Origin of the sequence: Streptomyces aurantiacus, from assembly GCF_001418335.1 — a bacterium.
In the GTDB taxonomy this organism is placed as follows: domain Bacteria; phylum Actinomycetota; class Actinomycetes; order Streptomycetales; family Streptomycetaceae; genus Streptomyces; species Streptomyces aurantiacus.
The window spans coordinates 1-55,882 of record NZ_LIPP01000026.1; the positions used below are offsets into that span (position 1 = coordinate 1).

The window sequence follows — 55,882 nt, forward strand, 5'->3', positions numbered from 1 at the left end:
AAGAGACAGGGGTGGGGGTGAGCATGGGGATGTGGGTGCGGGTGGCTGTGCGTGTGGCCGTCGCCGTGGCTGTGGGAGTGCCCGTGGGAGTGGCCGTGTTCGTGCCCGTGGGAGTGGCTGTGCCCGGGGCCGCGCTGCTTCCAGGCCCGGCGTACGAGGGTCGCGCCGGCCACCGTGACGACGACGCCGCTCGTCACGCCCAGCCAGGCGATCACCGAGGGCGCGGCAGCCGAACCGGCGGTGACGAGGATGCCGAGGGCGACCACACCGAGCGTGTGGGTGATGGTCACGGAGGCGGCGAGCGGCAGGACGTCACGCATCGTGGCGTCACCGCGCGCGGCGGCCGTGGCGGCCATGATCGTCTTGCCGTGGCCCGGAGCGAGGGCGTGCAGCGCGCCGAGCAGCACGGCGATGCCCAGGGCGAGCGCGGCGAAGCCCAGGGTCAGCTCGTGCTCGGACACCAGGTCGTCCAGCGCGCGGGTGAAGCGGTCGGCGCCGCGCGGAAGCACGGACGAGGCGGGCGCGTCGGAGTCCTCCTCGACGAGCGCGGGACCACCGGGGAGCACGCGCAGCGAGGCGGTCGCCGTGTCCGCCGGTGACGACAGCAACTTCTCGGGGTACTCGGTCAGTTCGGCCGAAACGGACTTCTCGGGTACGTCCGAGGAGGTGAGGGTCGCCCGGTCGCCGCGTGCCGTGACCTCGCGCCAGCCGGGCCCGTCGTCCACGGAGGCGTGAAAGCGCAGCGACGCCTCGCCGGCCGGCAGCGGAGCCGTCCAACGGCACTCCACTCGAAGGGTGGTGAGGCCCGCCTGGCCGGGCCGTACCCGGGCGCGGCTCTCGCCGGCAGTCAGGGCGACGGTCTTCCCGCCCACGGTCACCCGGCTCTTTCCGGCCGCCGTCTCGCACCGCTCCCGGGCCCAACTCGCCTTGCCCGCCTTGTCGATGGCGGGCTTGGCCTGGGTCGCCGGGATCTCCGCGAGGTCCTCCACATGACGGACCCGCAGCTCTCGGGGAGCGACCACGAGACCGTCGTACCGGTTGACGGTGAAGTTCCCCAGTGGATGTGCCGAGGCCGTGCCGGAAGGGATCAGCACGAGCGCGCAGGCGGCCATGAGCACGGCCAGGCAGGACCCGAAGGCCCGCCGGCGTACGGCGAAGGCGCTCACCGGGCACCGCCCGGGGCCGTCCGTGCGGTCCGTGCCGTCAGCGCCGCCAGGGTCTTCTCGGCCGACTTCGCGCCCACCGGTGAGAAGCCGGGGTTGAGTTTCAGCGCCGACGACAGGCTGTCGCGGGCCTCCTTCTCATGACCCGTGGCGCGTTCGATGACGCCGCGGTGGTAGCGGAACGTCGCGTCGCGGTAGCCGGTCTCCGTGGCGCGGCGGGCGTAGGGCAGGGCCTCGTCGTCGCGGCCGTTGACGTGCAGGGCCCAGGCGAGCGCGTCCGCGGTGTGCACGGTGTGCCGGCGCTTCCATTCGGCACGCGCGGCGCGCAGGGCGGCCTTGCGGTCACCGTGGTCCGCCGCCGCGAGGGCGGTGTCCAGGTCGGCGTTGACACCGTTCGCGCGGGCCAGCGCCGTCCAGGCGTTCACCAGGGCGTACTGGTCGCGGGCCTTCGCCCGGTCCCTCTCGCCGTCGCGTGCCTCGTACAGCTCGCCGAGCACGACCAGCGGGCCGGGCAGCGGGAAGCGCGCCACGACCTCCTCCATCCCGCGGATCGCGGCGGCCCGGTCACCGTTCGCCGCCTGCGCACGGGCCCGCCCCTCCAGCGCCGGCAGGTAGGTCCCGTCGGCCCGCAGTGCCCGTTCGTAGTACTTCAGCGCCGTCCCGTACTCGCCCTCGCGCCAGGAGAGCTGGCCCAGCGACGACGCCACGTAGGCGACGTCCCCGGGTGCGGTGGCACCGGCCAGCGCCTGCTCCAGGACACGCCGGGCCGTACGGACGTCACCGCGCAGCTCGTGCACGTACGCGTAGCGGGTGAAGACCGGGACGCCGGGGCGGCGGGCGTCGGCCTCGTCGGCGGCCTTCGACGCCTGCTCGTAGCGGCCGAGTTCGACCAGGGCGTCGATGCGGACCGACAGGGCTCGTTCGTTGTACGCGTTCTCGGCCAGGGCCTTCTCGGCGTACGTCAGGGCCTGGGGGAACTCGTGCCGGGCCGCGGCCAGCGCCGCCCGGCCCGCGAGCGCCGGATCGTTGTCGGGGCTCAGTTCCAGCGACCGCTCCAGCGCGCGCTGCGCCTGCGGATAGCGGGACGGGTCGCCGGTGGTGCGGGCCTGCTCGACGTAGGCGATGCCCAGCGTGGACCAGCCGCCGGAGTCCTTGGGCTGCGCCTTGAGATGGGACTGCAGCGCGGAGATGCTCGACGCCAGGCTGCCGCCGGCCAGCAACTCGGGGGCGAGACCGGGCGCGGACGACACCGTACTCGTACCGCCGTCGTCCCTGCTGCCCAGCACCACGGCCCCCGCGCTCATCGCGACGGCGAGAGCGACGGCGCAGGCCGCGAGGTGTAGCACCCGTGGCCGCCGCCCGGCCGGCTCAGGGGACCTGAGGGGCTCAGGTGCCGCGGATGCCTCGGCTGCCGCGGGTGCCTCGGTTGCCTCGGGCGCCGGGGCGGCCTCGACAGCGTCGACGGCCTCGACGGGCTCGGCAGCTGCGTCGGCGAGATCCCTCTCCTGCGCGTCGTCGTTGCTACGCGGGGACATTGCCCTCTCCTCAATCGCCTTGGTGTCGACTTACCGGGCGGCGTGGCCCGTGCCCCGTGGGGGCGGATACGCACGGGCCACGCCGGTCAGGGTTGCGGGTACAGGTACAGGTGCAGGTACGGGTACGGGTGCGGGTCAGTAGGCCCGGCGACGGCCGCGCCACCATAGGAGGCCCGAGCCGACGAGCAGGAACCCTGCCGCGCCCGAGGCCGCCGAGACGGCGATCAGCGTGGTGTCGTCCATGCCGCTCGTGCCGGTCGTGCCGTTGGTGGGCTGCAGCGCGTCACCGAGCTGGTTGCGGACGTCGTTCGTACCGGTCGTGCCCTTGGCCAGCGGCCCGCGCGAACCGGAGGTCGGCTGAGCGACGTACGGGAACTTCTTCTCGAACTTCTGGTCGTTCTTGTCGACCGCGTCACCCAGGTCGTTCTTGGCGCCGACCAGTTCGCCCTCGACGACCTGCAGCGCGATGTCCAGCACGTCGTCACCCAGGCGGCGGCCGTTCGGGAAGCCCGCGTTGTCGCCGTCCAGTACCCCGAGACGCTTCTCCTTCGCGGCCGGCTTGATCGAGGTGTTGAGGCGCAGCATCTCCGAAGGACGCACGTGCGGCGGCTGGTTGAGGCCCTCCACGCCCTTCAGGAACACGTCGACCAGGTCGTTGCGGGGCTCGTCGGGCGCCTCGATCTTGTAGATCGCCTCGATGAGCTTCGGCAGTTCGGGCTCGGTGACGTTCTTCAGGAAGTCACCGTCGTTCCAGGGCGCGGACGCGTTGAACTTGTCCTTGTCCTTGATCGGGTTGACCACCTCGTTCACCAGCGGCATGCCGAGGCGCGAGACCTGCCGGTAGTAGCCGCTCGCGCTCTTGCGCTGCGTCGTCGACCAGATGCCGACGATCGGCTGCTCGGCCGACTCCTGGATCAGGTCGTTCGGCAGCTGCAGGGCGACACTGTTGACGTTGTAGCCCTTCAGGGTGTCGTTGCCGACCTCGGACAGGTTCCCGCCGTACAGCAGGTCGAAGACCCGAAGGTCCAGGAAGAACGGATCGTCGGCCTGACCGGCGAACGTCGTGGCCCCGCCCGGCAGTTCGTGCACCGCCTGGTCGCGGAGCTTGGCGTAGTCCGGCATGGACGCCTTGCCGACGTTCGACGGCGCGACCGGCACGTCGTCCGCGTACTTCGTCTTCTTGACCAGGTGCTGGTCCTTGAGCTGCAGCAGATCTATGTCGTAGGTCTGCGTGATGTTGAGGTCCGGGTCGTCGAGGCTCTCGACCGGACCCGTGTTGTACAGGAACGTCTTGTCGTTCTTGACATGCGTCTTGAACGTGTAGCGGAAGACCAGTTCGCCCTGCGCGTCACCGTTGTTGTCGATGTGCAGGTCGTACTGGGCGTCCTCGGCGAACGTGAAGAAGTTCGGTCCGCCGGCCGGTTCCTCGAAGGGGATCCAGTTTGCGACGATGGTCGTCGTATCAGGTGTGTCGGGGCTCGCGAACGCGTACACGTCCGTGTTGTCGTACTGCGGCTGCCCCGAGATGAGCGGAGCCTCCCGGTGGCTGGAGGCGCTCGCTGTCCCCGGCGCGAGCGCGGTCACGCCGGCGGCTGCGAGCCCGCCGGTGGCCAGTGCACCGCAGACAAGGGTCGCGAGACTCCTGCGTCCCACGAACCCGCTGGTGAAAGGTGTCATGCCGTCCGTCCTCTGTCCCAAAGCTCTGTCCCGGCGGTGACGCGGGGTTCCTTCCGCGTTCGTTCCGCGTCGGGTCGGTGGTGCCTGATGCACGCCATTCGGAGCCGGGGAGGGAAAGGATTGGTTCGGGATTCACCCGCGTTTTCGAGCGGTTGATCCGTAACCCCATCCGAAGGCGTACCTGCGCCGAATACGTGGGGAACGGACGGGCCGTTCACGGCAGAGAGGGGGAAACGGGTGGAGGCGGACGAACTCCTGGTGCTCGTGGCCGGAGGCGACCAGAAGGCCTTCGAGGATCTGTACGGCTTGGTGTCCGGGCCGGTCTTCGGACTGGTGCGCCGGGTGGTGCGGGACCCGGCGCAGTCGGAGGAGGTGGCGCAGGAGGTACTCCTCGAACTGTGGCGCACCGCCGGGCGGTACGACCCCGGCCGGGGCACCGCGCTGTCCTGGGTCCTGACCCTCGCGCACCGCAGGGCGGTCGACCGGGTCCGCAGCGCCCGCGCCGCCGGCGAGCGCGAACTGCGCATGGCCCGGCGTGCGAACGGCCCCGCCTTCGACCACGTCGCCGAGGAGGTCGAGGCCGGCCTCGAACGGGAATGGGTACGCCGCTGCCTCGACCGGCTCACCGCCTTGCAAAGACAGTCCGTCACCCTCGCCTACTACGACGGCTACACGTACCGTGAAGTGGCCGAACGGCTCTCCCTGCCGCTCGGCACGGTCAAGACGCGCATGCGCGACGGGCTCACACGGCTGCGTGACTGCCTGGGAGGTGTCGCATGACCAGCATCTTCCGGCGGGGCAGCGCACTGCACTCGCTGGCGGCCCCGTACGCCCTCGACGCCCTGGAACTCCGTGAGCACAAGCGGTTCGAGAAGCACCTGAAGCACTGCGACAGCTGCGCCGCCGAGGTGCGCGCGCTGCGCGAGGACGCGGTCCGCCTCGCCTGGTCCACGGCCGCACCGGCCCCCGCCGCGCTGCGCGACCGGGTCCTCCTGGCCGTTCGGACCACGCCTCAGGAGCCGGCCGCCGCACAGCCGGCCCCCGCGCCGTCGTCGCAGGCGGCACGCGCGCGTGCGGAACGCCCGCCGTCGCGCGCCCGCCGCTCCGCCTTCTCGCCGTTCCTCATCCCGCTCGCCTCCACCACGGCCGCCGCCGCCCTCGTCGTCGCCGCGCTCTTCGGCATGCAGGCGTCCCGTACGCAGGACCAGCTGAACGAGGAAAGGGCGCAGGCACGTGACATAGCCCACGTTCTCGCCGCGCCGGACGCCCGCGCGGGCACCGGACGCGACGCGAACGGCCAGGGCATCGGCGTCGTCGCGTCCGCCTCGCGGCACACCGCCGTGGTTACCTCGGCCGGCCTCGGTACACCTTCGAATGAACGGGTCCACCAGCTGTGGCTCATGCGACCGGAGGAGAAACCGCGCTCCCTGGGACTCCTCGACGGCGACACGCCCTTGCTGGCCACCGGACTCGAAACGGACGCGACATCACTCGCCGTGACCGTCGAGCCGTCCGGTGGCTCCCCGCAGCCCACCACCGCACCGGTTGTCCAACTCGCCCTGGAATCGCTCGGATTCGGAGAGTGATCGTCAACGCCCTTACCGGAGAGGTGAATCCCGTGCCCGGGATACACGAGTGCCGCGAGGGAGCGATAGGGTTAACCTGCCCGGGCCGGGTGCCCTCGTATGGGTGGGGAGTGACATGGAACAGATAACAGTGCGTGGCAGGGCGCGAGTCCCTGCGATCACCTGTGGGAGCAGCGCGACCAGTTCGCGCCTTGACCGCCATCTCTCGGTGATGGGTGGCCCCGCCATCCCTCAGCGTGAAGTGGCCGAGGCGACGTCCCTGATGCGCGAGCTCACCGCACGTGACACCGCGCACGACCGCACCGGCAGGGGCGCGCGAGTGAGGCGGGTTTCGCTCTTCGCACCGCTGCGCCGGCTGCGCCGTTCCCTGTTCGGTGGCCGCTGACCGGCGACCCCGGTCGCTGACCGGCGGCCGAAACCGAGCAGGACCCTGAAGCAGAACGCTCGACCCGCGCTCAGGCGGACACACCGTCCCGGCGCAGTGCTGCGATCTCATCGACCGTCATCCCCACGGCACGCGGCACAGCCTCGGTGTGTTCCCCGAGCGCGGGTACGGCCCCCTCTTTGCCGTGTCCCCGCCCGGCAGCGTGCGCCGTCACCGTCCCACCGCTCAGCGCTTGTCGCTCACCGTTCGCTGTTCAGCGTCCGCCGTTCGCGTACCGGCGGACCGCGAGCGGCATGAACACCGTGATGAGGACCGCGCACCAGGCCAGCGATCCCGCGACGGGGTGCGTCACCGGCCAGGCGCCGTCGACCGGCACCGGCGCGTTTCCGAACAGATCCCGCAGGGCCGTGGTCACCGCGCTGATCGGGTTCCACTCGGCGAGGGTGCGCAGCCAGCCCGGCAGACCGTCCGTCGGGATGTACGCGTTCGACAGCAGCGGCAGGATGAACGTCGCGCCGCCGAGCTGCCCGGCCGCCTCCTCGCTCCGCGAGACGAGTCCCAGCAGGATGCCGATCCACGTGGTCGCGAACCGGAAGAGCAGCAACAGCCCCACGGCGGCGACCGCTTCGAGCGCGGAGCCCTCGATCCGCCAGCCCACCGCGAGCCCCACCAGCAGCAGCGGCACCGTGCCCGCGGCGGTGAGGACGAGGTCCGCGGCGGCCTGCCCGAGCGGCACGGCGGCCCTGCTCATAGGCAGCGTACGGAAGCGGTCCGTCACGCCCCGGTGCGAGTCCTGGGCGGCCTGGAACATGCCCGTCATGATGCCGTTGGCCGCCGTCGCCACCAGCAGCCCCGGTACCAGGAAGGCCCGGTACTCCCCGCCGGGCATCGCCAGCGCGCTGCCGAAGACGTAGCCGAAGAACAGCAGCATCGTGATCGGCATGGTCTGGGTGAGGATCAGCAGCCCCGGGTTGTGCCTCACCCGCCGCAGCTGACGGCCCAGCATCGCCGTGCCGTCGTACGCCAATGTGCTCATGACGCGAGCTCCTTGCTGTTGTCGGTGCGGCTGCCGGTCCGGCTGTAGGTCCCGTTGTCGGGCCGGTCGTCCTTGAGGCCGTCGTCGTGGTCGTCGCCGAGGTCGTCCCTCGGGCCGCCCGTCAGGCGGAGGAAGACGTCGTCGAGGGTCGGCGGGCGCAGGCTCGCGTCGAGCAACGGCACACCGGCGGCGTCGAGTTCGCGTACGAGCCGGGGAAGGGTGAGCGTCGGGTCGGTGGTGACCGCCCCGACGGCGTGCCGCTCCCGGTCGAAGACCGGCGCGGAGCCGGTCAGCCGGTCCAGGACGGCCGCCGCGCCGGCCATCGCGTCCCCGCGGGCGACGACCGCTTCCGCGTACGAGCCGACGAGCGCCTTGAGTTCGGCGGGTGTTCCCGAGTGCGCGGCCCGCCCCCGTTCCACGAGCACGATGTCGTCGGCGAGCTGGTCCGCCTCCTCCAGGTACTGGGTGGTGAGCAGGACCGTCGTGCCCTCCGACCGCAGGTCGCGCACGGTGGTCCAGATGTGGTTGCGGCTGTGAGGGTCGAGGCCCGTCGTCGGCTCGTCGAGGAACAGCACCGCCGGCCGGGTGATCAGGCCGGCGGCCAGGTCGAGACGGCGTCGCATACCGCCCGAGTAGGTGGACGCGGGCCGGTCCGCCGCGCCGGTGAGTTCGAAGCGGTCGAGGAGTTCGTCGGCGCGGACGGCCGGCTTCGGGACGCGGTGGAGCTTCGCGAACAGCCGCAGACTCTCGCGTCCCGTGAGGTCGCCGTCGACCGACGCGTACTGCCCGGTGACGGCGATGGCGCGGCGCACGGCGTCCGGCTCCCGTACGAGATCGTGCCCCGCGACCCGGGCGGACCCGGCGTCGGGCCGCAGCAGGGTGGTCAGCAGCCGTACCGCCGTGGTCTTTCCGGCGCCGTTGGGGCCCAGCAGTGCGCAGACGGTCCCCTCGGCCACCGCGAGATCCAGCCCCTGAAGAGCGTGGACGTCTCCGAAGCACTTCTCCAGACCCTCACTAAGTACAGCGTACGTAGTAGTCATGGGGTGACCATAGCGCATTACGTACGCTGTACGTAACTAGGATGGTGGCGACAGGATCCACCGATGGCAGGGCTGGCGACACCGATGGCAGGACATGCCGACGTACCCGAAGTGATCTGGGCCCGACCCGAGCGGACCGGGCGCGGCCCGCGGCCCGCGTTCACCCGGGCCGACATCGCGGACGCGGCGGTGCGGATCGCTGACGCGCAGGGGCTCGGCGCCGTGACGATGCGTCACGTGGCGGCCGAACTGGGCTGCGGGACGATGTCGCTCTACAACTACGTGCCGCGCAAGGAGGACCTGTACGAGCTGATGGTCGACGCCGTCGGCGCCGAGCACGAGTTGTGGGAGCCGGCGGGGGACTGGCGGGCCGACATGCTGCGGGTCGCGCGTCAGACGCGTGCGCTGATGTACCGGCATCCCTGGGTGCCGGCTCTGATGTCACCGGTGTACGGCTTCAGCCCGCATGCCCTGCGGTATCTGGAGCACTGCCTGGCCTGCCTGGACTCCTTCGACGGCACGTACGGGACCAAGTTCGAGCTGATCGCGATGGTCAACGGCGTGGTCACGACGTACGTCGGGAACGAGCTGGCGACGGCCGAGCGGGTGCGGGCGCTGCCGTGGTCGGAGGAGCAGGAGAACGCGGTGCGGGGCGCCTATCTGGGCAGCCAGGTGGCGAGTGGGGCGTATCCGCGGATGGCCGCGGCGTTCATGGAGGACGCCGGGCCGATCGATCTGGAGGCGGTGTTCCGGCGGGCGCTCGATCGGGTGCTCGACGGGTTCGACCCGTCGCGCTGAGCCGCTTCGGCGGCGCCCCGCGGCGTTTGGTCCGTGCCCTCCGCCGTGCCCTCTGCCGTGCCCCCGCGCCCCGGCGGCGATCAGCCTAGAGCAGGGCGAACTGGCCCTCCGGGCCCTCTTCGGGGTGGTTCAGGACCGAGGCCGGGCGGCGGGTGGAGTCGGGCGGCGGGAGTACGCCCGCCTTGCGCAGGTCGGTTGCCGTGACGGTGGTGTGCCGGGTGTGCTGACTGTGCTGGGTGTGTCGGAACAACTCCGGTTGCTGCGTGCGGAGTTCGGCCAGCAGGGTCAGCACCGTCACCAGTTCCAGCAGTTCCGACGTCCAGGGCTGGGGCCATGTCGTGGGGCGGATGGCCTCCAGCGTGCCGGGCTCGGGGCGGGTGATCCGGTTGGCGAACCACTGGTCCAGGACGCGGACGCCGCCCACCTCGAAGTCCCAGGCGGCGGGCGGTACGGGGGAGATGCGGCCCTCGTCGAGGCCGAGGGTCTCCTCCTCGCGGTCGTAGCGCTGTTCGAGCGGGAAGGGCGGCAGCGGGGCCCGCACGTAGGGGCGACGGCCGCCGGGCAGCTTGGGGCGCTCGCCGTCGCGGCGCATCAGCCACAGCATGCGGTGGCCCAACTCGGTGCCCTGGGCCCACAGTTCGGGGTCGGCCGTGAGGGGGACGGTGGGTCCGTTCGGCCCCGGGCGCGCGGTCGCGACCGTCCAGGCGAGCACATCGAGGGGGGTGAGGGGATGGCCCAGCCGCTCGGAGAGAAGCTCCAACAGGCCGGGCGCCAGGTTCGGTTCGAGGCCGCCGGGGCGCCGGTACAGCGGCCTGACCCGGCCGGGGCGGGCGGCGGGGGCGGTTTTCGCCTGTGAACTCCTCTGCGGGTTCGTCTGCGGATTCGTCTGGGGGTTCGTCTGCGCGGTCTGCAGTGGATTCCGCTGTGGGTTCCTCTGCTGGTTCCGCGGCTGCGGCGGGACGACCGGCAGCACGGACGAGACGAGGAGCGCGGGACCGTCGGGTGCGGGTGACTGCTCGACCGCGAACACCTGGTGCTCGTCCGCCACCCGCCAGAGCTCCGGCCGCGCCGCGTCGATCAGCCGGTGGTCGGGAATCAGCCACTGTTCGTCGAACGGCCCGACCAGGACCCGTACCGGCTCCGCGCAGGGCCCCGACGCGCGCGCCAACCGGCCCGTTCCGGAGGCGTGACCGGGCAACTGCCCCACCGCCGAGTGCAGGGTCCGCGCGCGGGTGGCGCCGAACAACGCCTCGCGGTCGGGCCCCTCCGCCTCCAGGAGGGCGTCCCACCGGGCTTTCAGGGACGCCGAGTCGGGCGCCGTCGGCCACGCCCGGCCCAGCCGGGGAGGTGCGACGGACCACGGCATCAGGTCCGCGAGCAGCGGAGCGTCGTCGTGCGTCACGCTCGGCATCGTACGACGTGGCTCCTGGGCGGCGACCGGGTCCCGCACGGTCAGTGGGCGTCGAGGGTGACCGTGAACGAGAAACGGTCGCCCCGGTAGTGGATGCGGGCCACGTCAAGGGCCCGGCCGTCCTCGCCGTGCACGATGCCCGTGTAGTGCAGGATCGGGCTCAGCAGCGGGACCTGGAGCAGCCGGGCGGTCTCCGGGTCGGCGAGCCGTGCCTCGACGGTGTCGGTGATCTGGCCGATCCTCGCCCCCGCGACGTCGCGCAGGACCTTGGTCATGGGCCAGCGGACCAGGTCCTCGGGGTCGAACAGGGCCGCCAGTTCGGGCCGTACGTAGTTGCGCGCGTGGTTGGTCGGCTCACCGGTCTTCTCGTCGCTGCGCAGCCGGTGGTACGTCGCCACCTCCGCCAGGTCCGGGAAGTACTCGGAGAGGTCGCCCGACACGGGCGCGCTCCCCTGGTCCAGCAGTTCTGTCGTCATGCCCGACTGCTGGGCCACGATGGCGTCCACCGAGCCGAGAAGGCGAACCGGCGCGCCCCGGACGGCGCTCGGCTCGATGAACGTGCCGCGCCTTCGATGGCGGGTGATGAGTCCTTCGTCCTCCAGCTCCTTGAGCGCCTGCCGCATGGTCAGCACGCTCACCCCGTAGTGCTCCGCCAGTTGCTCCTCGGTGGGCAGGCGCAGCGAATCCCGCGGCGACCGTCCGAGTATCGAGGCGCGCAGGGACTGCGACACCTGGTACCAGAGCGGCAGCTTGCGGTTCAGGACGATCGAGTCCGGAGCGAAGGAGGTCACGAGGGTATCCGTACCGGTCGCGGGCGTTCGGTGCAACGGGAGGTGATGAGTGGTCTCGGATGGTCTTGGGCGGTCACGCATGGGCCGTGAGCGGTCACGAGCGGCTGTGGGGTGCCGTCACCGCCGGTCGGTCACCGCCGGTCGGCCGGTCGGAAATGGCGCTGGAGGCCCCGCCACACGTCGTCGTACCCGGTCTGCAGATGCTCCGCGCGGGCGGCCTGCGCGGTGGCGGTGACCGGCCAGCGCGTCTCGAACATGAAGGCCAGCCCGTCGTCGACCTTCTGCGGCCGCAGCTCGGCGGCGCTCGCCCGCTCGAACGTCTCCCGGTCGGGACCGTGCGCCGACATCATGTTGTGCAGCGAACCGCCGCCCGGCACGAAGCCCCCTTCCCCGGCGGCCTTCGCGTCGTAGGCGCCCTCGACGAGCCCCATGTACTCGCTCATCACGTTCCGGTGGAAGTAGGGCGGCCGGAAGGTGTCCTCGCCCACCAGCCAGCGGGGCGCGAAGACCACGAAGTCGACTCCGGCCAGGCCCGGGGTGTCGGACGGCGACGTCAGCACGGTGAAGATCGACGGGTCGGGATGGTCGTAGCTGATGGTGCCCATCACATTGAAGAGGCGCAGATCATAGACGTACGGCACATGGCTGCCGTGCCAGGCGACAACGTCCAGCGGCGAGTGGTTGTACAGCGCCGTCCAGAGGTTGCCGCAGAACTTGTTGACCACCTCCACCTGCCCCGCCGTGCCCCCGTCGTTCCCATGGTCCCCACCGTCCCCGTCCCCGTCGTCCTCGTACGCGGCGACCGGGGCCCGGAAGTCCCGGGCGTTGGCGAGACCGTTGGCGCCGATCGGGCCGAGGTCGGGGAGTCGGAAGGGCGCCCCGTAGTTCTCGCACACATAGCCCCGTGCGGTCGGGCTCTGCCCGCCGTCGGACGCGGCGCCCAGCAGGTCCACACGGAAGCGCACCCCACGAGGAATCAGCGCCACATGTCCCGGCTCCACATGCAGCAGCCCGAACTCCGTGCGCAGCAGCAGCCCGCCGTGCTCCGGCACGATCAGCAGCTCGCCGTCGGCGTCGCTGAACACCCGCTCCATCGACGAGTTGGCGTGATATAGGTGCACGGCCATGCCGGTGCGCTGTGTGGCGTCGCCGTTGCCGCCGAGGGTCCACAGGCCCGCCAGGAAGTCGGTACCCGGAGCGGGCTCCGGCAGCGGGTCCCAGCGCAGCCGGTTCGGGTCCGGCACCGTCTCCGTGAAGGGAGCCGAACGCAGGGCGCCGTTGTCGGTGCGGGTGAACGCGGGGTGCGCGGCCGAAGGGCGGATCCGGTACAGCCACGAGCGGCGGTTGTGCGCCCTCGGCTCGGTGAACGCCGACCCGCTCAGCTGTTCCGCGTACAGCCCGAGCGGGACCCGCTGCGGCGAGTTGCGGCCGTGCGGGAGCGCGCCCGGGACCGCCTCCGAACTGTGCTCGTTGCCGAACCCGGAGAGATACGTCAGCGCTTCGGCGGTCCTCCGCGATGCCTCGGCGGTCTTCCGCAACGCTTCGACGGTCTTCCGCGGTGCCTCGGTGCCGTTGCGCGTGCGCGCGTCCCCAGTCATGGTCGCTCCCTCGTTCCCGATTCCTATGTATCACCGTAGGATTCGGCGGATCGGTGCGCAAGGGGGACCCTTCCGTGCCCGGCGGGGAGTGGCGCGATCACGCCGCCCGCACCACGGGAGTACCCAAGAACCCGACTCAAGGGGGATCCCGACTGTCAGACCGGTGTTCTAATCTCCGGGCATGTCGTGGACCCGCCCCTTCCTCACCGCGCTCGCGGTCTGTGCCCTGTTCGGTGCCCTTCTCGTCGGAGCGACGGGCTGTGAATCCGGCGGCGCGCGCCAGAAGGACGAGGTGCGGCCGTCACCGGTGGGCAAGGTGCTGAAGGACACGGACGAGGAGGGGCGGCACTACCGTGAGATCGACAAGGAGAGCGCACCGGAAGTCGCGATCGAGATACAGCCCGACACCGACGACGGCTGGGACGTCCGGCTGACCGTCCACGACTTCCGGTTCTCACCGGCCGGTACGCGCAAGAAGGCCGAACCGGGCCGCGGGTACGCCCTGCTCCGGCTGGACGGCCGCCCCCTGTCCTTCCTGCGCAGCTCGGACCACCACCTCGCGGGCAACGTTGTCTCGCGCGGCACCCACCAGGTGACGGTGCGCCTGCACGCCGACGACGACACGGTGTGGGCGGTCGATGGAGCCCCCGTCGGCAGCACCGCCGACATCACGGTGTCCGACTCGGCCCCGACGCACGAGGAACAGACAACGACCGGAACGGTGACCGGCACGACGACCGGCACGGCGACCGGCACAGCGGCCGGCACGCGGGCCGACGAGGCCGTCCCGGCCGTCACGACCAGTGGCCCGCCGCCTCTTGGCCGAGTGGCAGGCGAGTCGCCGCTGAACGGCAGCTGAACGGCAGATGAGTGGCACGGGCACCGACTTCGTACACAAGGGCACGCTTCACCGGACTCCGGCGGAAAGGCATCATGAAGCCTGTGCCTCCTGCGACCTCGCTGCGCCGCGCGCCCGTCCAGCGCCGTAGCGCCGAAAGACTCACCCGTATCCTCGACGCCTGCGCCGACCTCCTGGACGAAGTCGGTTACGACGCCCTGAGCACCCGCGCGGTCGCCCTGCGCGCCGGGGTGCCCATAGGGTCCGTCTACCGCTTCTTCGGCAACAAGCGGGCCATGGCCGACGCGCTCGCGCAGCGCAACCTCGACATCTACACCGAGCGGGTCAGCCGCCGCCTCCAGGAGACCGGGGCAGGGGCGGGCTGGCGGGTGGCCGTGGACGCGATCCTCGACGAGTACATCGCCATGAAGCGCACCGCGCCCGGCTTCTCCCTCGTCGACTTCGGCAACCAGATACCGGTCGGCACCCGCGACGCCGAACCCAACACGCGCGTCGCCGACGGTCTGACCGACATGCTGTCCGCCTTTCTCGACCGCGCCCCCGACGACGACCTCCGGCGCAGCTCGCTCATCGCGGTCGAGGCCGCGGACACCCTCGTCCAACTCGCCTTCCGCCTCAGCCCGTCGGGCGACGAACGGGTCATAGAGGAGACACGGGAACTGCTACGGGCGTATCTGTCACGCTCGCTCGACTGATCGGGTGGGCTGACCCACGCGGTGCGCGCCCGGTAGGCCCACCGGGCGTGAGGCGTGAGGCGTGAGGCGTGAGGCGTGAGGTGTGGGACCGGGCGTGAGGCGCGGGGCGCGAGTGTGGGGCCCGCCGGTACGTCGACATGTCGGCGTACCTTCGTGGATCGCCCCGTACGCGAATGTGCGACCGGACCCCCGCGACCCCTCCCCACCGTCCATACCGGTCGGTATGCTGGGCTCGGCCAGTGCGTCACCGTTGCCGCCACCCCTCCGGAGGACCCGTGTCCACCACCACCGACTCCCGCACAGCCCTGCGCATCTGCCCGCTCTGCGAGGCCACCTGCGGGCTGACGCTCACCATCGAGGGGACCCGGGTGACGAGCGCGCGCGGGGACCACGACGACGTGTTCAGCCAGGGGTTCATCTGCCCCAAGGGAGCGTCGTTCGGGGCTGCCGACAGTGACCCGGACCGCCTGCGGACCCCCTTGGTGCGCAGGGACGGCGCGTTGCGCGAGGCCACCTGGGAGGAGGCCTTCGACGCGGTCGCCGCCGGACTGCGACCGGTGGTCGAGCGGTACGGGCCGCACTCCGTCGGAGCCGTCCTCGGCAACCCGAACGTGCACACCATGGCCGGCGCGCTCTATCCGCCCGTCCTGCTCGCCGGACTCGGCACGCACAGCCTCTTCACCGCGTCCACCGTCGACCAGATGCCCAAGCACGTCTCCAGCGGCCTGCTCTACGGCGACGCCCTCGCGATCCCCGTACCCGATCTCGACCACACCGACCACCTGCTGCTGATCGGCGCCAACCCCCTGGAGTCCAACGGGAGTCTGTGCACCGCGCCCGACTTCCCCGGCAAACTCAAGGCCCTCAAGGCACGCGGCGGCACCCTCACGGTCATCGACCCCCGCCGCACCCGCACCGCCAAACTCGCCGACCGGCACGTAGCCATCCGCCCCGGCACCGACGCGCTGCTCCTCGCGGCGATGGCGTACGTCCTCTTCGACGAGCGGCTCACCGATCTCGGCGACCTCCGCGACCTGGTGCAGGGACTGGACGAACTCGCCGAGGCTGTACGGGACTTCACGCCGGACAAGGCTGCCGAGGCCTGCGACGTCGACGCCGACACGATCCGGGCGCTCGCCCGTGAACTGGCCGCCGCGCCCACCGCCGCCGTCTACGGCCGCATCGGCAGCTGCACCGTTCCGCACGGCACCCTGGCCAGCTGGCTGGTCGACGTGCTCAACATCCTCACCGGCAACCTCGACCGGCCCGGCGGTGCCCTCTTCCCGCAGGCCGCCACCGACCGCACGCCCCGCCCCGCCGGACCCGGCCGCGGCTTTGCGCTCGGCCGCTGGCACAGCCGGGTGAGCCGCCATCCGGAGGCCAAGGGCGAACTGCCCATCGCCGCGCTCGCCGAGGAGATCGACACCGCGACCGCCGAGGGCGAGCCGATCCGCGCCCTCATCACGATCGCCGCCAACCCGGTCCTCTCCACCCCCGACGGCGACCGCCTCGACAAGGCCCTCGACTCGCTCGACTTCATGGTCAGCGTCGACCCCTACCTGAACGAGACCTCGCGCCACGCCCACGTCGTGCTGCCGCCGCCCCCGCCCTCGCAGAGCCCGCACCACGACTTCGCCTTCAACACCCTCGCCGTACGCAACCAGGTCCGCTACACCAGGGCCGCCGTCCCCCTGGAACCGGGCCGGATGGCCGAGACGGAGATCCTGGCCAGGCTCGTCCTCGCCGCGACGGGCATACACGGCGCCGACCCGGCCGCCGTGGACGACCTGGTCATCGGCCAGACCCTCGGCAAGGCAGTCAAGGAACCGCACTCCCCGGCGCACGGCCGCGACCCCCGCGAACTCGCCGCCACCCTCACCGGCGAGACCGGCCCCGAGCGGCGCCTCGACATGATGCTGCGGCTGGGCCCGTACGGCGACGGATTCGGCGCCCACCCCGAAGGCCTGACCCTGGAGAAGCTGCTGGCCCATCCGCACGGCATCGACCTCGGGCCGCTCAAGCCGCGGCTGCCGGGTCCCCTCAGGACCCGCAGCGGACTCGTCGAACTGCTCCCGGGGCCCCTGGCCGACGATCTCCCGCGCCTCAGGGAGGCACTGCGCCGGCGTCCCGAGGGCCTCGTCCTGGTCGGCCGCCGCCACCTGCGGTCCAACAACAGTTGGATGCACAACATCCCCGCCCTCACCGGCGGTACCAACCGCTGCACCCTGCACATCCACCCCGACGACGCCGAACGCCTCGGCGTCACCGACGGGGCACCGGTGCGCGTGAAGGGCGCCGGGGGAGAGGTCGTCGCCCCCGCCGAGATCACCGACTCCGTACGACGCGGGGTCGTGAGCCTGCCGCACGGCTGGGGCCACGACCGGCCCGGCACCCGCCTGACCCACGCCGCGGAGAACCCCGGCGTCAACGTCAACCAGCTCCTGGACGGCACCCTGCTCGACCCACTGTCCGGCACGGCCGTCCTCAACGGCGTACCCATCGACATCGCGCCTACAAGCACACCTCTGTGACCAGGAGTTTTGCGCTTATTGCTCTCGTGTCAACATCTTGTTAAGGCTTGTGGGCCCGACCTAACGTCACTCGCACCGCCGGCCCTGGTGGGAGTTCAAGGGCGAACGTTAGGTATCCATCCATGCTGACCATCCTCGGCTTCACCATGATCGCGACCTTCCTGGTCCTGATCATGCTGAAGAAGATGTCGCCGATCGCGGCGCTGGTGCTGATCCCGGCACTGTTCTGTGTGTTCGTCGGGAAGGGGGCCCATCTCGGCGACTACGTCATCGAAGGGGTGGGCACCCTCGCGCCCACCGCCGCGATGCTGATGTTCGCCATCGTGTACTTCGGCGTCATGATCGACGTCGGCCTCTTCGACCCGATCGTCCGGGGCATCCTCAGGTTCTGCAAGGCCGACCCGCTGCGCATCGTCATCGGCACGGCCCTGCTCGCCGCGATCGTCTCCCTGGACGGCGACGGCTCGACCACCTTCATGATCACGGTCTCGGCGATGTACCCGCTGTACAAGCGCCTCAAGATGAGCCTCGTGGTGATGACCGGGGTCGCCGCCACCGCCAACGGCGTGATGAACACCCTGCCCTGGGGCGGCCCGACGGCTCGCGCCGCCACCGCGCTCAAGGTCGACGCCGGCGACATCTTCGTCCCGATGATCCCTGCGCTCGCCGTCGGCCTGGTCGCCGTGATCGCCCTCTCGTACGTCCTCGGCCTCCGCGAGCGCAGGCGACTCGGCGTGCTGAGCCTGGGCACCGTACGGGGGGACGAGCAGCAGGAGACCGAGGTTTCCGAGGCCGGGACAAGGATCACCGAGGTCGAGAACGAGGTCGAGACCGAGACCGAGACGGTGTTGGTCGGTGCAGGCACCGGTGCCCGTGTCTCCGGCGGTCCGGGTGACGGCAAGGTGCGGTTCACCAAGACCACGGGTGGCGGCGGCAGCACGGACGCCCCCGACGCCTCCGACAACTCCGACAACTCCGGCGAGGGTGACGACGAAGAGGCGGAGGACGACGTCCGCCTCCAGGGCCTGGACCCGAACCGTGCGACGCTGCGTCCCAAGCTGTACTGGTTCAACGCGCTGCTCACGGTCGTCCTCCTCACCGCCATGATCATGGAGCTGCTGCCGATCCCGGTCCTGTTCCTGCTCGCCGCCGCGCTCGCCCTGACGGTCAACTTCCCGCACATCCCGGACCAGCGGGAGCGTCTCGCCGCCCACGCCGACAACGTCCTCAACGTCTCCGGCATGGTCTTCGCCGCCGCTGTCTTCACCGGCGTCCTCCAGGGCACCGGCATGGTCGACTCCATGGCCAAGTGGCTCGTCGACGGCGTCCCCGACGGCATGGGCCCGCACATGGCCGTCGTCACCGGGGTCCTGAGCATCCCGCTCACCTACTTCATGTCGAACGACGGCTTCTACTTCGGAGTCCTGCCGGTCCTCGCCGAGGCGGGCGCCGCGCACGGTGTCTCGCCGCTCGAAGTCGCCCGCGCCTCCATCGTCGGCCAGCCGCTGCACATGTCGAGCCCGCTGGTCCCAGCCGTGTACGTGCTGGTCGGCATGGCCAAGGTCGACTTCGGCGACCACACCAGGTTCGTGGTCAAGTGGGCCGCCCTCACCTCGCTCGTGGTGCTCGCGTCCGGAATCCTGTTCGGCATCATCTGACCCGCCGCACCCACCTCACCCGCACCACCGCTGCCGCTCGTCCGGCCGGGAGGCCGATTCCGTCCGATGGAGAACGTCACTGTGAGACCCGGTGGGAACCGCGGCTGGCTGCTCCGCCTGGTCATCGCCTTCAGCTGCGCGCAGGGGGCGGTGTCGATGGCACGGCCCGCCGTCTCCTACCGGGCCCTCGCGCTGGGCGCCGACGAGCGTGCCATCGGCGTGATCGCCGGCGTGTACGCGCTGCTGCCGCTCTTCGCCGCCGTACCGCTCGGACGCAGGACCGACCACGGCCGGTGCGCCCCGCTGCTCCCGGTGGGCGTCGTCCTCATAGCCGGGGGCTGCGCCCTCAGCGGTACGGCGGACTCCCTCACCGCGATGGCGGCCTGGAGCGGTGTGATGGGCCTCGGACACCTCTCCTTCGTGATCGGCGCCCAGTCGATCGTGGCCCGCCAGTCCGCACCCCACGAACAGGACCGCAACTTCGGCCACTTCACCATCGGCGCGTCCCTCGGCCAGCTCGTCGGACCGATCGCCGCGGGCGCCCTGATCGGTGGCCCCGACATGGCGGGCACCAGCGCCCTGGCCCTGCTGGTCGCGGGCGGGGTCGCGGCGGTCTCGTTCGTCTCCCTGTGGCGCATCGAGCACCGTACGCCGCCCACGTCCCGTACCGGACAGGGCGAACGCGTGCCCGTGCACCGCATCCTGCGCACCCGGGGCGTGCCCGCGGGCATCTTCATCAGCCTCGCCGTGCTCTCCGCGACGGACATCCTCACCGCGTACCTGCCGGTGGTCGGCGAACACCGCGGCATCGCGCCCTCGGTGATCGGGCTGCTGCTCAGCCTGCGCGCGGCGGCGACGATCGCCTGCCGGCTGGTGATGACACCGATGCTGCGGCTGCTGGGCCGGGCCGCGCTGCTCACCGCGACCTGCCTGCCGGCGGCCCTGCTGTGCGCGGCGATCGCCCTGCCCGTGCCGGTCTGGGCCCTCGCCGTGATGCTCGCCGCGCTGGGCTTCTGTCTGGGCGTCGGGCAGCCTCTGTCCATGACCACCGTGGTCCAGGCCGCTCCGGACGACGCCCGCTCCACCGCCCTCGCCCTGCGGCTGACCGGCAACCGGCTCGGCCAGGTCGCCGCGCCCGCCGCCGCGGGCCTGATCGCCGGGGTCGCGGGCGTGGCCGCGCCGTTCGTGATGCTCGGAGCGCTCCTGCTGATCGCCTCCGGGCTGGGACTCCGGCAGGGCCGGACCGCCGCCGGGACCGCGGCGGCCGGAAGCCCGGCCAGGACCGGTACCGCGCCTGAACTCGAAGAACGCCGAACGGGACACGGCCGCCCGTGAGTTGGGGTGTCCAAAGGCTTCCCCGGGCATGCGCGGTCCGTTAGCTTCCGTGACTCACGGGTCTCGTACAAACCCGCACGAGACGTCCGACCACGGAGCATCAGTGCCCCGTGAGCCCCCGGGGGTCACGTCTCATGCCACGCGCCGTCTCTCTGCACCAAGTGAGCAAGTCCTATACGCAAGGCGTCCGGGTGGTGGAGCGGCTGTCGCTCGACATCGCGCCCGGCGAGTTCCTCGTGCTGCTCGGGCCGTCCGGCTGCGGCAAGTCGACGGTGCTGAGGATGATCGCCGGGCTTGAGGAGCCCACCGAGGGAGAGGTACGGCTCGACGGAACGTACGCCAACCATGTCCATCCCTCCGAGCGTGACATGGCGATGGTCTTCCAGAACTACGCGCTTTACCCGACCATGAGCAGCCGCGCGAACATCGGCTTCCCTCTGCGGATCGAGGCACCCGGCCGGGACCCGGGGCCGCGCGTGGAGGCCACGGCCCGGATGCTCGGCATCGAGGACCTCCTCGACCGCTTCCCGCACCAGCTCTCCGGCGGGGAACGCCAGCGCGTGGCGATGGGCCGGGCGATCGCCCGGCACCCCTCCGCGTTCCTGATGGACGAGCCGCTCGCCAACCTCGACGCCAAGCTCCGCAACCACCTGCGGGCCGAGATAGCGCGCCTGACCCGGGACTTGGACGTGACGACCGTGTACGTCACCCACGACCAGGCGGAGGCGATGTCACTGGGCGACCGGGTCGCCGTCCTGCGCGGGGGTGTCCTCCAGCAGGTCGGTACTCCGCGCGTGGTCTACGCACTGCCGGAGAACGTTTTCGTCGCGGCGTTCATCGGCACCCCCAGGATCAACCTGCTCCGGGGCGTCGTGCTCGCCCCGCTGGACGGCGCCATGTCGATCGGTCTCGGCCGCCAGGCACTCGTCCTGCCCGAGCCCCTGTCCCCGGACCACCGGTTGCTCCGGGTGCAGCAGGGCCGCGAGGTCATCGTCGGGCTGCGCTCGGAGGCCGTACGCCTCGCGCGGCCCGCGCAGGCCCGGCCCGGCGAGGTGGCGATCAGCGGGCTCGTCGAGCACGTGGAGTTCCAGGGGCACGAGGTCCTCGTCCACCTCAACACCGGCTCGCGCCCCGCGCTCGTGCCGGACCTGGAGGCGCCGCGTCCCGTGTCTCGGCCGACCAGGCGTCGCCGCCGGGAGGGCAGGGTCCTCGACCGGCTGCGGGACCGGGCGGGCACCCTGCGCGCCGGGCCGGTCGTGGTCCTGGAGCACCCCGGCGACGCGGGGTCGGAGCGCACGGAACCGGCGCCGGCGGAGGGCCGGCTGCCGGGGGACCTCATCGTCCGCACGACACCCGACCACGCGCTGCGCCATGGCATGCATGTCCCACTTCTCGTGGACCTCGCGCATCTGTTCGTCTTCGACCACGCCGGGGTACGGATCTGTCCGGCGCCGGCGCGGTCGCCTGACCTGGAGGACTGAGACCGGGTTCGCTTACGGGTGCGGGTGCGTCGTGGCTGGTCGCGCAGTTCCCCGCGCCCCTAAAAGACTGCGCAGTTCCCCGCGCCCCTAAAGACAAAAGACTGCGCAGTTCCCCTGCGCCCCTGCTTTTCAGGGGCGCGGGGAACTGCGCGACCAGCCACACTCGGCCCGCAGTCGCCCACAGCCGCCCGCCGACCCGCCGTTCGGCTGAACCCCCGGCGGGATCGGCCTGGCGCGTAAAAACTAACAGCGCTAGTTTGGGTGGTGGGCGGGCCGACCGCGCCCCTCCCGGGAGGAACGCAACGCATGAAGGCACACGACGGCATGTACATCGACGGCGAGTGGCGCCCCGCCGCCGGTCCGGACACGATCGCCGTCGTGAATCCGGCCGACGAGCAGGTCATCGCGCACGTCCCGGCCGGCACGATCGAGGACGTCGACGCCGCCGTACGGGCCGCGCGCGCAGCCTTTCCGGCCTGGGCCGCCACCCCGCCCGCCGAGCGCGCCGCGCGGATCGGCGCCCTGCGGGACGTCCTCGTCGCCCGCAAGGACGAGATCGCCGAAACGGTCACCGCCGAGCTCGGCTCGCCGCTGAAGTTCTCCCACGCGGTGCACGTCGGGGCGCCGATCGCGGTCGCCGGTTCCTACGCCGACCTCGCCGCCTCGTACGCCTTCGAGGAGAAGGTCGGGAACTCGACCGTCCATCTGGAACCGGTCGGCGTCGTCGGAGCGATCACGCCCTGGAACTACCCGCTGCACCAGATCGTCGCCAAGGTCGCCCCGGCCCTCGCGGCCGGCTGCACGGTGGTGCTGAAGCCCGCCGAGGACACCCCGCTCGTCGCGCAGCTCTTCGCGGAGGCCGTCCACGAGGCCGGAGTGCCGGCCGGCGTCTTCAACCTCGTCACCGGCCTCGGCCCGGTCGCGGGACAGGCGCTCGCCGGCCATGAGGGCGTGGACCTGGTCTCCTTCACGGGCTCGACGGCCGTCGGCAGGCAGATCGGCGCGACGGCGGGCGCGGCCGTCAAGCGCGTCGCCCTGGAACTGGGTGGCAAGTCCGCCAACGTCATTCTGCCGAGTGCCGACCTGGCCAAGGCCGTGAACGTCGGCGTGGCCAACGTGATGTCCAACTCCGGCCAGACGTGCAGCGCCTGGACCCGCATGCTGGTGCACGACTCCCAGTACGACGAGGCGGTCGCCCTGGCCGCCGAAGCCGCCGCGAAGTACGGCGAGCGCATCGGCCCCGTCGTCAACGCCAAGCAGCAGGAACGGGTGCGGGGCTACATCGAGAAGGGCGTCACCGAGGGCGCGCGACTGGTCGCGGGCGGGCCCGAAGCCCCGCGGGAGCAGGGGTACTTCGTCAGCCCGACCGTCTTCGCGGACGTCCGCCCCGAGATGACGATCGCCCAGGAGGAGATCTTCGGCCCGGTCCTGTCGATCATGCGGTACGAGGACGAGGCCGACGCGCTGCGGATCGCGAACGGCACGGTGTACGGGCTCGCGGGCGCCGTCTGGGCCGGGGACGAGACGGAGGCCGTGGCCTTCGCACGGCGCCTGGACACCGGGCAGGTCGACATCAACGGCGGACGCTTCAACCCCCGGGCACCCTTCGGCGGTTACAAGCAGTCGGGCGTCGGGCGCGAACTGGGCTCGCACGGACTGTCCGAGTACCTCCAGACCAAGTCCCTCCAGTTCTAGAGTCCCCAGCCAGTTCCAGAGCCCCGAGTCCCGAGTCCCAGGAGCGTTGTACGTCATGACCCGCGCCGCTGTGCTGCCCGCCGTCGGGGCTCCGCTGGAGCTCACCGAGATCGACCTGCCGGAGCCCGGCCCCGGGCAGGTGCGGGTCCGCCTCGCCGCCGCCGGGGTCTGCCACTCCGACCTGTCCCTCACCAACGGCACCATGCGGGTGCCGGTGCCCGCCGTACTCGGCCACGAGGGAGCGGGGACCGTCGTCTCCGTCGGACCCGGCGTCGAGCACGTCGCGCCCGGCGACCCGGTCGTACTCAACTGGGCTCCGTCCTGCGGAAGTTGTCACGCCTGCTCGCTGGGAGAGGTGTGGCTGTGCGCCAACGCGCTGGCGGGAGCCGCGAACGTCTACGCACACCGCTCCTCCGACGGGACGGACCTCCACCCCGGGCTGAACGTCGCCGCGTTCGCCGAGGAGACGGTGGTGGCGTCCGCGTGCGTGCTGCCGGCGCCGGCCGGGATTCCCCTGGCGGACGCGGCCCTGCTCGGCTGCGCCGCACTGACCGGCTACGGAGCCGTGCACTACTCGGCCCAGGTACGGCAGGGCGAGACCGTGGCCGTCTTCGGCGTCGGCGGGGTGGGACTCGCGGCTCTCCAGGCCGCGCGGATCGCCGGTGCCTCGACGATCGTGGCGGTCGACGTGTCACCGGCGAAGGAGGCCCTGGCACGCCAGGCCGGAGCCACCGAGTACGTGGTCGCCTCGGACAACACGGCTCGCGAGATCCGGGGGCTCACCGGCAAGCAGGGAGTGGACGTGGCCGTGGAGTGCGCGGGCCGCGCCGTCACGATCCGTACCGCCTGGGAGTCCACCCGCCGGGGCGGCCGGACGACGGTCGTCGGCATCGGCGGCAAGGACCAGCAGGTCACCTTCAACGCGCTGGAGATCTTCCACTGGGGCCGCACGCTCTCCGGCTGCGTCTACGGAAACTCCGACCCCGCCCGCGACGTGCCGATCCTCGGCGAACACGTCCGGGCGGGACGGCTGGACCTGAGCGCCCTCGTCACGGAACGGATCACCCTGGACGGCATCCCGTCGGCGTTCGACAACATGCTGGCAGGCAAGGGCGGACGGGCACTGGTGATGTTCTAGTCCCGGTCCCGGTCCTGGAACCGGAGCCGGAGCCGAAGCCGAAGACCAAGGCCGGCTCCTCCGGTCAGGAGTTCTCGGACTGCGGCTCCGGGCATGGTTGCAGACGTGGTGGTTCCGGAGTCGCACCGACAGCCGTGGCGGGAACAGCCGCCGTCGCTGTCCCAGCCGTGTCTGCCGTGTCTGCGGTGTCTGCCGTGCCGACCGTCACGGTGTTCGCCCCGGCCCGGGGACCGGAGCGCGACACCGCCACCCCCGCGAGACACACAAGGCCGCCGACGAGCGTGATCCAGCCCGGCACCTCGTCGAGCGCCACCCAGGACATCAGCACCACCAGCGCGGGCACCGCGTACGTCGTGGCGCCCATCCGCCCTGCCGTCGTACGAGCCAGCGCGAACGCCCAGGTGGTGAACGCCAGGGCGGTCGGGAAGACGCCCAGATACAGCATGTTGAGGGTTGCGGACAGCGGGGCGTCCCGGGCGTCGGAGACCAGTTGCCCGGCGAACGGCAGGCAGGCCACCGCGCCGATCACACACCCGTACGTCGTCACCTGGAGGGCGGAGCCGTGCCGCAGGGCCGGCTTCTGGGCGACCACACCGCCCGCGTACGCGAACGCGGCGAGCAGACAGAGCAGTACGCCGAGCACGGAGGCGCTGCCCTCGCCCGACATGGACAGCCCGACGACCGCGGCGCCGAGGAAGGAGACGGCCATCCCGGCGAGCAGCCGTGACGGCAGGCCCTCCTTGAGCAGCCACCCCGCGAGCAGGGCCATGATCAGCGGTCCGATGTTCACCACGAGTGCGGCGGTGCCCGCGTCGACCTTCTGTTCCCCCCAGTTGAGCACCACCATGTACAGCCCGAACCAGAGCAGTCCGGATATCACGATCCCCGGCCAGGCGGCACGCCCGGGCAGCCCCTCCCGGCGTATCAGACAGATCACTCCGAGGACCAGCGCCCCGGCGAGCAGTCGGCCCAGGGCCAGCGCGCCGGGTGCGTAGGCCTGGCCCGCGCTGCGGATGGACACGAACGCGGAGGCCCACAGCAGCACGGTGACTGTCGCCGCCCCGGCAGCGAGCAGTTCCGTGCGGCGAGGGGATGGGGAAGAGTTCATCACGTTCCAGAGGGTAGGAGGGGTGGCGGCAAAGGGCTCGCGGTTTTCGGACCGGACGCCCTCCGTGCGGGCGCGGGTCAGCGCAGGGTGTCCGGCTGGATTCCCAGCAGTTCCGCGAGCGCCCGCTCACCCCGGCCGGTGACCTTCACGGCCCGTTCCGAGCCGATGCGTACGCACCAGCCCGCGTCCAGGGCGTGCCGGCACAGTGCCGCGCCCGCGACGCCCGCGAGATGGGACCGCCGTTCCGTCCAGTCCAGGCAGGCCCGGGCGAGCGGGCGCCGGCCGGTGCGTACGAGCGGGACGCCCAGGCCCTCGAACCAGCTCACGCCCTCGTCCGTGAGCGCGAACCCGGTGTCCTGCCTGAGCAGCCCGAGCCCGGTGAGCGCGTCGGTGACCGCGATGCCGAGGCGGCCGGCCAGATGGTCGTAGCAGGTACGGCCGCGAGCCATCGCGCTGCCGGCGCCCGCCGCGCGCAGGGTGCGCGGCCGTGCGGCGGCCGACGGCGTGACCTGGGCGGCGAGGTCCTCGACGAGCTGGGCGACCCGGGCGTCGGCCAGCCGTACGTACCGATGCCGGCCCTGCCGTTCCTCGGCGAGCAGCCCACCCGCGACGAGCTTGCCCAGGTGTTCGCTGGCCGTCGACGCGGCGACCCCGGCGTGCCGCGCCAGTTCCCCGGCGGTCCACGCCCGCCCGTCGAGCAGTGCCAGCAGAAACCCGGCCCGCGTCTCGTCGGCGACCAGCGAGGCGAGGGCGGCGAGCCCGGCGGCCCCGGTACGTGAGGAGGTCATGCACCCAGCATGCGCGACGCACACTTCGGCGGGCGCCGAACTGTGCGTCGCCCCGCACGGGGGCGCCCCGATAGGGGCGCGGGGAACTGCGCGCCCAGCCCCCACCGGCCGGCACCCGTCGAACAGCGCTACTGGTGGAGAGCCGCGTACTGCTGGGCCAACCCGTCCAGCAACGCGGTGAGCCCCGTCTCGAAGGCCCGGTCGTCGATCTTCTCCTGCTGCTCGGCGAGAAGGTGGGCCTGCCCGAGGTGCGGATAGTCGGCGGGATCGTACGCCGTCTCGTCGTCCACGAAGCCCCCGGCGAACGAACCCAGCGCGGAGCCCGTCACGAAGTACCGCATCAGCGCGCCGATGGACGTGGCCTGCGCCGCTGGCCACCCGGCGTCGACCATCGCGCCGAATACGGCGTCCGCGAGCCGCAGTCCGGCCGGGCGGCGGCCGGGGCCGCGGGCGAGGACCGGGACGATGTTGGGGTGGTCGCGCAGTGCCGCCCGGTAGGAGACGGCCCAGTCGTGCAGCGCGGTGCGCCAGTCCCGGCCGTCCTTGAACATCGACAGGTCGACCTGCGCGCTCACGGAGTCCGCGACGGCCTCCAGGATCTGGTCCTTCGTACGGAAGTGGTTGTAGAGGGAAGGACCGCTCACGCCCAGTTCCGCGGCCAGCCTGCGCGTCGAGAGCGCGGCGAGGCCCTCGGCGTCCACGAGTGTCCGTGCCGCCCCGACGATGCGGTCGGTGCTGAGGAGGGGCTTGCGCGGTCGGGCCATGGCGCACATAGTAGGGCTGCGGACGTTAAACTAGCAGTGCTAATTTAAGTATGTCAGGCAGGGATGGACCGTCATGAACCTGGAACTCAGCGCGGAGCAGACCGCCGTCCGGCGACTGGCGAGGGACTTCGTCGCGCGCGCGATCACCCCGAACGTGATCGCCTGGGACCGGGCGGAGGACGTCGACCGCTCGATCGTCAAGAAGCTCGGCGACGTCGGCTTCCTCGGCCTCACCGTCGACGAGGAGTTCGGCGGCTCCGGCGGCGACCACCTCGCGTACTGCCTCGTGACGGAGGAACTGGGCCGGGGCGACTCCTCGGTCCGGGGCATCGTCTCGGTCTCGCTCGGACTCGTCGCCAAGACCATCGCGTCCTGGGGGAGCGAGGAGCAGAAACGGCAGTGGCTGCCGGGGCTCACCTCCGGCGAGTACGTCGGCTGCTTCGGGCTCACCGAACCGGGCACCGGCTCCGACGCGGGCAACCTGTCGACCAGGGCGGTGCGCGACGGCGACGACTACCTGATCAGCGGCAGCAAGATGTTCATCACCAACGGCACCTGGGCGGACGTCGTGCTGCTCTTCGCCCGCTCGACCGACGCCCCCGGCCACAAGGGCGTCTCCGCCTTCCTCGTGCCGGCCGACACCCCCGGTCTGACCCGCCGCACCATCCACGGCAAGCTCGGACTGCGCGGCCAGGCCACTGCCGAACTGGCCCTGGCGGACGTCCGCGTGCCCGCCTCCGCGATGCTCGGCCCCGAGGGCAAGGGCTTCGCCGTCGCCATGTCCGCGCTGGCCAAGGGGCGGATGTCGGTGGCGGCGGGCTGTGTGGGGATCGCCCAGGCCGCGCTGGAGGCCGCCGTGACGTACGCGACCGAGCGCGAGCAGTTCGGCAAGAGCATCGCCCGCCACCAGCTCGTACAGGAACTGATCAGCGACATCGCGGTGGACGTGGACGCGGCACGGCTGCTCACCTGGCGCGTCGCCGATCTCGTCGACCGCGGCGAGCCGTTCGCCACCGAGTCCTCGAAGGCCAAGCTCTTCGCCTCCGAGGCCGCGGTGCGCGCCGCGAACAACGCGCTCCAGGTCTTCGGCGGCTACGGCTACATCGACGAGTACCCGGTCGGAAAGCTGCTGCGCGACGCCCGGGTGATGACGCTCTACGAGGGCACCAGCCAGATACAGAAGCTGGTCATCGGGCGTGCGCTGACCGGGGTTTCGGCCTTCTGAGCACATGGCCGAGCGTGAGCGCGGAACTGAGGGCACGTGTTCAGCTGGGCGCCCGGCTGAGTAGGTGGCTGAGTACCTGCGCGGATGTGGCGTCGGCCGCCCCCGCCGATCCTGGTCGCATGAGTGAGACACCGGTCAAGCAGCAGTCCACCGCCGCCTTCTACGGCCAGGCGGTCCTCTCGTTCGCCGTCGCCATCGTCGCCACCGCCATCGGCATCTTCAAGCTGGAGGCCGACACCTGGGTGCGCGCGTTCCTCGGGATCGCCGTGCTGTACCTCGTCACCTCGGCGTTCACCCTCGCCAAGGTGATCCGCGACCGGCAGGAGGCCGGGCAGATCGTCAGTCGCGTCGACCAGGCCCGCCTCGACAAGCTCCTCGCCGACCACGATCCCTTTACTGAGCGGGCACTCTAAGCGCCCGCTCAGTATCGGAGGTATGGTGTTCGTCCTGTCACCGGAAGGGGCGAACGAGCGATGAGTACGGTGGAGGAGACGGCCGACGGCGAGACGCAGCCGTGGGCCGAGGTCACCCCGGACGCGGCCCGGCGCCTGCTCGCCGCCGCCGTGGAGGCCTTCGCCGAGCGCGGGTACCACGCGACGACGACCCGGGACATCGCGGGCCGGGCGGGCATGAGCCCGGCCGCGCTCTACATCCACTTCAAGACGAAGGAAGAGCTGCTCCACCGGATCAGCCGCATCGGCCACGAGAAGGCCCTCGCCATCCTGCGGACGGCGTCCGCGCGCGAGGGCAGCCCGACCGAGCGGCTCGCCGACGCGGTGAGTTCCTTCGTCCGCTGGCACGCCGGCGCACGCACCACCGCGCGGGTCGTGCAGTACGAGCTCGACTCGCTCGGCGCGGACGCCCGCGCGGAGATCATCGGCCTGCGCCGCGAGGTCGACGCCGTAGTGCGCACCATCATCGAGGACGGCGTGGCCGCGGGGGACTTCGACGTCCCGGACGTACCGGGCACCACGCTCGCCGTGCTGTCCCTGTGCATCGACGTGGCCCGCTGGTTCAACGTGAACGGCCCGCGCACGCCGGAGATGGTCGGAGACCTGTACGCGGACCTGGTGCTCCGCATGGTCGGCGCGCGCAGGTGATCGGCCCCGACCGGCGCGCCCTGCAGAAGTAGGGGCGCGCCCCTCAGACGTAGTGGCGCGTCCTGCGGAAGCAAGCAATGGCGCGCCCTGCGGAAATAGTTCAGAAGTAGTAACGGGAAACGGACTCGGCCACACAGACCGGCTTGTCGCCACCCTCACGCTCCACGGTGAAGCCGACGGACACCTGCACACCGCCCGCCACCTCGTCGACCCCGGTGATCTTCGCCGTGGCGCGCAGCCGCGATCCGACGGGGACGGGCGCGGGGAAGCGCACCTTGTTCGTCCCGTAGTTGACCCCCATCTTGACGCCCTCGACCGCGATCAGCTGGGGCCCGAACAACGGCAGCAGGGACAGCGTCAGATACCCGTGGGCGATGGTCGTCCCGAAGGGGCCGGCCGCGGCCCTCGCGGGATCCACATGGATCCACTGACGGTCACCGGTCGCCTCGGCGAACAGATCGATCCGCTTCTGGTCGACCTCCAGCCAGTCGCTGTGCCCCAGTTGTTCTCCCACCGCCGCCTTCAGCTCGTCGGCGGACGTGAAGATCCTCGGCTCTGCCATGTCCCTGGCCTTTCCCGTCGCTGCGTCTCGGAATCTCGGAGCACCCATGTCTAAGCAACTGCTTAGCATGGTCGTCGGGAGGTCCCCTGTCAACGGACCGGAAGGGTGACGGGCTGAGTAGGGTTCGAGGGGTGCCCCAGATTCCCGAGAAGATCCATGAACTCACGGTCGGCCAGTTGTCGGCCCGTAGTGGAGCCGCCGTCTCGGCCCTGCACTTCTACGAGTCCAAGGGCCTGATCAGCAGCCGCCGCACCGCGGGCAACCAGCGCCGCTACCACCGCGACGCCCTGCGGCGGGTCGCCTTCGTACGGGCCGCTCAGCGCGTCGGCATCCCGCTGGCCACGATCCGTGACGCGCTCGCCGAGCTGCCCGAGGAACGTACGCCGACCCGGGAGGACTGGGCCCGGCTCTCGGCGGCCTGGCGTTCCGAACTCGACGAGCGCATCAAGCAGTTGGGCCGCCTGCGCGACCACCTCACGGACTGCATCGGCTGCGGCTGCCTCTCCCTGGAGACCTGTGTGCTGTCCAACCCCGACGACGCCTTCGGTGAACGGCAGAGCGGCTCCCGTCTGATGGTGGAGCGCGGTGGCCGGCGCGGACACCGGCCCCGGACGCAGGAGCAGCAGGAGCAGCAGGAGGGGCAGGAGGGGCAGGAGGGGCAGAAGCAGCAGCAGGCGCCCGGGAACTGCCGCTGAGTCCGGCCTCCACGTACGCCGGACACCCGGACACCCGGTACACCCGTGACCGGATTTCGACCAGCGCCGCCGAAACCGCTTTCGGGGACAGGGTGCCTTCTCCGCAGGGGACTTAGGATGCTCAGCGACGTCCGACGCCCCGGCCGGGACGGCTTCCGCTTCCGTCGCGGCGCCGGCCATCGCTTTCGGCGACACCGGCACGAGCGCCGCCCCGTCGCCGGACCCGCACCTCCCGTTCACACAGACCTGCCCCATGCCCCGATGGCGCTGGGGTGGCACTGCCAACCGGAGACCGGAAGGGGAAGAGGCGATGAGCCTGGCCATTTGCTCGCTGAAGTGGGAAGCCGCACACACGGGGGCGCAGCGGATCACGTACGACAGCGACGGGTACCACCTGGTGCGCTTCCCGTACGTCACGGGGGAAGAGCAGTACGACCGCTGGAGCATGCACGACCCGGCGAAGGGCGGCAGCGCCGCGTCGAAGTTCCCCGACGCCCGCTCGGGTCTCGTCTGGCCCAGTCACGACGGCTGGGGTGTCCTGTCCGCGCTGGTCTTCTGGGAGGCGGACGCCGACGACCTCGAATACCGGGTGCGTTTCGTCCGCGATCCGCTGAGTCTCACCACGGGCTACAACTCGACGGCCACCACGGACATCGCGCCCACCAGGGGCGGTCAGTACCGCTCGTACATGTGGCAGATGTTCGTCCACCCGGACACACCGGTCGGTCTGAAGGTCTCCGTGCGCGGCGCGGGGGACGTGAAGATCTCCACACCGCTGATGCTCGCCGAGCTCAAGCTCGCCATCCACACCGACGTCAAGGTTCCGTAGGCATGCGCCCGGGGGTGCGGCTGAGCCGGCGCACCCCCGGCATCTCCTAGCCCGCGACCGCGACCAACAGGCGTCCCCTCCTGCAGTCGGTCAGGGCTTCGGGGGTGAGAACCGGCCGTGGGACCACGATCCCGCAGGCCGTGCAGACCGGGCCCGAGGACGGTTCGTGGGCCAGGTCGTACTTCCAGACGAGGCGCTCGCCCGAGCAGACCGGGCAGACGGCGCCGGGCTCCCGCTCCAGGGCGGCGATCAGCCGGCGCAGCACCTCGGCCAGTGGCTCATGGGGGTGGACCCTCGGGTCGTCGCACCAGGCGACCCCGAAGCCGCCCCAGGTGAGCCGGTGCCAGTCGTCCACGCTGCCGGGGCTGCGCAGACCGTCGTGCTTCTCCTTCTTGCGGCGCTCGGCGAATCCGGCCTCGTAGGCGAGCCAGACGGAGCGGGCCTCCTCCAGTTCGTCCAGTGCGGCCACGAGCCGCGCCGGATCGGGGGACCGGTCCTCGGGGCCGAACCCGGCCCGGGAGCACAGATGGTCCCAGGTCGCCCGGTGACCGTAAGGAGCGAACCGCTCAAGGCACTTGCGCAGTGAATAGCGCCGCAGTGCCAGATCGCTCCTCGGGTCGCGCACCTGTCTCGCCAGACTCCGGAATCCCGCCATCGCCCTGCACCTCCGTCACACCTGCACCTGTACTTCGGTCACTTCGGCGTCGTCGTAGGGACGTCGTCGAATAGACGTATCGACACGCGATTCGGCTCCATCTGTTTTTCGGTGACCGCCGCAAGGTCGCCAATCACCCGCCAATCACCCGCCGATCAGCCGGTTATCGGCCACCCGCAAGGCGGTTGTCGGCCGTCTGTCGACCCTTTCCCGGCCGCCGGCGGTGGTGGCCGGCGGCCCCGGCGGGGCTCCTTGGCCCCTCCGGCGCCGAAAGTGACGCATGTTCATCTTCAAACACGGGGATACCGGCGGTAACGTCCAGTCCACCCCCGTCGTGACCACCCTCGTCGTGAGGAGTCAGCCATGCCCCGGCGTACCCCACGCACCATCCTCGACAGACTGAGAACTCCCCGCAGATTCCCCAAGTTCCTCATGGGCGCTTCTGTATGCGTTCTCATTGCCGGTCTTTTGTCGCCGCTTTCCCAGGCGGTCGCCGCCGACACCACGGTCGCGGCGGCGAACGATTACTGCGGCGGCCAGTGTTCGGACATTCTTCCAGCAGGTCAGAACGGTAACGCGACCCTCGCCGAGATCATTCTCAACCAGGCCTTCGGCACCCAGCCCGCCCATGCGGACGACCAACTGGCGCCCTATGGCAATCTGGCGTCCGGCCATTCCGCGCTCACCGACGCCAAAATTAACGATTTCTTCAGAGACGCCTCGTTCGGAGTCGCCGCCGACCAGGTCGAGTCCACTCTGAAGCCCGCCGGACGCACCGACGTGACGATCGTCCGCGACAAGAAGACCGGTGTGCCGCACATCACAGGCACCACCCGCTACGGAACCGAGTTCGGCGCCGGTTACGCGGCGGCCCAGGACCGGCTGTGGCTGATGGACGTCTTCCGCCACGTCGGCCGCGGCAAGCTGACCCCCTTCGCCGGCGGAGCCCCCTCCAACCAGGGCCTGGAACAGGAGTTCTGGCGCCACGCCCCGTACACCGAGGCGGATCTGCAGGCCCAGGTCGACAGTGCCGTCGCCAAGAACGGGGCCCGTGGCCAGCAGGCTCTCGCCGACATCCGGGCCTACCTCGCGGGCATCAACTCCTACATAGACGCCTCCGACAGCGGCCGCTACTTCCCCGGCGAGTACGTCCTGACCGGCCACAAGGACTCCATCACCAACGCCGGGACCATCGAGCACTTCAAGGAGACCGACCTGGTCGCCCTCGCCTCCGTCATCGGCGCGCTCTTCGGCTCCGGGGGCGGCGGGGAGGTCAACAACGCCGTCTCACTGCTCGCCGCCCAGTCCAAGTACGGCGTGGCCGAGGGCACGAAGGTCTGGGAGTCCTTCCGCGAGCGCAACGACCCCGAGGCCGCCCTCACCGTCCACAACGGCGAGAGCTTCCCGTACGCCACCAAGCCGGCCGACCCGCAGGGCGAGGCCCTGCCCACCGCCGGCACGGTCACCCAGGAGCCGCTGGTCTACGACCGCACCGGCAGCGCCGCGACCTCCACGGCCACCGGGACGTCCGCCTCGGCGACGGCGAGCGCCCTCGGCTCGGCGAAGCGCGGCATGTCCAACGCCCTCGTGGTCAGCGGCGAGCACACCGCGAGCGGCCACCCGGTCGCCGTCTTCGGACCGCAAACCGGCTATTTCGCGCCACAGCTGCTCATGCTCCAGGAGATCCAGGGCCCCGGCCTCAGCGCCCGCGGCGCCTCCTTCGCGGGCCTGAGCATGTACGTCGAACTCGGCCGCGGCCAGGACTACGCGTGGAGCGCCACCACCTCCGGCCAGGACATCATCGACACGTACGCGGTCGAGCTGTGCCAGGACGACACCCACTACCTCTACCGCGGCACCTGCACGGCCATGGAGAAGATCGAGCAGACCAACGCCTGGAAGCCCACCACCGCCGACGGAACCGCCGCGGGCTCCTACCGCATGCAGGTCTGGCGCACCGCGTACGGCCCGGTCACCCACCGGGCCACGGTCGACGGCAAGAAGGTCGCGTACACCAGCCTGCGCTCCTCCTTCATGCACGAGGCCGACTCGATCATCGGCTTCCAGATGCTCAACGACCCGGACTACGTGAAGAGTCCCCAGACCTTCCAGGCGGCGGTCCAGCACATCAACTTCACCTTCAACTGGTTCTACGCCGACTCGAAGCACACCGCGTACTACAACAGCGGTGACAACCCGGTGCGCGCCGACGGGGTCGACGCCGAGTTCCCGGTCTGGGCGCGGCCGGCGTACGAGTGGCGGAACTGGACGCCGACGACGAACACCGCCGACTACACCCCGGCGTCCGCCCACCCCAACTCCGTCGACCAGGACTACTACATCTCCTGGAACAACAAGCAGGCCAAGGACTACACCACGGCCTCCTGGGGCAACGGCTCCGTCCACCGCGGCGACCTCCTGGAGGACCGGGTGCAAAAGCTGGTGATCGCGGGCGGGGTGACAAGAGCGTCGCTCACCAAGGCGATGGCCGACGCGGCGCTGGCCGACCTGCGCGCCGAGGACGTACTGCCGAAGCTGCTGCAGGTCGTGCGCACCTCGCCGGTCACCGACCCGACGGCCGCGGCGGCGGTGACGAAGCTGTCCGACTGGGTGACGGCCGGCGCCAGGCGCAAGGAGACGTCGGCCGGTTCGAAGACGTACGCGAACGCCGACGCGATCCGGCTCCTGGACGCCTGGTGGCCGCTGCTGGTGAAGGCCGAGTTCGAACCCGGCCTCGGCAGCGACCTCTACACCGCCATGACCGCCAACCTGCCCGTGGACGAGGCGCCTTCGGCGGGACACGGGCCCACCGGATCGCACGCCGGCAGCTCCTTCCAGTACGGCTGGTGGAGCTACGTCCACAAGGACATCCGGGCGGTGCTCGGCGAGTCGGTGCAGGGCCCTCTCGCCCAGTCGTACTGCGGCGGCGGCAGCCTCAGCGCCTGCCGGGACATCCTGATCAGCACGCTCAAGCAGGCGGCAGGACGGACCGCGGCCCAGGTCTATCCCGGCGACGACCTCTGCTCGGCGGGCGACCAGTGGTGTGCCGACTCCATCAACCAGCGGACGCTGGGCGGCATCAAGCACGGCAAGATCAGCTGGCAGAACCGGCCGACCTACCAGCAGGTCGTGGAGTTCACCTCACACCGGTGACGTGATCGCGTACGTACACACGCGAACACGTACGTACGTACGGGCGGCGGGTCGGTCAGTGGATGCGGCCCGCCGCCAGTACCACCTGGGCCAGTTCCCGGTGGCAGATGTCGCTGTGGGCGCCCGCCGGAAGTCCGCCGTGGCGCACCACCGCGGACGCGTCGATGTTCACGCACCCCGAGGCGGGCAGCGTCGCCCTCGCCCGCAGCGCGTCGGCAAGCGTGAACGCCTTCGTGCCGGACACCGCCTGCACCCCGTCGTGACCCAACGCGCCCCACCGGGCGCCGAGAAGGCGGGGGAGGCCGAAACCGGCGGCCGTCCGGTCGTCGCCCGCCGTACGGGAGGCGAGCGGGTAGACCGTGCCGAGCGCCGAGTCGAAGCGGGAGAAGCAGCACACCAACGGGCCGTCGATACGCTCCTGGTGGCCGCGCAGCACACCACCGGACCGCGCCTCGTGCGGGAGCCGCGCCGCGAACGCGTAGTGCGAGAAGGCCGCTTGGAGCAGCGTCACGGACTTCACGGTCCGTACCCCCTTGGGCAGCCCGCGCAGCGCGAACGACACCAGACGCCCGCCGAAGCTGTGCCCCACGAGATGCACGCGCACCCCGGGCGCCGCCTGCGCGAGCCGCCCGACCGTCCGCCCGAGCCCGCGCTCGCCCACCGCGCCCGCGCGCCGCTTCATCGCGAAGTACGTCGCCTGGCGCAGCAGTTCGTGCGCCCCGTCCCAGGCCTGCGGGATGTCGGCCGCGGCGGCCCCGGCCCGGGGCCTCTCGTCGCCGGGCCCGGCTCCAGCAGCGGTCCCTGCCGCGTCCTCCGTCGTCGCTTCCGCTTCCGCCTTCGCCTCCGCCAGCGCTCGCGCGAACTCGCGGCACATCTCCGCCGTGTCCCCGACGAACATCTCCGGGTCGCTCGGGGACCCCTCCTCCGACTCCGACGAAGTGTCGGCGGCGAACGCGGCGCCCGGCGCCTCCGGCCGCAGCTCGACGAGCAGCCGTACCAGCCGCCCGTACTCCTCCAACGCGGCGTCGCCATCCGGCTGTCGGTCCAGCATCCGGGCGATCTGGTCGATCAGTGTGGCCCGGCCGGGAAAGGCCCGCAGCAGAGCGCTCCGCGTGCCCTTGTCCAGGGCGGAGCCCACCGACACCTCGGTCACCTCGGTGACGGCCCGCTCGAAGTCGGGGATCGGTTCGTCGCTGAACCGCATCGACGGCCAGATCACGCCGACGTACCCGAGCCGGGCGTTCGGCGCGAGTGCGGGGATCGGCTCGAAGAAGCGGCTGTAGAGCCGAGTCGCCGCCGAGCGGTCGTTGTTCCAGCCGTGCGCGAACACGATCAGGTCCTTGACGCCCCGCTCCACGACCTCCCGGAGCAGCCGGTCGCGCTGCTTGCCGTTCACATCTCCGTCCGCGTCGAACGTCAGCTCCCAGTAAGGAGTCACGCCCACTTCGGAATCCGCCATGACGAGCCCCCTTCGGCCTGCGCAACCCGTGCGCGGTGCGCACATCGTCCCGCCGACGGGGCGCGTCGGCCAGGGGCCACGTCCGATCCGACCAGCCCGAACTCATGTCCCAGCGAGTGGCGAGTGGCGAGTAGTGAGTGGCGGTGGCGGGTGGCGAGTGGTGTCTCAGCGGTAGAGGAGGTACTCCTTGCGCACCCGCCGGAACGCGGCCAGTTCGTCCCGCCAGCCCGCCACGACCTCGTCGGGCGTCGCGCCCGCGTCGATCATCGTGCGGACCAGCGTGGAGCCCGTCAGCTTGTCGATCCAGTTGTCCGGGCGCCAGGCGAAGCCGTCCCAGACCTGCTTGGCGGTCACCAGCAGCGCGATCCCGGTGCGTACGGGGTCGTACGCGGCGCGGTCGTGGACGTGGAGTTGCACACCGCCGACGGTCCTGCCCTGGAACTTCGAGAAGGTGGGCGCGAAGTACGCCTCCCGGAAACGCACCCCGGGCAGCCCGAGTTGCCCGGCCTCGGCGGCCCACCGGCGGTCGATGCCCTCGGCGCCGATCAGCTCGAACGGACGGGTCGTGCCGCGCCCCTCCGACAGGTTCGTCCCCTCGAAGAGACAGGTGCCCGCGTACACGAGGGCGGTGTCGGGCGTCGGCATGTTCGGGCTCGGCGGCACCCAGGGCAGTCCCGAGGCGTCGTAGAAGTCCGACCGCTGCCAGCCCGACATCAGCACGGTGTCCAGGGGCACCGGCGCCGTGAGGAACTCCGCGTTGAACAACCGCGCCAGCTCCGCGACCGTCATGCCGTGCGCCTGCGCGATCGGCTCCCGGCCCACGAAGGTCGCGAACTCCTTGTGCAGCACCGGGCCGTACGCGCCACGCCCGGTCACCGGGTTCGGCCGGTCGAGCACCACGAACCGCTTGCCGGCCAGCCGCGCCGCCTCCATGCAGTCGTACAGCGTCCAGATGTACGTGTAGAAGCGGGCGCCCGCGTCCTGGATGTCGAAGACGACCGTGTCCACGCCCGAGGCGGTGAAGGCGTCGGCCAGCGGTTGTCCGCTCTTCAGGTACGTGTCGTAGACCGGCAGCCCGGTCGCCGGGTCGTCGTAGCGGCCCTCGGAGCCGCCCGCCTGCGCGGTGCCGCGGAATCCGTGCTCCGGGCCGAAGACGGAGACCAGGTCCACGCGGTCGTCGGCGTGCATCACGTCGACGATGTGACGGGCGTCCCTGGTGATGCCCGTCGGGTTGGTGACGATCCCGACGCGTGCGCCTTCCAGGAGGGCGTAGTGGTCCGCGGCGAGCCGGTCGAAGCCGGTCCGGAAACGGCGGGTCGCCGTTTCCGGGGTGGTGGCCCCCGCTGCCGTGGCGGGTGGGCCCGCCGACAGGGCCGCCGCGGTGGTCGTCGCGGCGAGGAGACTCCGTCTGGACAGGGGGCGCATGTGGGACCTCCGTGTTGGCGGAAGGTGGGCATGTGCACGGTATGGGCTTCCGCCGGTTGTTCGGAAGCTGCGGGTCGGATGTGGCTTGTCGCGCAGTTCCCCGCGCCCCTTCGGGGGCGCGCTTGACCTTCCCTCTTGACATACCGACCGGTTAGTCTGGCGTTGTAGGGAGCCGAGATCTCGTCGTGTCGAAGGAGACCGATGGTGGAAGCCATGCAGGATGCCGGAGTGGTCGTCACCGGGGCGGGGGGCGGGATCGGGGCCGCGCTGGCCCGCCGGTTCGCCGCCGCGGGGGCCCGGGTCGTGGTCAACGACCTCGACGGGGCGAAGGCCGGGGTCGTCGCCGACGAGATCGGCGGGATCGCGGTTCCCGGCGACGCCTCCACGATCGTGGCCGAGGCCCGGGACGCCCTCGGCGGCACCGTCGACGTCTACTGCGCCAACGCCGGCGTGGGCTCCGGCGGCTCGGAAGCGGCTCCGGAGCAGGTCTGGGAGCTCGCCTGGGACGTGAACGTGATGGCGCACGTCCGTGCGGCCAACCAGCTGATACCCGCCTGGCTGGAGCGCGGCAGCGGCCGGTTCGTCTCCACCGTCTCGGCGGCCGGGCTGCTCACCATGGTCGGCGCCGCCCCCTACAGCGTCACCAAGCACGGGGCGTACGCCTTCGCCGAATGGCTCTCCCTCACCTACCGCCACCGCGGTCTGAAGGTCCACGCGATCTGTCCGCAGGGCGTCCGCACGGACATGCTCGCGGGAACCGGCAGCGCCGGGGATCTCGTCCTGCTACCCACCGCCATCGAGCCCGAGGCCGTCGCCGACGCCCTCTTCGCCGGCATGGAGGAGGACCGCTTCCTGATCCTTCCGCACCCCGAGGTCGCCGAGTACTACCAGGCACGCGCCGCCACCCCCGAGCGGTGGCTGACGAGCATGAACCACATCCAGCAGAAGTGGGAGGCGGACGGCCGATGACACCCCCTGCGACCACGTCCCTGTACGCGGCCCGGCCGTGGGTCGCGCTCCTCGATGAGGCCCAGCGCGGGCCCGTCAGCCCCGACGACTCACCCGTGCACGCCCTGCGCCGGGCCGTCGCCGAGAGCCCCGACCGCACCTTCCTCGCCTACTTCGACGGACGCCTCAGCTACCGCGAGGTCGACGAGCTGAGCGACTCCGTCGCCGGACACCTCGCCGCCCGAGGCCTGGAGCGCGGCGACCGGGTCGCCGTCCTGCTGCAGAACTCCCCGCTCTTCGTGCTCGCCGTCCTCGGCGCCTGGAAGGCCGGCGCGACCGTCCTGCCCGTCAACCCCATGTACAAGTCGGGGGAGGTGACCCACGTCCTGCGGGACGGCGAGGTCGCCGCGTTGATCTGTTCCGACCGGGCCTGGGACTCGTATCTGCGTGACACGGCCGCCGACTCGTCCGTACGCATCGTGCTGACCGGCTGCGAACTGGACTTCCAGACGCGGGGCGACGCGCGCGTGCTGACGTTCGAGCGGCTGCCGCAGGCACCGGACGCCGACGACCTGGCGACCGTCGCGAAGGCCGGCCACAAGGCGCCCGGGGACGGGGACGGGGACGGAAGTCTCGGCTTCGGCCTCGGTCCTTCGGACATCGCGCTGATCAGCTATACCTCCGGCACCAGCGGCGCCCCCAAGGGAGCCACCAACACGCACGGCAACATCATGTACAACGCCGAGCGCCAGCGGACGGGCCTGGCCCTGCCCGAGGGGCCCGTGTACTTCGCGATGGCGCCGCTGTTCCACATCACCGGGATGGTCTGCCAGTTCATCGCGTGCCTCAACAGCGGCGGCACGCTCGTCCTCGCGTACCGCTTCGAGTCGGGCGTCGTCCTCGACGCGTTCGCCGAGCACCGGCCGCACTACACGGTCGGCCCGTCGACGGCCTTCATGGCGCTGGCCGCGCACCCGTCCGTCACGCCGGACCACTTCTCCTCCTTCGTGAACATCTCCTCCGGCGGCGCCCCGCTGCCGCCCGCGCTCGTCGAGAAGTTCCGGGCCGGCTTCGGGCCGTACATCCGCAACGGCTACGGGCTCACCGAGTGCACCGCGCCCTGCGCCTCCGTGCCGCCCGGCCGGGAAGCGCCGGTCGACCCGGTCTCCGGGACGCTCGCCGTCGGAGTGCCCGGCCCCGACACCGTCGTACGCATCGTCGACGACCACGGTCAGGAGATGCCGTTCGGCGAGCAGGGCGAGATCCTCGTACGGGGTCCGCAGGTCGTGCCCGGCTACTGGCGGCGCCCCGAGGCCACCGCGGAGACCTTCCCGGACGGCGAACTGCGCACCGGTGACATCGGGTTCATGGACGCGGACGGCTGGCTCTACGTGGTCGACCGCAAGAAGGACATGATCAACGCGTCCGGCTTCAAGGTGTGGCCGCGCGAGGTGGAGGACGTCCTCTACACCCACCCCGCCGTGCGCGAGGCGGCTGTCGTCGGGGTGCCCGACGGGTACCGCGGCGAGACCGTCAAGGCGTACATCAGCCTCCGGCCGGGCGCGGACGAGGACCCGGCTGCGTTCGCCGCGTACTGCAAGGAGAGACTGGCCGCCTACAAGTACCCGCGGCAGGTCGAGATCCTGCCCGACTTGCCGAAGACGGCCAGTGGGAAGATCCTCCGTCGGGAACTGCGTTCCCGGCCGCCCGCGTAGAGCACCACGTGCGCGTGGAGCACCACGCGCGCGTAGAACCACACAAAGAGAAACTGGAAGGCAGGTGGCGGCAGTGCCCAGGACGACGGACGGGGACGGCACGCCCGTTCCGAGGCGGCTGCTGGCCGCCGCCACCCGGCTCTTCGCCGACCGCGGCTACGACCGCACCTCGGTCCAGGAGATCGTCGAGGCGGCCGGCGTCACCAAAGGCGCGCTGTACCACTACTTCGGGTCCAAGGACGATCTGCTCCACGAGGTGTACGCGCGCGTGCTGCGGGTGCAGCAGGAGCGGCTCGACTCCTTCGCGAACGCCGAGGCGCCGGTGGAGGAGCGGTTGCGGGGGGCCGCCGCCGATGTCGTCGTCACGACGATCGACAACCTCGACGACGCGTCGATCTTCTTCCGCTCGATGCATCACCTGAGCCCGGAGAAGAACAAGCAGGTACGGGCCGAGCGGCGGCGCTATCACGAGCGGTTCCGGGCGCTGATCGAGGAGGGGCAGGAGGCGGGGGTCTTCTCGAAGGAGACTCCGGCGGATCTTGTCGTCGACTATCACTTCGGCTCTGTGCATCACCTGTCGACGTGGTATCGGCCCGATGGGCCGCTCACGCAGCGGGAGGTCGCCGACCACTTGGCGGACCTGCTGCTGCGCGCGCTTCGCCCGTAGGGCGTCGGGGGGTTCGGCCCCCGCCGCCCTTTCTGGGGGCTGCGCCCCCAGACCCCCGCTATCGGCCTGAACGGCCTCGTCCTCAAACGCCGGACGGGCTGGAAGATGCCGGCGTCTCCGCGGTGGCCACGAGTGTCGCCCGGCCCAGGATGTGGGACGCGATCGTGAAGCCGAGGTACGCCGGAGTGCCCTCGGCGGGGACGCCGATGTCCGGTATGTCCAGCGCGTGCACGGTGATGAAGTAGCGGTGCGGGCCGTGCCCGGCCGGCGGTGCCCCGCCGATGAAGCGGGCCATCCGCGCGTCGTTCGGCAGTTGGAAGGCACCGGCCGGCAGGCCCGAGCCGCTGTCGTCGCCGGCGCCCTCGGGCAGGTCGGTGACGTCCGCCGGGATGTTCGCGACGGCCCAGTGCCAGAAGCCGGACTGCGTCGGCGCGTCCGGGTCGTACACGGTCACCGCGTAGCCCCGCGTGCCCTCGGGCGCGCCGGACCAGCTCAGCTGCGGCGAGCGGTCCTCGCCGCCCGGAACCCCGGACACGCCCGACAGCTGCGCGGCGGGCAACGCCTCCCCGGCCCGCACGCTGGTGCTGGTCACGGTGAAGGCGGGTACCGACGGCAGCCCGGCGAAGGGATCGTTCTGGTTCATTGCTCTGGGTTCCTCTCCTTGGGCGATCGGTCGATCGCAGAATCGATTATTACATTAAGAATCGATTTTCTGCTACCGTCGACCCATGACAGGACGCGGATCACCATCGGAGCGGCTCTACACCACGCTGCGCGCGGCCATCCTGAACGGGGTGTTCGCGCCGGAACAGGCGCTCAAGCCGCAGGAACTGGCGAACGCCGAGAAGGTCAGCCTCGCCGTCGCACGTGAGGCGCTGCTCCGTCTGGTGGGCGAGGGCCTGGCGACCCGGCTGCCGAACCGGGGCTTCGCGGTCCCCGCGGTCAACGCCGAGCGCTGGCAGCAGATCGCGGAGGCGCGGGCCCTCACCGAGCCGGTGATGCTCCGGCTGTCGATCGAGCGGGGCGGCGTCGACTGGGAGGTACGGGTCCGGGCGGCTCACCACCACCTCGCCCGTACGCCACCTTGGGAACCGGGCGGCGCGTTCGTCTCCGACGAGTGGTCCGAGGCGCACCGCCAGTTCCACCGCGCGCTGCTGGAGGGCTGCGGCAACCCGGTGCTTCTGGACGGCTTCGATCGCACGTGGACCGCGAGTGAGCTGGCCCGGCGCTGGTCCGGCGCCATCCTCCCCGAGCGGGACGGCCCGGCCGAGCACGCCGCTCTTGAGGAGGCCGCCCTGAGCCGGGACGCCGAACGCGCCGCCGGCCTGCTCGCCCGGCATGTCCTGCACACCGCCCAGGGCCTGACCGCCCACAAGGACTGACCACCCGCCGGGGCTACCCCGGTCAACTGCTGCATTTAGCTGATACGCATATATATAGGAGATAAACGTGGATACGTACGCAGGCACGGACATGGTCATGGGTGCCGGTCGTCGCTGCCACAACGCCGTCAGCCCCCTCCACCGGGCGGGCTACTTCGCGCCGGAGCCGACGGACGAACTCGCGGCGCTCGGGCTGGAGCGTGGGTCCATGACCTACCTCGCGGGCCGCGCGGCCCCGCTCGGGGCGGTCGGGGCCGGCACCGTCACGGCGACGTTCTACAACTTCAACCATGAGCACGTGGCGCGGAGCATCCCCGCGGCCTGGACGGTCACCACCCCGGAGGCGGTGCTCGCCGCACGGTTGCGCGGCGCGGACGGGATGCTGCGGCGGCTGCTCGGGGAGGACGCACTCGCGTCGAAGGAGATGGCCGAGGCGGCCGAGCTGGCGCTGCGTGCCACCGAGGGGTGCCAGCGGCAGGCACGGCCTTTGTACGCCGCGAATGCCGAACTCCCCGTGCCCGAGGAGCCGCACCTGGCCCTGTGGCACGCCGCGACGCTGCTGCGCGAGCACCGGGGCGACGGTCACCTCGCGGCTCTGCTGACGGCCGGCCTCTCCGGGATCGAGGCGCTGGTCCTGCACAACGCCACCGGTACGGCGCCGACTTCGGCGGTGTTCCTGCGGACCCGCGGCTGGTCCGCCGAGCAGTGGGCCGCCGCCCGGGACCGGTTGCGCGAGCGCGGTCTGCTGGACGGGGCGGGGGACCTCACGGAGGCGGGCGTGGCCCTGCGCGAGGAGGCCGAGACGCTCACCGACCGCCTGGACGTCGCTCCGTACGAACACCTCGGTCCCGCTGCCACCGAGCGCCTCACCGAGCTGGCCGGCGCCTTCACCGGGATCGTGACGGCCGCGGGTGCCTTTCCCGCACAGGCCTTCGGCAGGGGCTGAGGGGGCGCGAACAGGGGCCCCTCAACCCTTCCGTTCCAGTGGTCGTCGCAACACCCCTCGGCCCGCGTCGATCAGGCGTACTTCTTCAGCTCGTTGCGTGCCAGTGAGCGCTGGTGCACCTCGTCCGGGCCGTCGGCCAGCTTCAGGGTGCGGGCGCCCGCCCACAGTTCGGCCAGCGGGAAGTCCTGGCTGACGCCACCCGCGCCGTGCAACTGGATCGCCTTGTCGATGATGTCGACCACGGTACGAGGCGTGGCGATCTTGATGGCCTGGATCTCGGTGTGCGCGCCCCTGTTGCCGACGGTGTCCATCATCCAGGCCGTCTTGAGGACCAGCAGACGAAGCTGCTCGACGGCCACCCGCGCGTCCGCGATCCAGTTGTGCACGACCCCCTGCTGGGCCAGCGACTTGCCGAAGGCCTCACGGGAGACCGCCCGCCGGCACATCAGCTCGATCGCCCGCTCGGCCATGCCGATCAGCCGCATGCAGTGGTGGATACGGCCGGGACCGAGCCGCGCCTGGGCGATGGCGAAGCCGCCGCCCTCCTCGCCGACGAGGTTCGTGACCGGGACCCGCGCACCGTGGAAGACGACCTCCGCGTGGCCCCCGTGGGAGTGGTCCTCGTAGCCGTACACCTGCATGGCCCGCCTGATCTCGACACCCGGAGTGTCGCGCGGTACCAGCACCATCGACTGCTGGCGGCGGATGTCGGACCCCTGCGGGTCCGTCTTGCCCATCACGATGAAGATCTTGCAGTCGGGGTTCATGGCCCCGGAGATGTACCACTTGCGCCCGGTGATCACGTACTCGTCCGTGCCGTCGGCGCCGGCCGTACTGTCCGTACCGGCCGTGGTGCGCTCGATCCGCGTGGTGATGTTCGTGGCGTCGGACGAGGCCACCTCGGGCTCGGTCATCGCGAACGCCGAACGAATCTCGCCGGCGAGCAGCGGCTCCAGCCACTGCTTGCGCTGCTGCTCGTCGCCGAACTGGCTGAGCACCTCCATGTTGCCGGTGTCGGGCGCCGCGCAGTTCAGCGCGGTGGGCGCCAACTGCGGGGAACGGCCGGTGATCTCGGCGAGCGGCGCGTACTGGAGGTTCGTCAGCCCGGCCCCGTACTCGGAGTCCGGCAGGAAGAGGTTCCACAGGCCCTGACGGCGGGCCTCGGCCTTCAGCTCCTCGACCACGGCAGGGGTGTCCCACGGCGAGGCCAGCCGCTCACGCTGCTCGTGGGCGACCGCCTCCGCCGGATAGACGTACTCGTCCATGAAGGCGAGGAGCTTGGCACGCAGTTCCTCGGTGCGTGCGTCGAATGCGAAGTCCATGATCCGTCAGCCTTCCTGAAGGGTGGTCAGGCCGTGCTCGATGAACACGGGGACCAGGTCGCCGATGAGGTCGAAGCCCGCGCCGACGGTCTGGCCGAGCGTGTAGCGGTAGTGGATGCCCTCCAGGATCACGGCGAGCTTGAACCACGCGAACGCCGTGTACCAGGCGACGGCGGACACGTCGCGCCCCGAGCGCGTGGCGTACCGCTCGATCAGCTCGGCCGGCTCGGGGTGCCCGGCGGCCGTCGCGGTCGTGGAGACGGGGGAGTCGGGAATCCCCAGCGGAATGCTGTACATGGCCAGCAGGCCCAGGTCGGTGAGCGGGTCGCCCAGCGTGGACATCTCCCAGTCGAGGACCGCCGTGATCCGGTCGTCCGCGCCGACCAGCACGTTGTCGAGGCGGTAGTCGCCGTGCACGACCGTGGCCGTGGGGGAGTGCGGCAGCTCGCGCCCCAGCGCGGCGTGCAACTCGTCGATCCCGGCCAGCTCGCGGTTGCGGGAGGCGTCCAACTGCTTGCCCCAGCGCCGCAGTTGCCGGTCGAGGAAGCCCTCGGGCCGGCCGAAGTCGGCGAGGCCCACCGCGGCGGGGTCCACAGCGTGCAGGTCGACCAGGGTGTCGACGAGGCCGAGAACCGCGTCGCGCGTGCGCCGCGGACCGAGCGGAGTCAGCTGCTCGGCGGTCCGGTAGGGCGTGCCCTCCACGAAGTCCATGACGTAGAAGGGCGCGCCCAGAACCTCCGTGTCCTCGCAGAGCAGCAGGGTCCGCGGCACGGGTACGGCGGTCGGGTGCAGCGCGCTGATCACCCGGTGCTCGCGCTTCATGTCGTGCGCGGTCGCCAGTACATGACCCAGCGGAGGGCGGCGCACGACCCACTTCGAGGCGCCGTCCGTCACCGCGTACGTGAGGTTCGACCGTCCGCCCTCGATCAGCCGGCCGGTCAACGGGCCGTGGACCAGCCCGGGCCGCTCGCTGTCGAGCAGGCCGCGCAGCCGGTCGAGATCGAGACCCGGCGGGTGGTCTGGACTCATCGTGTTGCCTCCGTAGGCGGGAACAATGACTCCCCACATGATGCCGACCGGTCGGTATGCCGTCCAGTGGGCGAACGAAACGTGACCGGCGTCTCGGCCGTCCCCGAGTGCCCCGGAAGGCCGCACAGCGCTCCACCGGGACTTCACAGCACCTCGCAGCAGCACCTCACTGCACCTCACTGCACCTCTCAGCACCTCACAGTGTTTCTCAGTGCTTCAGAGGACGAGTGCCGTCGCGCAGACCGCCAGCGCGATCGTGCACAGGGCCGCGGCGCTCGCATGCCTCGGCGTGAACACCGCCGGCGGCACCGCCCCGGACAGGGTACGAATCCGCCGGTGCGCCACGCCGAGGAACCCCAGCCACAGCCCGCAGCAGAGCGCGCACACCACGAACGTCGTCACGCCCGGCCCCCCGCGCAGCGCCGACTTCCCCGCGAGCACGGCGACCACGGTCGCCGCCAGGGTCGTACGCCGCCAGGCCAGCCGCGTACGTTCCGGCTGCAGTCCGGGGTCCCGGGGGGAGTGGTCGCTGTCTTCGGGACCCCGGTCCTGTGCCGTCATCCCTCCCACCCGACCAGCACGACCACCACCATCGCGACGGCCACCAGAGCCACACCGATGCTCAGCAGGGCCGGGAAACGGGACACCGGCAGGTCCTCGCCCCGGCGCATCGCGCGCTCGCAGCGGACCCAGTGGTTCACCGCGCGCAACGCGCACAGCACCCCCGCGGCCAGCAGCCCGAGCGCCAGCCCGACCCGCCAGGCCCATCGCAGATCGGGCAGGAACTGGTCCACCGCGAAACCGCCGCCGATCAGGGCGAGCGAGGTCCGCAGCCACGCCAGGAACGTCCGCTCGTTCGCCAGCGAGAACCGGTAGTCGGGGGTGGCCCCCTCTTCCCCGATCCGCTCGGGTGCGAACCACAACCGGACGTTCCGCACAAATTCGATCACGCCTGCGACCCTACCGGGGCGGCATGCTCCGGCAGGGTCGCGGGAAACTGCGCGACGACCTCAGCCGGCAGGTCCCTCCCGAAAGGCCCGCAGCCGCGCGTACGCCGCCAGCCCGTCCGGCACCCACTCCCACCGCGCCAGCCGCTCCCGCACCTCGTCCTCCGGCAGGAACGCGTGCCAGGCGACCTCCTCGACCTGTGGATGCACCGGCAGCTCGCACCGCACCTCGTAGACGGCCGACCACCAGCTCTTCCCGGCCCCGTCGTCGTACAGGAACTTGAAGAGGAACTCCGGCCGGGGCAGCCCACGGACGCCCAGCTCCTCCTCGGCCTCCCGCAGCGCCGCGTCGTCGTAGCTCTCGCCCGCGCCCACGACTCCGCCGACGAACATGTCGTACTGGGAGGGGAACACCAGTTTGGTCGACGTGCGCCGGTGCACGAACAGGCGCCCGGCCGCGTCTGTGACCTGGATGAACGCGCATCGATGCCGCATCCCGCGCGCGTACACGTCCCCACGCCGGGCCCTGCCCACCACCACGTCGTGCTCGTCGACGACATCGAGGATCTCGTCAGCGGAACTCTCAGCTGAATCCATCCGGCCATCAAAGCACCAGGTCCCACGCAGCATGCCCCGCGTCGGCCCACGTCAGTGCACGTCAGCGGGGCTGTAGGTCTCGCAGTCGCTCCTTGCCCGCGGCACCGTTCGGCATCGCGGGATGCAGGCCCAGCAGGACCACGCCCGCCACGATCCCGGCGAGTCCGGCGGCCTCCCAGGCCAGCGCCCCGGTGTCGGTCCGCAACCGGTCGCCGAGGAAGCCCACTCCGCAGACGATCCCGGCGAGCGGCTGGGCGGCGGTCAGCGCGGGCAGCGACATCCGCAGCGGCGCGGTCTCGAAGGCGCTCTGCACGAGGACGAGTCCCGTGATCCCGAGTGCGACGACCGCGTACACCTGCCAGCCGGTGGCGAGCGCGACCCAGCCGCCCTCGGAGAACCGCTGTCCGCTCACGCGGGTGAGGGCGTCCTGCACCCCGTACAGCAACCCCGCCGCCACGGCGAGCAGCGCGGGCCCCGCACTCAGCCGGGACCGTTTGGCGTACGTGGTGAGCAGCAGGGCCAGTACCACCATCACGCCGATGATCAGCCAGTGCCGTACCGGGTCGGTGATGTCGGCGCCGCCCTCCGGCTGCCCGGCCACGATGAAGGCCGTCACCCCGCCCGCGAGCAGCAGCAGCCCGCCCCAGCCCTGCCGGCCGAGCGGCTGGCGGGTCTGGCGCCGGGAGAGTACGAGCGCGAACAGCAGGTTCGTCGCGAGGAGCGGTTCGACGAGGGACACCTCGCCCTTCGCGAGGGCGATCGCGCCGAGCACCATGCCGACCACCATGAACGCGATGCCGCCCAGCCAGCGGGGCACCTTCACCAGGTCGAGGAGCAGCCGGGGGGAGAGGAAGTCGCTCAGGGGAGCGTTGGCCGCCGCGTTCTGCTGGAGGACGAATCCGAAGCCCAGGCAGCAGGCCGCGCCGACGGCGAGGGCGAGAACCAGAACCGACACGCTGCGTACCTCAAGACTTCGGACGGGGACGGGACGGGGGCAGGGCGAGGTGTGGGTGTCGAACGACTGTAGCCCGAGTACCCGGAACCCGGCAGTTGACTGGTCACTCCCGTTGCCCAAGGATCTGACCGACCAGTAACAAGGCCGAGGAGGACCTGCTCATGGCGTACGACGCAGATGTGATCGTGATCGGAGCGGGCCTGGCGGGCCTGGCGGCGACCGCGGAACTCGTCGACGCGGGACGCAAGGTGATCCTCCTCGACCAGGAGCCCGAGCAGTCGATCGGCGGCCAGGCACACTGGTCGTTCGGCGGCCTGTTCTTCGTGGACTCTCCCGAACAGCGCCGGATGCGCATCAAGGACAGCCACGCGCTGGCCCTCCAGGACTGGATGGGCACCGCGGGTTTCGACCGTCCGGAGGATCACTGGCCCCGCAAGTGGGCCGAGGCGTACGTCGACTTCGCGGCCGGTGAGAAGCGCGGCTGGCTGCACAAGCAGGGCGTCCGCTGGTTCCCGGTGGTCGGCTGGGCCGAGCGCGGCGGCTACGACGCGGGCGGCCACGGCAACTCCGTGCCGCGCTTCCACATCACGTGGGGCACGGGTCCCGGGCTCGTCGCACCCTTCGAGCGGCGGGTCCGCGAGGGCGTCGCGCGAGGCCTCGTACAGCTCGGGTTCCGCCACCGCGTCACGGGTCTTTCGCGCAGCGCGGGCACGGTCGACACGGTGAGCGGCGAGATCCTGGAGCCGTCGGGCGTCGAGCGCGGCCGGGCCAGCAGCCGGGCGGTCACCGGCGCCTTCGAGTTCAGGGCCCAGGCGGTGATCGTCACCTCGGGCGGCATCGGCGGCAACCACGAACTCGTGCGCGCCAACTGGCCCGAGCGCCTCGGCACCCCGCCCGAGCGGATGATCTCCGGCGTGCCCGCGCACGTGGACGGCGAGATGCTCGGCATCGCGGAGGCCACGGGCGCGCACCTCATCAACCGCGACCGCATGTGGCACTACACCGAGGGCATCCAGAACTGGAACCCCATCTGGGAGAAGCACGGCATCCGTATCCTTCCCGGCCCGTCCTCGCTCTGGCTGGACGCCCGCGGCAACCGGCTGCCCGTACCGCTGTTCCCGGGCTTCGACACCCTCGGCACGCTCGAACACATCATGACGACCGGGTACGACTACACGTGGTTCGTGCTCAACCAGAAGATCATCGGCAAGGAGTTCGCGCTCTCGGGCTCCGAGCAGAACCCCGACCTCACCGGCAAGTCCGTCAAGGGCGTCCTCCAGCGGGCGCGGGCCGACGTGCCGGCGCCGGTGCGGGCGTTCATGGACAACGGCGCCGACTTCGTCGTGGAGAAGGACCTGAGCGCACTGGTCCGCGGCATGAACGCGCTCACCGAGGAACCGCTCATCGACGAGGCCGAACTGCGCCGCCAGATCACCGCGCGCGACCGGGAGACCCTGAACCCCTTCACCAAGGACCTCCAGGTGATGGCGGTCCGCGGGGCCCGTGCCTACCTCGGCGACAAACTCATCCGCACGGCCGCCCCGCACCGCATCCTCGACCCCAAGGCCGGCCCGCTCATCGCCGTCCGCCTCAACATCCTCACCCGCAAGACACTCGGCGGCCTGGAGACCGACCTCTCGTCCCGGGTCCTTACCGAGGGCGGCGACCCGCTGTCCGGGGTGTACGCGGCGGGGGAGGCGGCCGGGTTCGGCGGCGGCGGGGTGCACGGATACCGGTCCCTGGAGGGCACGTTCCTCGGCGGCTGCCTGTTCTCCGGGCGCACGGCGGGGCGTGCCGCGGCGAAGGCCGTGAACTGAAGACCGTGAACTACTGAAGGCCGTAACTGGAGGCGAAGTGGTTACGGAACTCTGACGAGCACCCCCGGCCCCTGGCTTCCGGCGGCCAGGGGTGCTCGAATCAGTGTGTGAACCCGCAACTTTCGTCAGCAGCCGCAGGCGAGCCCGAAGAGGGCGGCGCCCCGGTGGGCCGCCGGGTCATGCTCGGGATGCTCGGACTCGGCGCCCTCGGCGTGGCCACCGCGCCCGGCCTCCAGCGCGGCCTTGAGTCCTTCCTCGGCGGCGCCGCGGACAAGGACCCCACAGGGCTGACCGCCCTCCTCCCGAACGGGGGAGGCTTCCGCTACTACTCGGTCACCTCCTCCGTCCCGCACAAGGACGAGGACTCCTACCGCCTCAGGATCGACGGCCTGGTCGACCACCCCACCACGTACACGCTGTCCGATCTGCGTGCCCTGCCGCAGAAGCGGATGGTCCGCGACATCCAGTGCGTCACCGGCTGGCGGGTGCCCGACACCCCCGTCGAAGGGGTACGCCTGTCCCAGCTGCTGGACGCCGCGGGAGTGCGCTCCTCGGCCGGAGCGGTGCGCTTCACGTGCTTCGACGGTGCCTACACGGAGAGCCTGACCCTGCCCCAGGCCCGCCGCGCCGACATGCTCGTCGCCCTGCGCATGCAGGACAAGAACCTGAACCACGCGCACGGCGGCCCCGTCCGCCTCTACGCGGCGCCCATGTACTTCTACAAGTCGGCCAAGTGGCTCTCCGGCATCACCGTCACCTCGGACGTCCGCCCCGGTTACTGGGAGGAGCGGGGCTACGACGTGGACGCGTGGGTGGGCCGGTCGAACGGACGGGACGATGACGTCACCTGAGACCGACACCTCGCAGGCACCGCCCCCCGGAGAACGCCTCGCGGGCGCGGTACGGGTCCGCCGTTTCTCGCCCGCCGAACGCTGGGTGCACCGCACGACGGCCATCCTGATGGGGGTGTGCGTGCTGAGCGCCGGCTGCCTCTACCTGCCCCAGCTCGCCGAACTCGTCGGCCGCCGCGAACTGGTGGTCAGGATCCACGAGTGGTCGGGGCTGCTGCTGCCGGTACCCGTCCTGTCCGGGCTCGCCTCGCGTGCCTTCCGGGCGGACCTGCGGCTGCTCAACCGCTTCGCACCGTACGACCGGGTCTGGCTGCGGGCCGCGCTGCGCCGGGACGCCCGGCCCGAGTCCCGGCCGGCGGGGAAGTTCAACGCGGGACAGAAGACGTACGCGGCCTGGATCGCCGGCGCCGTCCTGGTCATGCTCGGCACCGGGCTGCTGATGTGGTTCACCCACCTCGCCCCGCTGGTCTGGCGCACGAGTGCGACCTTCGTCCACGACTGGCTCGCGCTGACCGTCGGTCTCGTCCTCGCGGGACACATCGGGATGGCCATCGCCCGCCCGGAGTCCCGAAGGGGACTGCGGACGGGCTCGGTCAGCCGCGAGTGGGCCGAACGGGAACACCCGCGCTGGCGGCCGTAGGGCACGGCGGTGAGGCGCGGCTGGTCCGGTAAGGCCTGGTGGGTGCGGGCCTTACCGGGAGGAGTGCCTAGCCCAGCGCCGCCGCCAGCAGTTCGGCGGCCTCCGCGACGAGCGCGTTGTCCATCGGGGCGTCCGGGTCGGACGTGGTCGACAGGACGGCCAGCACGACGGGTGACCTCTCCGGCGTCCAGGCGATGCCCACGTCGTTGGTGGTGCCGTACTCGCCCGTGCCCGTCTTGTCGCCGAGGGCCCAGTCCGCGGGCAGGCCCGCCCGGAAACGGTCGGTGCTCGTGGTGTTGGCCAGCAGCCACTCGGTCAGCTGCCGCCGGTCCCGGGGCACCAGCGCGTCGCCGAGGACGAGTTTCGCGTACGTGCGCCCGATGGCGGCGGGGCTGGTGAGGTCCGTCGTACGCCAGGGCTCGGCCGAGTTCAGCGCCGGCTCCCATCGGTCGAGGCGGGTCGTGGTGTCCCCGATCGAACGGCAGAAGCGGGTGATCGCGGTCGGGCCGCCCAGCTCGCGGAGCAGCAGGTTCGCCGCGGCGTTGTCGCTGCGGGTCACGGCGGCATGGCACAGCGCGGCGACGGTCATGCCGTTGGCGAGGTTCTCCGGCAGTCCGGTGACGGGGGAGCCCCCGGCGTCCGTGAGGTCCTGATCGGTGTACCGGATGCGCAGGTCCAGGAACTCGCCGCGCCGGTCGAGGTCCCGCAGTACGGCCGCGGCGGCGAGGGTCTTGAACACCGAGCACATCGGGAACGTCTCGTCGGCGCGGTACCGCACGGCCTTGCCGGTCACCGTGTTGCGGGCGAAGACGCCGAGGCGGGCGGAGTGGGCGTGCTCCAGCTCGGCCAGTGCCCCGACGACATCACTCCCGGTCCTGTGCGCACGCGCGGCCGAGTGTGCCCGCGTGTCCGCCTTCGTCGCCGCGCGCGCGGACGGGGCAGCGTACGCAGCTGGGGCCGCGGTGGTGGCCAGCGCGGCTCCGGCGCCCAGGGCGAGTACGGCTCGGCGGCTGCGGTGGGATCCTGAGCTTTCCAAGACGGCTCTCTCTTCGATCGATGATCAGTACACGGAGAGAGACTTCTGCGGGGCTCGTGCGGTTCCTGATGCGTCGGAAGGCCGCGGGTCGTGGGGCGTCTCCTCGCCGAAGTCCAGCAGTACCTTGCAGGATGCGGCGCGGTTCGCCGCCAGGGCGAAGGCCGACTCCGCCTCGGCGAGTGGAACCACCGCGCTGATCAGGCTGTCGAGGCGTGGCTCAGCGGCGAGGAGTGCGAGCGCGTCGTCGAACTCCGCGTCGAAGCGGAAGGCTCCCCGGAGTTCGATCTCACGGCTGACGACGAGGTTGCCGGGGAAGAGGCTCTGGCCGGGGGGCAGCATGCCGAGCTGGACGACGACCCCGCCGCGCCGCACGAGGCGCAGGCAGGTGTCCAGACCGGCGGCGACACCGGAGGCCTCGACGGCCGCGTCCACCTCGGAGGGCCAGTCGGGGGAGGCGGGGTCGTCCGCGCGTACGGCCACGTCGGCGCCCGCCGCCACCGCGTACTCCAGTGCCCGCGGCAGCAGGTCCGTGACCGTCACCCGCGCCGCGCCCGCCGCCTTCGCCGCCGCGACGACCAGGCAGCCGATGGGCCCCGCGCCGGTCACGAGGACGTGCCTGCCCCGGACCTCACCGGCCCGCCCGACCGCGTGCAGGGCGACGGACAACGGCTCGGCCAACGCGGCGCGCCGCAGGGGGAGTCCGGGAGGCAGCGGCCTCAACTGCTCCGCGGGAACCACGACACGGGCCGCGAAACCGCCCTGCACGTGCGGGGTGCGGGCCGCGCTGCCGAGGTAGCGGGTGTCACGGCACACGTTCCGGCGACCGTCGGCGCACTCCGGGCACACCCCGCACGGCGTGGCGGGGTGCACGGCGACGGCCGTACCCGGTGCGGAAGGGCCGGCGACCCCGGCACCGTACGAGAGCACCGTCCCCACGACCTCGTGGCCGAGGACCATCGGCTCGCGGAGCTTGAAGTCGCCCACCCCGCCGTGGCGCCAGTAATGGAGATCGGATCCGCACACCCCGCCGTACCGCACGGCGACGAGTGCCTCGCCGGGGCCGGCGGACGGCGGCGGGAGTTCGTCCACGCGCAGGTCGCCCTGACCGTGGATCACGCAACCCAGCATGGGAAGGCCCCTTTCGGCCTCTTCGGGCGCAGGCCCTTCAGAGGACACTGGTCATGCCGCCGTCGACGTACAGCACCTGGCCGCTGACGAAGTCCGCCGCCGGGGAGGCGAGGAACAGCACGCCGCCGACCAGGTCCCGCGTACGCCCCCAGCGCCCCGCCGGCGTCCGGCGCCGCACCCACGTGCTGAACTCCGGGTCGTCCACGAGGGGTTGGGTGAGCTCGGTCTCGATGTAGCCGGGGCCGAGCCCGTTCACCTGGATCCCGTGCGGCCCCCAGTCGGCGCACATGCCCTTGGTGAGCATCTTCAGCGCGCCCTTGGTGGCGGCGTACGGAGCGATGCCGGGCCGTGCCACCTCGCTCTGCAGCGAGCAGATGTTGACGATCTTGCCGTGGCCGCGCGCGGTCATGCCCCGGGCGGCCTCGCGGCCGACCAGGAACGCGCTGGTCAGGTTGGTGTCGATGATGCGGTGCCAGTCGGTGTCGGTGAACTCCAGGAGCGGGGACCGCAGTTGCATCCCGGCGTTGTTGACGAGGATGTCCAGCGGGCCGACCCGCGCCTCGACGTCCGCGATGCCGGCGGCCACCGACGGGCCGTCCGTCACGTCGAAGGCGGCGGTGTGGACCTCGCCGGGCAGTTCCGCCGCGGCCTCGGTGAGCCGGTCGGGGTCGCGGCCGTTCAGTACGACCGTGCAGCCGGCCTCGGCCAGGCCCCGGGCCAGCGCGAGGCCGATGCCCCGGCTGGACCCGGTGACCAGCGCCGTCCGGCCGCCGATGTCGAACAGGGGGTGAGCCATCTTCGTACTCCCTCGTGGCCGGCCAGGGCCTGTGACCTGGGATCTGGAACCTGAGATCTGGGACCCGGGACCTGGGACCCGGGACCTGTCCTAGATCACCAGTGACAGCAGCATGATCAGGCCTCCGGCGACCACCGAGATGATGGTCTCCATGACCGACCACGTCTTGATGGTCTGGCCGACGCTCAGGCCGAAGTACTCCTTGACCAGCCAGAACCCGGCGTCGTTCACATGGCTGAAGAACAGCGAACCGGCACCGATCGCGAGGACGAGCAGCGCGGCGTGCGTGGTCGACATGTCGGCCGCCAGCGGGGCCACGAGACCGGCCGCCGAGATGGTGGCGACGGTCGCGGAACCGGTCGCGAGCCGGATCGCCACCGCGATCAGCCAGGCGAGCAGCAGCGCGGGGATCGACCAGTCCTCGGAGATGTCCAGGATCATCTGGCCCACGCCGGAGTCGATCAGCGTCTGCTTGAAGCCGCCGCCCGCGCCGACGATCAGCAGGATGCCGGCGATCGGGGCGAGGGACTTCTCGACGGTCGAGGAGATCCGGTCCTTGGTGAACCCGGCCGCCCGGCCGAGGGTGAAGATGGCGACGAGTACCGCCGCGAGCAGGGCGATCAGCGGCGAGCCGATCACGTCGAAGACACGCTGCACCATGTGCTCGGGGTCGTCGACGACGATGTCCACCAGCGCCTTGGCCAGCATCAGCACGACCGGCAGCAGCACGGTGGCGATGGTGACGCCGAAGCCGGGGCGCTTCTCCAGGTCCTCGGAGGCGCGCTGCGGGATCATCTTCTCCGGCGCCGGGACGTCCACCCAGCGGGCCGCGTACTTCGAGAAGACCGGTCCTGCGATGATCACGGTCGGCACGGCGACGAGGATGCCGAGGGCGAGGGTGACTCCGAGGTTCGCGTCGACCGCGTCGATC

The 55,882-nt window shown here is 71.3% G+C and carries 50 protein-coding genes and 3 pseudogenes (1 of these 53 cut by a window edge); 26 read left to right on the forward strand and 27 right to left on the reverse strand.

The annotated features are described in order from the left end of the window. From AOK01_RS03420 to AOK01_RS03430, 3 genes and pseudogenes are all read right to left on the reverse strand, one after another. A pseudogene (locus AOK01_RS03420) lies at positions 1-1,112 on the reverse strand (nickel transporter); the annotation flags it as partial. A gap of 50 nt (positions 1,113-1,162) precedes the next feature. After that, entirely contained in the window at positions 1,163-2,698 is a 1,536-nt protein-coding gene (locus tag AOK01_RS03425) for a tetratricopeptide repeat protein (protein ID WP_055508220.1), read from the reverse strand. Between the two features lie 135 nt (positions 2,699-2,833). Continuing rightward, positions 2,834-4,375 (reverse strand): DUF4331 domain-containing protein, encoded by a 1,542-nt coding sequence (locus AOK01_RS03430; RefSeq protein WP_055508223.1) that lies wholly within the window; start codon positions 4,373-4,375, stop codon positions 2,834-2,836. Between the two features lie 228 nt (positions 4,376-4,603). Here AOK01_RS03430 and AOK01_RS03435 point away from each other — a divergent pair. The 3 genes and pseudogenes from AOK01_RS03435 to AOK01_RS03445 all read left to right on the forward strand — a co-directional run. Beyond that, a pseudogene (locus tag AOK01_RS03435) lies at positions 4,604-5,155 on the forward strand (sigma-70 family RNA polymerase sigma factor); the annotation flags it as partial. Next, complete coding sequence (locus tag AOK01_RS03440; RefSeq protein ID WP_055508226.1) at positions 5,152-5,961, forward strand: anti-sigma factor; 810 nt, start codon at positions 5,152-5,154, stop codon at positions 5,959-5,961. The pseudogene AOK01_RS03435 and the gene AOK01_RS03440, both read left to right, overlap by 4 nt. Before the next feature lie 115 nt (positions 5,962-6,076). After that, positions 6,077-6,346: a hypothetical protein gene (locus AOK01_RS03445; protein ID WP_055508228.1), complete on the forward strand. Its 270-nt coding sequence runs from the start codon at positions 6,077-6,079 to the stop codon at positions 6,344-6,346. 70 nt (positions 6,347-6,416) lie between these two features. Here AOK01_RS03445 and AOK01_RS44670 read toward each other — a convergent pair. The 3 genes and pseudogenes from AOK01_RS44670 to AOK01_RS03455 all read right to left on the reverse strand — a co-directional run. Continuing rightward, a pseudogene (locus tag AOK01_RS44670) lies at positions 6,417-6,550 on the reverse strand (CoA transferase); the annotation flags it as partial. Between the two features lie 49 nt (positions 6,551-6,599). Further along, positions 6,600-7,382 (reverse strand): ABC transporter permease, encoded by a 783-nt coding sequence (locus tag AOK01_RS03450; protein WP_055508230.1) that lies wholly within the window; start codon positions 7,380-7,382, stop codon positions 6,600-6,602. Continuing rightward, positions 7,379-8,422, reverse strand: a complete 1,044-nt coding sequence (locus AOK01_RS03455; RefSeq protein WP_079103141.1) for an ATP-binding cassette domain-containing protein — start codon at positions 8,420-8,422, stop codon at positions 7,379-7,381. The genes AOK01_RS03450 and AOK01_RS03455 overlap by 4 nt, the downstream gene beginning before the upstream one ends. Positions 8,423-8,506: 84 nt before the next feature. On the opposite strand from AOK01_RS03455, the gene AOK01_RS03460 reads away from it, so the two are divergent. Beyond that, positions 8,507-9,220, forward strand: coding sequence for a TetR/AcrR family transcriptional regulator (locus AOK01_RS03460; protein WP_055508310.1), 714 nt, complete (start codon positions 8,507-8,509; stop codon positions 9,218-9,220). Between the two features lie 85 nt (positions 9,221-9,305). Here AOK01_RS03460 and AOK01_RS43335 read toward each other — a convergent pair whose 3' ends face one another. The 3 genes from AOK01_RS43335 to hmgA all read right to left on the reverse strand — a co-directional run bounded on the left by AOK01_RS43335 (position 9,306) and on the right by hmgA (position 13,020). Further along, positions 9,306-10,631 (reverse strand): type ISP restriction/modification enzyme, encoded by a 1,326-nt coding sequence (locus AOK01_RS43335; RefSeq protein ID WP_169800095.1) that lies wholly within the window; start codon positions 10,629-10,631, stop codon positions 9,306-9,308. 41 nt (positions 10,632-10,672) lie between these two features. After that, a complete protein-coding gene (locus AOK01_RS03470) occupies positions 10,673-11,422 on the reverse strand; it encodes a GntR family transcriptional regulator (protein ID WP_055508233.1) in 750 nt (249 codons plus the stop codon). A 131-nt stretch (positions 11,423-11,553) separates the two neighbouring features. Beyond that, positions 11,554-13,020, reverse strand: coding sequence for a homogentisate 1,2-dioxygenase (gene hmgA, locus AOK01_RS03475; protein ID WP_245702073.1), 1,467 nt, complete (start codon positions 13,018-13,020; stop codon positions 11,554-11,556). 181 nt (positions 13,021-13,201) lie between these two features. Here hmgA and AOK01_RS03480 point away from each other — a divergent pair, with 181 nt between their 5' ends. From AOK01_RS03480 to AOK01_RS03515, 8 genes are all read left to right on the forward strand, one after another. Beyond that, complete coding sequence (locus tag AOK01_RS03480; protein WP_063792707.1) at positions 13,202-13,879, forward strand: hypothetical protein; 678 nt, start codon at positions 13,202-13,204, stop codon at positions 13,877-13,879. 74 nt (positions 13,880-13,953) lie between these two features. After that, positions 13,954-14,574, forward strand: coding sequence for a TetR/AcrR family transcriptional regulator (locus AOK01_RS03485; protein WP_055508235.1), 621 nt, complete (start codon positions 13,954-13,956; stop codon positions 14,572-14,574). A gap of 275 nt (positions 14,575-14,849) precedes the next feature. Next, positions 14,850-17,105 (forward strand): molybdopterin oxidoreductase family protein, encoded by a 2,256-nt coding sequence (locus AOK01_RS03490; protein WP_055508237.1) that lies wholly within the window; start codon positions 14,850-14,852, stop codon positions 17,103-17,105. A 122-nt stretch (positions 17,106-17,227) separates the two neighbouring features. Beyond that, on the forward strand, positions 17,228-18,763 hold the full coding sequence (locus AOK01_RS03495; protein ID WP_055508239.1) for a CitMHS family transporter: 1,536 nt from the start codon (positions 17,228-17,230) through the stop codon (positions 18,761-18,763). An 81-nt stretch (positions 18,764-18,844) separates the two neighbouring features. Continuing rightward, positions 18,845-20,098: an MFS transporter gene (locus AOK01_RS03500; protein WP_055508316.1), complete on the forward strand. Its 1,254-nt coding sequence runs from the start codon at positions 18,845-18,847 to the stop codon at positions 20,096-20,098. Positions 20,099-20,232: 134 nt separating this feature from the next. Further along, positions 20,233-21,579: an ABC transporter ATP-binding protein gene (locus AOK01_RS03505; RefSeq protein WP_055508241.1), complete on the forward strand. Its 1,347-nt coding sequence runs from the start codon at positions 20,233-20,235 to the stop codon at positions 21,577-21,579. 306 nt (positions 21,580-21,885) lie between these two features. After that, a complete protein-coding gene (locus AOK01_RS03510) occupies positions 21,886-23,274 on the forward strand; it encodes an aldehyde dehydrogenase family protein (protein ID WP_055508243.1) in 1,389 nt (462 codons plus the stop codon). Between the two features lie 55 nt (positions 23,275-23,329). Next, a complete protein-coding gene (locus AOK01_RS03515) occupies positions 23,330-24,412 on the forward strand; it encodes a Zn-dependent alcohol dehydrogenase (protein WP_055508245.1) in 1,083 nt (360 codons plus the stop codon). Between the two features lie 64 nt (positions 24,413-24,476). Here AOK01_RS03515 and AOK01_RS03520 read toward each other — a convergent pair whose 3' ends face one another. From AOK01_RS03520 to AOK01_RS03530, 3 genes are all read right to left on the reverse strand, one after another. After that, a complete protein-coding gene (locus tag AOK01_RS03520; protein ID WP_055508248.1) occupies positions 24,477-25,520 on the reverse strand; it encodes a DMT family transporter in 1,044 nt (347 codons plus the stop codon). Between the two features lie 77 nt (positions 25,521-25,597). Further along, positions 25,598-26,308, reverse strand: coding sequence for an ArsR/SmtB family transcription factor (locus AOK01_RS03525; protein WP_055508250.1), 711 nt, complete (start codon positions 26,306-26,308; stop codon positions 25,598-25,600). 128 nt (positions 26,309-26,436) lie between these two features. Then, entirely contained in the window at positions 26,437-27,072 is a 636-nt protein-coding gene (locus tag AOK01_RS03530; protein WP_055508251.1) for a TetR/AcrR family transcriptional regulator, read from the reverse strand. Between the two features lie 73 nt (positions 27,073-27,145). Here AOK01_RS03530 and AOK01_RS03535 point away from each other — a divergent pair, with 73 nt between their 5' ends. From AOK01_RS03535 to AOK01_RS03545, 3 genes are all read left to right on the forward strand, one after another. Then, complete coding sequence (locus AOK01_RS03535; protein ID WP_055508253.1) at positions 27,146-28,297, forward strand: acyl-CoA dehydrogenase family protein; 1,152 nt, start codon at positions 27,146-27,148, stop codon at positions 28,295-28,297. 119 nt (positions 28,298-28,416) lie between these two features. Beyond that, positions 28,417-28,710 carry a YiaA/YiaB family inner membrane protein gene (locus AOK01_RS03540; RefSeq protein WP_055508255.1) on the forward strand — a complete coding sequence of 98 codons (294 nt, stop codon included), beginning with the start codon at positions 28,417-28,419 and terminating at the stop codon, positions 28,708-28,710. Between the two features lie 60 nt (positions 28,711-28,770). Continuing rightward, positions 28,771-29,397: a TetR/AcrR family transcriptional regulator gene (locus AOK01_RS03545; protein ID WP_055508257.1), complete on the forward strand. Its 627-nt coding sequence runs from the start codon at positions 28,771-28,773 to the stop codon at positions 29,395-29,397. Between the two features lie 100 nt (positions 29,398-29,497). On the opposite strand, the gene AOK01_RS03550 is transcribed toward AOK01_RS03545, so the two are convergent. Continuing rightward, a complete protein-coding gene (locus AOK01_RS03550; protein WP_055508259.1) occupies positions 29,498-29,959 on the reverse strand; it encodes a MaoC family dehydratase in 462 nt (153 codons plus the stop codon). Between the two features lie 131 nt (positions 29,960-30,090). On the opposite strand from AOK01_RS03550, the gene soxR reads away from it, so the two are divergent. Both soxR and AOK01_RS03560 read left to right on the forward strand, forming a co-directional pair. Continuing rightward, positions 30,091-30,654: a redox-sensitive transcriptional activator SoxR gene (soxR, locus tag AOK01_RS03555; protein ID WP_055508260.1), complete on the forward strand. Its 564-nt coding sequence runs from the start codon at positions 30,091-30,093 to the stop codon at positions 30,652-30,654. Positions 30,655-30,964: 310 nt separating this feature from the next. Beyond that, entirely contained in the window at positions 30,965-31,483 is a 519-nt protein-coding gene (locus AOK01_RS03560; protein ID WP_055508262.1) for a hypothetical protein, read from the forward strand. Between the two features lie 46 nt (positions 31,484-31,529). Here AOK01_RS03560 and AOK01_RS03565 read toward each other — a convergent pair whose 3' ends face one another. Next, the gene (locus AOK01_RS03565; protein ID WP_055508265.1) at positions 31,530-32,138 is read right to left on the reverse strand and encodes a hypothetical protein; all 609 of its coding nucleotides are present in this window, start codon (positions 32,136-32,138) and stop codon (positions 31,530-31,532) included. A 363-nt stretch (positions 32,139-32,501) separates the two neighbouring features. Here AOK01_RS03565 and AOK01_RS03570 point away from each other — a divergent pair, with 363 nt between their 5' ends. Then, positions 32,502-35,291: a penicillin acylase family protein gene (locus AOK01_RS03570; RefSeq protein WP_079103143.1), complete on the forward strand. Its 2,790-nt coding sequence runs from the start codon at positions 32,502-32,504 to the stop codon at positions 35,289-35,291. Positions 35,292-35,346: 55 nt separating this feature from the next. Here the strand turns inward: AOK01_RS03570 and AOK01_RS03575 are convergent, their stop codons facing one another. Both AOK01_RS03575 and AOK01_RS03580 read right to left on the reverse strand, forming a co-directional pair. Further along, the gene (locus AOK01_RS03575) at positions 35,347-36,750 is read right to left on the reverse strand and encodes a hypothetical protein (RefSeq protein ID WP_055508268.1); all 1,404 of its coding nucleotides are present in this window, start codon (positions 36,748-36,750) and stop codon (positions 35,347-35,349) included. Between the two features lie 165 nt (positions 36,751-36,915). Further along, positions 36,916-38,175: an exo-beta-N-acetylmuramidase NamZ family protein gene (locus AOK01_RS03580; protein ID WP_055508271.1), complete on the reverse strand. Its 1,260-nt coding sequence runs from the start codon at positions 38,173-38,175 to the stop codon at positions 36,916-36,918. A gap of 201 nt (positions 38,176-38,376) precedes the next feature. Here AOK01_RS03580 and AOK01_RS03585 point away from each other — a divergent pair, with 201 nt between their 5' ends. From AOK01_RS03585 to AOK01_RS03595, 3 genes are all read left to right on the forward strand, one after another. After that, complete coding sequence (locus tag AOK01_RS03585; protein WP_055508272.1) at positions 38,377-39,144, forward strand: SDR family oxidoreductase; 768 nt, start codon at positions 38,377-38,379, stop codon at positions 39,142-39,144. Continuing rightward, the gene (locus AOK01_RS03590; RefSeq protein ID WP_055508317.1) at positions 39,141-40,838 is read left to right on the forward strand and encodes a class I adenylate-forming enzyme family protein; all 1,698 of its coding nucleotides are present in this window, start codon (positions 39,141-39,143) and stop codon (positions 40,836-40,838) included. Before AOK01_RS03585 ends, AOK01_RS03590 begins: the two co-directional genes overlap by 4 nt. 73 nt (positions 40,839-40,911) lie before the next feature. Next, positions 40,912-41,505: a TetR/AcrR family transcriptional regulator gene (locus AOK01_RS03595; RefSeq protein ID WP_055508320.1), complete on the forward strand. Its 594-nt coding sequence runs from the start codon at positions 40,912-40,914 to the stop codon at positions 41,503-41,505. An 82-nt stretch (positions 41,506-41,587) separates the two neighbouring features. Here the strand turns inward: AOK01_RS03595 and AOK01_RS03600 are convergent, their stop codons facing one another. Then, positions 41,588-42,148 carry a YbhB/YbcL family Raf kinase inhibitor-like protein gene (locus AOK01_RS03600; protein ID WP_055508274.1) on the reverse strand — a complete coding sequence of 187 codons (561 nt, stop codon included), beginning with the start codon at positions 42,146-42,148 and terminating at the stop codon, positions 41,588-41,590. Between the two features lie 85 nt (positions 42,149-42,233). Between AOK01_RS03600 and AOK01_RS03605 the strand changes: the two genes are divergently transcribed. Both AOK01_RS03605 and AOK01_RS03610 read left to right on the forward strand, forming a co-directional pair. Continuing rightward, complete coding sequence (locus tag AOK01_RS03605; protein ID WP_055508276.1) at positions 42,234-42,887, forward strand: GntR family transcriptional regulator; 654 nt, start codon at positions 42,234-42,236, stop codon at positions 42,885-42,887. Positions 42,888-42,978: 91 nt separating this feature from the next. Then, the gene (locus AOK01_RS03610) at positions 42,979-43,833 is read left to right on the forward strand and encodes an SCO6745 family protein (RefSeq protein ID WP_055508277.1); all 855 of its coding nucleotides are present in this window, start codon (positions 42,979-42,981) and stop codon (positions 43,831-43,833) included. A 71-nt stretch (positions 43,834-43,904) separates the two neighbouring features. Here AOK01_RS03610 and AOK01_RS03615 read toward each other — a convergent pair whose 3' ends face one another. The 6 genes from AOK01_RS03615 to AOK01_RS03640 form a co-directional block, all read right to left on the reverse strand. Then, positions 43,905-45,155, reverse strand: coding sequence for an acyl-CoA dehydrogenase family protein (locus tag AOK01_RS03615; RefSeq protein ID WP_055508279.1), 1,251 nt, complete (start codon positions 45,153-45,155; stop codon positions 43,905-43,907). Positions 45,156-45,161: 6 nt separating this feature from the next. Beyond that, positions 45,162-46,184, reverse strand: a complete 1,023-nt coding sequence (locus AOK01_RS03620; protein WP_055508281.1) for a phosphotransferase family protein — start codon at positions 46,182-46,184, stop codon at positions 45,162-45,164. A gap of 216 nt (positions 46,185-46,400) precedes the next feature. After that, on the reverse strand, positions 46,401-46,745 hold the full coding sequence (locus tag AOK01_RS03625; RefSeq protein ID WP_055508283.1) for a DUF202 domain-containing protein: 345 nt from the start codon (positions 46,743-46,745) through the stop codon (positions 46,401-46,403). Then, positions 46,742-47,134 (reverse strand): YidH family protein, encoded by a 393-nt coding sequence (locus tag AOK01_RS03630; protein WP_055508285.1) that lies wholly within the window; start codon positions 47,132-47,134, stop codon positions 46,742-46,744. Before AOK01_RS03630 ends, AOK01_RS03625 begins: the two co-directional genes overlap by 4 nt. Positions 47,135-47,194: 60 nt before the next feature. Beyond that, positions 47,195-47,728, reverse strand: coding sequence for an NUDIX hydrolase (locus AOK01_RS03635; protein ID WP_055508287.1), 534 nt, complete (start codon positions 47,726-47,728; stop codon positions 47,195-47,197). A 61-nt stretch (positions 47,729-47,789) separates the two neighbouring features. Then, the gene (locus AOK01_RS03640) at positions 47,790-48,683 is read right to left on the reverse strand and encodes a DMT family transporter (protein WP_055508290.1); all 894 of its coding nucleotides are present in this window, start codon (positions 48,681-48,683) and stop codon (positions 47,790-47,792) included. Positions 48,684-48,844: 161 nt separating this feature from the next. Between AOK01_RS03640 and AOK01_RS03645 the strand changes: the two genes are divergently transcribed. The 3 genes from AOK01_RS03645 to AOK01_RS03655 all read left to right on the forward strand — a co-directional run bounded on the left by AOK01_RS03645 (position 48,845) and on the right by AOK01_RS03655 (position 51,991). Then, positions 48,845-50,500, forward strand: a complete 1,656-nt coding sequence (locus AOK01_RS03645; protein ID WP_055508292.1) for an FAD-binding dehydrogenase — start codon at positions 48,845-48,847, stop codon at positions 50,498-50,500. Positions 50,501-50,679: 179 nt separating this feature from the next. Continuing rightward, positions 50,680-51,351 (forward strand): molybdopterin-dependent oxidoreductase, encoded by a 672-nt coding sequence (locus tag AOK01_RS03650; protein WP_055508322.1) that lies wholly within the window; start codon positions 50,680-50,682, stop codon positions 51,349-51,351. Next, the gene (locus AOK01_RS03655; RefSeq protein WP_055508294.1) at positions 51,338-51,991 is read left to right on the forward strand and encodes a cytochrome b/b6 domain-containing protein; all 654 of its coding nucleotides are present in this window, start codon (positions 51,338-51,340) and stop codon (positions 51,989-51,991) included. The genes AOK01_RS03650 and AOK01_RS03655 overlap by 14 nt, the downstream gene beginning before the upstream one ends. A 67-nt stretch (positions 51,992-52,058) precedes the next feature. Here AOK01_RS03655 and bla read toward each other — a convergent pair whose 3' ends face one another. From bla to AOK01_RS03675, 4 genes are all read right to left on the reverse strand, one after another. Beyond that, the gene (bla, locus tag AOK01_RS03660; protein WP_055508296.1) at positions 52,059-53,027 is read right to left on the reverse strand and encodes a class A beta-lactamase; all 969 of its coding nucleotides are present in this window, start codon (positions 53,025-53,027) and stop codon (positions 52,059-52,061) included. A gap of 24 nt (positions 53,028-53,051) precedes the next feature. Next, entirely contained in the window at positions 53,052-54,155 is a 1,104-nt protein-coding gene (locus AOK01_RS03665; protein WP_079103144.1) for an L-idonate 5-dehydrogenase, read from the reverse strand. 37 nt (positions 54,156-54,192) lie between these two features. Continuing rightward, positions 54,193-54,951, reverse strand: a complete 759-nt coding sequence (locus tag AOK01_RS03670) for an SDR family oxidoreductase (RefSeq protein WP_055508298.1) — start codon at positions 54,949-54,951, stop codon at positions 54,193-54,195. Between the two features lie 90 nt (positions 54,952-55,041). Next, on the reverse strand, positions 55,042-55,882 hold the 3' portion of the coding sequence (locus AOK01_RS03675; RefSeq protein WP_055508300.1) for a GntT/GntP/DsdX family permease. The gene runs 557 nt beyond the window's last position; the window shows 841 of its 1,398 coding nt (coding positions 558-1,398); the start codon falls outside the window, past its right edge — the gene reads right to left on this strand; it ends in the stop codon at positions 55,042-55,044.

Excerpts from the sequence above, each read along its gene's own strand:
- AOK01_RS03510 (WP_055508243.1), top strand. The coding sequence starts at position 21,886 with ATGAAGGCACACGACGGCATGTACATCGACGGCGAGTGGCGCCCCGCC.
- AOK01_RS03495 (WP_055508239.1), top strand. The coding sequence starts at position 17,228 with ATGCTGACCATCCTCGGCTTCACCATGATCGCGACCTTCCTGGTCCTG.
- AOK01_RS03625 (WP_055508283.1), bottom strand. The coding sequence starts at position 46,745 with ATGACGGCACAGGACCGGGGTCCCGAAGACAGCGACCACTCCCCCCGG.
- AOK01_RS03665 (WP_079103144.1), bottom strand. The coding sequence starts at position 54,155 with ATGCTGGGTTGCGTGATCCACGGTCAGGGCGACCTGCGCGTGGACGAA.
- AOK01_RS03540 (WP_055508255.1), top strand. The coding sequence starts at position 28,417 with ATGAGTGAGACACCGGTCAAGCAGCAGTCCACCGCCGCCTTCTACGGC.
- AOK01_RS03535 (WP_055508253.1), top strand. The coding sequence starts at position 27,146 with ATGAACCTGGAACTCAGCGCGGAGCAGACCGCCGTCCGGCGACTGGCG.
- AOK01_RS03650 (WP_055508322.1), top strand. The coding sequence starts at position 50,680 with ATGCTCGGGATGCTCGGACTCGGCGCCCTCGGCGTGGCCACCGCGCCC.
- AOK01_RS03480 (WP_063792707.1), top strand. The coding sequence starts at position 13,202 with ATGTCGTGGACCCGCCCCTTCCTCACCGCGCTCGCGGTCTGTGCCCTG.
- AOK01_RS03455 (WP_079103141.1), bottom strand. The coding sequence starts at position 8,422 with ATGACTACTACGTACGCTGTACTTAGTGAGGGTCTGGAGAAGTGCTTC.
- AOK01_RS03460 (WP_055508310.1), top strand. The coding sequence starts at position 8,507 with ATGGCAGGACATGCCGACGTACCCGAAGTGATCTGGGCCCGACCCGAG.
- AOK01_RS03620 (WP_055508281.1), bottom strand. The coding sequence starts at position 46,184 with ATGAGTCCAGACCACCCGCCGGGTCTCGATCTCGACCGGCTGCGCGGC.
- AOK01_RS03600 (WP_055508274.1), bottom strand. The coding sequence starts at position 42,148 with ATGAACCAGAACGATCCCTTCGCCGGGCTGCCGTCGGTACCCGCCTTC.
- AOK01_RS03635 (WP_055508287.1), bottom strand. The coding sequence starts at position 47,728 with ATGGATTCAGCTGAGAGTTCCGCTGACGAGATCCTCGATGTCGTCGAC.
- AOK01_RS03515 (WP_055508245.1), top strand. The coding sequence starts at position 23,330 with ATGACCCGCGCCGCTGTGCTGCCCGCCGTCGGGGCTCCGCTGGAGCTC.
- AOK01_RS03485 (WP_055508235.1), top strand. The coding sequence starts at position 13,954 with ATGAAGCCTGTGCCTCCTGCGACCTCGCTGCGCCGCGCGCCCGTCCAG.
- AOK01_RS03545 (WP_055508257.1), top strand. The coding sequence starts at position 28,771 with ATGAGTACGGTGGAGGAGACGGCCGACGGCGAGACGCAGCCGTGGGCC.
- AOK01_RS03550 (WP_055508259.1), bottom strand. The coding sequence starts at position 29,959 with ATGGCAGAGCCGAGGATCTTCACGTCCGCCGACGAGCTGAAGGCGGCG.
- AOK01_RS03530 (WP_055508251.1), bottom strand. The coding sequence starts at position 27,072 with ATGGCCCGACCGCGCAAGCCCCTCCTCAGCACCGACCGCATCGTCGGG.
- AOK01_RS03580 (WP_055508271.1), bottom strand. The coding sequence starts at position 38,175 with ATGCGCCCCCTGTCCAGACGGAGTCTCCTCGCCGCGACGACCACCGCG.
- AOK01_RS03615 (WP_055508279.1), bottom strand. The coding sequence starts at position 45,155 with ATGGACTTCGCATTCGACGCACGCACCGAGGAACTGCGTGCCAAGCTC.
- AOK01_RS03575 (WP_055508268.1), bottom strand. The coding sequence starts at position 36,750 with ATGGCGGATTCCGAAGTGGGCGTGACTCCTTACTGGGAGCTGACGTTC.
- AOK01_RS03520 (WP_055508248.1), bottom strand. The coding sequence starts at position 25,520 with ATGAACTCTTCCCCATCCCCTCGCCGCACGGAACTGCTCGCTGCCGGG.
- AOK01_RS03570 (WP_079103143.1), top strand. The coding sequence starts at position 32,502 with ATGCCCCGGCGTACCCCACGCACCATCCTCGACAGACTGAGAACTCCC.
- AOK01_RS03585 (WP_055508272.1), top strand. The coding sequence starts at position 38,377 with ATGGTGGAAGCCATGCAGGATGCCGGAGTGGTCGTCACCGGGGCGGGG.
- AOK01_RS03505 (WP_055508241.1), top strand. The coding sequence starts at position 20,233 with ATGCCACGCGCCGTCTCTCTGCACCAAGTGAGCAAGTCCTATACGCAA.
- AOK01_RS43335 (WP_169800095.1), bottom strand. The coding sequence starts at position 10,631 with ATGCCGAGCGTGACGCACGACGACGCTCCGCTGCTCGCGGACCTGATG.
- AOK01_RS03450 (WP_055508230.1), bottom strand. The coding sequence starts at position 7,382 with ATGAGCACATTGGCGTACGACGGCACGGCGATGCTGGGCCGTCAGCTG.
- AOK01_RS03430 (WP_055508223.1), bottom strand. The coding sequence starts at position 4,375 with ATGACACCTTTCACCAGCGGGTTCGTGGGACGCAGGAGTCTCGCGACC.
- AOK01_RS03525 (WP_055508250.1), bottom strand. The coding sequence starts at position 26,308 with ATGACCTCCTCACGTACCGGGGCCGCCGGGCTCGCCGCCCTCGCCTCG.
- hmgA (WP_245702073.1), bottom strand. The coding sequence starts at position 13,020 with ATGACTGGGGACGCGCGCACGCGCAACGGCACCGAGGCACCGCGGAAG.
- AOK01_RS03590 (WP_055508317.1), top strand. The coding sequence starts at position 39,141 with ATGACACCCCCTGCGACCACGTCCCTGTACGCGGCCCGGCCGTGGGTC.
- AOK01_RS03425 (WP_055508220.1), bottom strand. The coding sequence starts at position 2,698 with ATGTCCCCGCGTAGCAACGACGACGCGCAGGAGAGGGATCTCGCCGAC.
- AOK01_RS03440 (WP_055508226.1), top strand. The coding sequence starts at position 5,152 with ATGACCAGCATCTTCCGGCGGGGCAGCGCACTGCACTCGCTGGCGGCC.
- AOK01_RS03610 (WP_055508277.1), top strand. The coding sequence starts at position 42,979 with ATGGTCATGGGTGCCGGTCGTCGCTGCCACAACGCCGTCAGCCCCCTC.
- AOK01_RS03565 (WP_055508265.1), bottom strand. The coding sequence starts at position 32,138 with ATGGCGGGATTCCGGAGTCTGGCGAGACAGGTGCGCGACCCGAGGAGC.
- AOK01_RS03445 (WP_055508228.1), top strand. The coding sequence starts at position 6,077 with ATGGAACAGATAACAGTGCGTGGCAGGGCGCGAGTCCCTGCGATCACC.
- AOK01_RS03655 (WP_055508294.1), top strand. The coding sequence starts at position 51,338 with ATGACGTCACCTGAGACCGACACCTCGCAGGCACCGCCCCCCGGAGAA.
- AOK01_RS03605 (WP_055508276.1), top strand. The coding sequence starts at position 42,234 with ATGACAGGACGCGGATCACCATCGGAGCGGCTCTACACCACGCTGCGC.
- AOK01_RS03645 (WP_055508292.1), top strand. The coding sequence starts at position 48,845 with ATGGCGTACGACGCAGATGTGATCGTGATCGGAGCGGGCCTGGCGGGC.
- AOK01_RS03560 (WP_055508262.1), top strand. The coding sequence starts at position 30,965 with ATGAGCCTGGCCATTTGCTCGCTGAAGTGGGAAGCCGCACACACGGGG.
- AOK01_RS03670 (WP_055508298.1), bottom strand. The coding sequence starts at position 54,951 with ATGGCTCACCCCCTGTTCGACATCGGCGGCCGGACGGCGCTGGTCACC.